Consider the following 50,331-nt stretch of genomic DNA (forward strand, 5'->3'; position numbering starts at 1 on the left):
ATAGATACGACAAAAGAAGAATTACAACATCGTGAATTATTGCAATCTTTCTCTGAAACCCAAGAACAGACTTTTTTAGATAAACACTGTTTAGAGTTAATTGCCTTATTTAGTAACACGATTCAAGAAGCACACAATGCTGTTGGCATTATTATTCGGGCAAAGAACAAACAAGAAAAAAAATATGGCCGAGTATTAATTGCAGAAGATTGGCAAGAAGAAATTGAAACCACCTTACGCAAGGTCTACCATAAAATTAAAACAGATGCTAAAATTAAGAATGTTGATAATTACATGTTTGGGGCTTTTTGTACAACCTTTGAGAATTGTCTGATACAATTACAGTCGTGGGAACAAAAAAATGAGTCTCAAACGGTTGTAACATTACATGATTGGGTAGAAAAAAAATAGAGCTTGGAGGAATGCAAAAGTGAAAAAGTGTAAGAAATTGTGTTTTATTGGAATTGGTTTATTACCGTTGATGTTAGCCAGTTGTGGTACAAATAATGCAAAAAACGATTCACAGGAAAAATCAGGAAAAAATGAAAAACAGGTAGCTACTTTAACAGCAGGCACGCCAGTTCAAAGCTTAGACCCAGCTACAGCGGTAGACCAGACAAGTATTACTTTATTGGCAAATGTAATGGAGGGATTGTATCGATTAGACGAAAAGAATCAACCTCAACCAGCTTTAGCAGCAGGGCAACCAAAGGTATCGAATGATGGGAAAACATATACCATTGTAATAAGAGATGGGGCTAAATGGTCTGATGGAACTCCCATTACTGCTGAAGATTTTGTAGTTGCTTGGCAAAGAGTTGTAGACCCTGAAACTACTTCTCCTAACGTGGAGCTATTTTCAACTATAAAAAATGCAAAAGAGATTATTTCTGGTAAACAACCTAAGGAAAAGCTTGGAGTCAAAAGTAATGGCGAACAAACATTAATAATTGAATTAGAAGAACCAACCCCTTACTTTACTGACCTATTAGCGCTGACTGCTTATTTTCCAGTGCAACAAAAAGCAATCAAAGAAAACGGAAAAAACTATGGAACATCTCAAAAATCAATCAAAACAAATGGTGCGTATGATCTAGCTAATTTAGATGGAGTAGGAACATCTGATAAATGGACGATTGAAAAAAATGAAAAATATTGGGATAAGAAACATGTATCTATGAAAAAAATTAATTTCCAAGTTGTCAAAGAAATTAATACAGGAATTAATTTGTATAATGACGGACAACTGGACGATGTGCCACTTGCTGGAGAATATGCGAAACAATACAAAAAAGATAAAGAATATTCAACAACGTTAATGGCGAATACGATGTTTTTAGAAATGAACCAAACTGGAGAGAATAAACTTTTAAAAAATAAAAATGTCCGAAAAGCGATTAGCTATGCAATTGATAGAGATAGCTTAGTCGAAAAATTATTAGATAATGGCTCTATTCCTTCTGTTGGTGTTGTACCTGAAAAAATGGCTTATAATCCAAAAACAAAAAAAGATTTTGCCAATGAAAAATTAGTGGAGTTTAACAAAAAACAGGCAAGTACTTATTGGGAAACTGCCAAAAGTAACGATAAGGTCTCTGAAAAACTAGAATTAGATATTTTAGTAGGTGACGGAGAGTTTGAGAAAAAAGCAGGAGAATTTTTACAAGGTCAATTAGAAGAAAACTTAGAAGGATTGAAAGTTAATATTACACCAGTACCTGCTAATGTATTTATGGAACGTTTGACGAAAAAAGATTTTGCAATAAGTCTAAGCGGGTGGCAGGCTGATTATGCAGACCCAATTAGTTTTTTAGCAAACTTTGAAACCAATAGTCCATTGAATCATGGTGGATATTCCAATAAAAACTATGATGAATTAATTAAGGATACTTCCTCTAAACGCTGGCAGGAGTTAAAAAAAGCGGAAAAGTTAGTAATAGATGATGCGGGTGTTGTGCCAGTGTTTCAAGTGGGAATAGCTCGGCTTCAAAAAAATACAATAAGCAACTTAATGATTCACCCTGTTGGAGCTAGATATGATTACAAAAAAATGATGGTACAAAATTAGAGGAGAAGCTATGGAATTAGTACGTAGAATTTTTTTAGATAAACGTGAGATTGTACTTGTTGGAACCTCTCATATATCTAAAGAGAGTGCAGAATTGGTAAAAGAGGTAATTGAAAAGGAAAATCCAGATATTGTTTGTTTAGAATGGGATAAAACAAGGTACAATAAATATATGAATCCTGATGAATGGTCAGATACAGATATTGTTCAAGTAATTAAACAAAAAAAATTAATAGTTTTGATATCAAGTGTAATATACAGTTTAATTCAAAAACATTTGGCAAAAATAAATGATTCTGTGCCAGGAGCAGAATTTTTCCAAGCAGTGAATAGTGCAGAAAAAAGTGGTGCTAAATTAGCTTTAGTCGATAGAGATTCACAAATTACATTTAAACGTTTTTGGCGGTTGATACCTCTAAGAAAAAAGGCTCTTTTTCCACATGCTTTTGGTAAAGTTTTAGAAGGAGCAGAAGATTCTAAAGAAGAAATGAAGAAACTTCTTAATTCAGAAAATTTTGAACCTATATTTGAGCAATTACAGCAAACATATCCTGAATTGTGGGAATCTTTTTTAATTGAGAGAGACTTATATATGTCTACAAAAATTCTAAATGAAGAAGGAAAAAAAATAGTTGTTATTATTGGTCAGGCGCACTTAAATGGAGTTGAGAAAAATATAAAGGAAAATCGAAAAGCAAATATTGAGGAATTAGACGGATTACCACCCAAACTTTGGTCAACTAGGGTTTTAGAAAGTATTATACCTTTAATAATTATTGGTTTATTGATTTATTCTTTTGTTTTAGGAATGGATATAGGTATAAATCAAATCATTCGATGGGGTATATGGAATGGCGGCGTAGCTGCACTCTTTACTGTTTTAGCACTGGCTAATCCATTGACGGTTATTACTTCTTTAGTACTTGCTCCACTTGCAACGTTACTACCAATGGTATCAATAGGTGTATTTTCTGCAATAGTAGAAGCTACCATCAGAAAACCTAAAGTTCATGATTTTCAAACAATGGATGAAGATTTGCTATCAATAAAAAAAATATATAAAAATAGGGTATTGAGAATATTTTTGGTATTTATTTTAGCAAGTATCGGTGGTACTGTTGGAAATATCATAGGTGGACTAGATATAATTAAGAATTTATTTTAACTGTAAGGATAGGAAAACCCAAAAAATAAGACATTAAAAATCTTATTTTTTGGGTTTTAAGTTAATCTATTTTTTTGTGGTCAAAATTTTTGGGATCTAATACTTGTCCATCATCGTCAAGAACACCAAATATTTGTTTTGCTTTTTCATCATCACTTTTAGAAATGATTGTTTGTAAGTTTTTATGGAATTGCTCAACATATTCAGGGCTTTCCACTTGTTTCAGTATTTCAACATACGAGAATACTTTCATAATATGCTCTATATCTCCAGAAGTAAAGTATAGAAGCATATTTCTTGAAGCTATGAAACTTAATTTATATTTATAACTAGTGTAATTTGATAACAAAGTTTCAAAGTGATTTAGAAGGATAAAGCAAGAACTGTAATCCTTTGTAAATATACTCAGAGCAATTGCATTAGACAAGGATAAACAAGCTGTATCTTTAATCTGCTCGTCACTATCTTCACGTAAAGGGAATAGTTGCTCTATCAATGTCTGAAGATCAGAGTAAGGGAATATAGTACATAGATTAGAAAGAATTTTATAGTGATACAATACAAATCTTTTGCTTGATGAAAACATCTTTTTAATATCAGCTAAATCTTGTTTATCCACAGGAATAATTTCTGAAATTAAACTAGAGGTTTGCAATTTTATAAGTAAATACAAATTCATGTATTTTAATGAAGTAAATTTTTCATGTATAGATTTTTGATAAAGAGAGTAGAGTTCTTGCTTGTATTCTGAATCAGGATTTTGATGAATTTTTGAAAGAAGAAAATAATATGTTTCTAAATCTTTATCAAAAACACTTTTAAAATCTTCATTACAAGTTCTAATTATTTCAGGTATTGTTAAATTACTTCTATCTGCAAGAAGTGGCAAATCAGCAATTTTTAAAAAATGTTCATTATGATTTTCAAAAAGGCTTGCTGAATTACGCTGAAAAATACCTTCATAAAACTTAGCTTGAGATAATTTCTCGCTTTTTCTTTGTATTTTCATTAATTCATTTAAATGCATATATTCAACTCCTATAAATGTATTCTGAATATGACGAAAATCGGCAAAAAAAAGAAAATAAATAAAAAATGAATTATTTTTACCGGAAACGTCTTTTTTAAAATACATATACTTGTAATGAGTAAACTTTAATGCTATAGTAGTAACTGTAATGAATAGTTACTAAGTGAGGTAAACTTAATGAAACAACAAAAAAAACATGTAGCTGCATTATTGTTTGCACTAATATTAACTCTTGTTTCTTAAAAAAAAGCCACACCACTAGTAGTATGACTTCGTCCAACATACGAATTATACCATGAAACTAGAAAAAAGTAACTAAAAATAAGAACCGACTATCTTTGGGCTACCAACCCAAGAGGATAGTTAAATAATTCATGCTGATCCCATGAACTATACTCGGTTCTCGAACACTGCAACATAAGTTACAACATATAGTATAACAATTTTTTAAGTGAATTTCCAGACCTTTTTAAACTCCTTTATTGGTCTAGGAAAAAGATTACTTTAAATATATTGTTTTGTATGGTGGAATGATGGTTGCAGTACACGGGGAACGTATACAGTTCATGTATATGTTCCCCGTTTTTTTGTTTTTATCGCTAAATTTTAGAAAGGGCTGGTGTTCAAAATGAAACAAAAAGTGACGGGTACAATGATTTTACAAAATGTCTATCGGATTCATACAAAGACAGGAAATTGTTATGTATTGGAGAACGAGCGCTTTTATCTAGCGGTTCAGATTTTAGAACATGGGAAAATGATTTGGAAAAAATATAGAGAAATTCCTCAAATGGGTGTCACAAAAGCATTGCTTCGTCAAATCATTTCTTGTTATGACAGAGATGGAAATAAAATCATTGAACGAAAAAAAGGGTCAACCAAGTTAACCCTTGTTCCTGTAAAAAAAGTGAATAAAAAAAGAAGTCAACTAGTTTCCGCTAGCTGACAAGCATCATTGAAAGAAAAAATTAATGAATAAAATGTTAGGGATAGTATACCACAGTAAGTGTAACTGAGTAAATAGAACAAGGAGGGCTTTATGGAAAAGAAACGAATTACCTATGCAGAAGAACTAAATCACGGAGACGTGATACGAGTATTTTCCTATGAACAAAATTGTGGAATGGATGAAACAATTTTTACAGCTCTTGTTGCTGCCTGCTCGGACAAGAAAAAATTAGTCATTCCGCAAGACTTCCAAGGCCATCTGTATCGAGCTGCGCAAAAAGGTGCGAGTTGGGAAATAACAGTGGATTGGTTACTAGAAAATGATGTGGACGTATTCATTGTCGAGCGATTTGACCAGTTACTCACTACTATTTGGGATTATTTAGACTAAGAAGAAGCATAACAAAAATATTCAGGAAACACCTATTGTTTGCTGGTTTCCAGCAAAGTTGCCAAACAAAAAAGAAACATTCTATCTTCTGATAACGAGAAGAAGAACTCTTTCTTTTTTACAACTGAATAGTCAGCGAGAAGTCCGCTGCCTTGCTTATCAGCGTAGCTATGAAGGGGCAAGGGTACAGAAGCCAGCAGGGTGTCGTTAAACGCTAGGAGAAAAACTAAAAGCTCCAGTATGAACGGAGACCCACACAATGATTATGAAGTTGGTGTGCTACGGTACATGGTGAGATTGCCACGACCTACCAATTATTGGTAGTGAGCAATATCCGACTCACCTAGAGTTTGAGGTAACGGTTGCTAGAAACCTTGTGAAAAGACTTGATTTTTTGAAACCAGTAAACAATAGGTGTTTCCTACAAAAGGTAATTTCTATTTGATTTAAAAGGATAGTATTTTTTTATTAACGAAGGCTTTGCTACTATGTTCTTGAGGTGATAAAAATGACAAAAAAAGAGCAAAGTATTTGGCGTAAAGAGATGTTGGCATTGATGAATGAAGACGCAGACTGGTATAGGAATGAAGATACCGAGCGTTTTAAACGAATACAAGAACTTGCAAAAAAGATAGAAACAGCAAGCACCAGACAATTTTCTTCTCATATTAGCAAGGAAAGATTTGAAGCCTATCAAAGAATGGGCTTACAGTTTAAAGAAATAGCGGAAGAATTCAATATAACAACTACAGCGTTACAGCAATGGCGTAAAGACAATGGGTATCCCATTTACAACAAAAATAATCGGAAGTGAGGAAAATAAAATGAAAAAGTTCGCAAGTACAGGGTTAAGTATTTTAGTCGCAACAGGGGTAGCAGGTATTGGGGGAAATGAAGTAAAGGCAGCAGAACAAACGCAACCAAAAACACCTGAAAACAGTTCTACAGAACAACCAGCAGTGAAAGCTACACAAACAACGGAGCAAGCCATTACTGAAAAACAGCAACAAGTAACAGAGAAACAAGCAATTGTCGATCAAAAACAACAAGTTGCTGACACCGCGAAAAAAGAAAAAGACGCCATTGATCAATCTGTTAAAGACCAACAAGCAGTGGTCAATCAAAACAAAGACGCATTGGATCAAAGTCAACAAGCAGTGACTGACCAACAAGCGGTCGTAGACGAAGCAAAAAAAGTTGTGGATGAAGCAACACCTTCAGCCATTGAAAAAGCCAAAGACCAAGTGGCTACTGATACACAGGCAGTTGATGACCAACAAAAAGTAGTGGATCAAGCTCAAACAGACGTTAACCAACAACAAGCTGTTGTTGATGAAAAAGCAAAAGAAACGAATGCTGCTAAAGTGCAAAATGAAAAAGATCAACAAGCAGTAACAGCTGCGAAACAAGAACAAGCCAAGCTTGAAGAATTAGCGAAAAATGCGGAAGCGGAAAAAGCAAAGGCAGAAAAAGAACAAGCAGCAAAAGAAGCTGAACTGGCTAAAAAACAGAAAGAAGAAGCCAAAGCTAAAGATCAAAAAACGAAGGACGATCAAGCAGTTGCAGACCAACAAACTGTTGTGACAACTAGTCAAGAGAAAGTAGCAGACGCAAAAGCAGATACAGCTGCGAAACAGGCAGACTTAACTGCGAAAGAGAATGCTTTGAAAGACAAGCAAGCAGCAACAAAGCAAGCGCAGAATACTTTAGATAGCTCAAAAGAAGAGCTAAAAGGACATAAAGGGATTAACTTGCCTGCCAATTTCACACCTGATTATTACAAAAAATTATCTGAACAAGAAAAGCAAGCAATGGAAAAAGAAGCATTAGCATTAAATAAAGTTTTTCCTGAAAATCAAGCAGATGCGGCAAAAGCAACGGAAATGATCAATGTCAAAAATCCTACAGAAAAACAAAAGCAACAAATGAGTGATTACGTTGTAGGACTTATCAATGATGTTCGCGAAAAGCTTGGGTTACAAAAGTTGAAGATTTCTAACCAAGCTATGAAATTTGCTTGGGATGTAGCAAAATATGATAATCCCAAAGAATTTGATCATGACGTAAATGCGATCAATCGTGCAGCAAAAGAAAATGGTTTTAAAGAATTCCCTGGACAAAACTTTTATGAAAACCTAAGTATGGGAAGATTTACGACACAAGAAGGTAAAGTTTCTATGTATGACTTTGAAAAAGCTGCTCGAAATGCACTTGTAAGCATGTTGATGAACGATGGACATTCTGGCTATTCCCATTTAGATTCTTTATTAGATGCAAATGAAACAAACATGGCAGTTTCTATTTCAGGAGATTTAAATGATATTTCAGCAAAAATCCATATCATTAGCTATAATCAATCAAAATTAGTTGAAACAAATACCTATGAAGAAGGCACTGCACCAGTCTTTAAGAGTAAAGAAACCCTTCAAAAAGAAGTAGCAACCAATCAAGAAAAATTAGCTACCGCTAAACAAGCAGAATCAGAAGCACAACAAGCAAGAAGTGCAAGTCAGCAAGCCTTAAATACAGCCAAAACAACACAAGCAACAGCAGAAAAAGAACTATCTGTTCATAAAGCGACATTGGCTAATCTTCAAGCAGTTGCGACTAAGAGTACGACAAACTATGAAGAAAAAGTACGGCAAACTGCAACGGCAGAAAAAAGCCTTCAACAAACAAAAGATCAATTGGTAACAATCAATGAGTTAATTCAGAATCGAGCTGCTGTTTTAGAAAAAGCGAAAACAAACGTTGCGGAAGCACAAGCGATTGAACAAACGTCTGCTAAAGTGCTGAAAGAAAAACAAGAAGCCCAAAAAGCAGAAGAAAACACATTGAATAGCTTGAAGGAAGTATTAGATTTAGCAAAAGAAAACTTAAATCAAAAACAAATTACGCTTAAAACAAGTACACGTTCATTGTCTCGTTTAGAAAATGCTCAACCAACATACGAAAAAGCATTAAACGAGTTAAATAAAGCAGAAGCGGCAGTGATCCAAGCACAAGAAGCCTATGAAAATTCTCTGAAATCGTTGGAAGAACTTAAAGAACAACAAGCCGTTGCTACACTTGCTTATACACAAGCACAAGAAGACCTTTCTAATGCGAAGTTAGAGCTACAGCAGTACCAAGGCATATTAAGAGACTTAGAGGCACAACAAGCCGAACAGCGCCGACAAGAAGCGTTGCAAGAGCAAGTAGCAAAAGAGCAACAACGCCTTGAACGAGAAGCAAAACAAAACCAAACGTTAGTAGCAAGTGCTACTTCAGCAGACAAAACACCTGGTCTCCAACAGTTATCTTTTTCTAAACAAAAAGAACAGCCAAAAGCACAAGCATTAACACATTCAGAACCTCGTAAGACGAAACAAGTAGCAAAAGCTCAAGAATCCTTACCACAAACGGGAGAACAACAAAGTATTTGGTTGACTATTATTGGATTATTGATGGCAGCAGGTGCGCTTAATTTCAAAAACAAAAGACGGAAAAATAATTAAAATAGGGAGGATAAATAAATGAACTTTTATGAAATTAAAGATCCTTATTTTGCATTGATTGCTGCTAAAGATGAAAAACAATGTTTAAAACTTTATAAGGATATTGTTTGCGGCATAGAGAATGAAAAAGAGTTCTTCGAGGAAATGAAAACAATTGATAAATACGAAGCGTTGAAAATGGTTGCTGACAGCAGAGTGGGAGAGCAGGAAATGACAGGAATTGAAAGAGCTTTTGAAGATTTAGAGGATCTTGAAGAAGACGGCGAAGTATTGTTAATTGATTGCAATTTGTTATAGGAATGAAAAATTAAGAAGTAGTAACAAAGATATGATACAAGGAGAATCGAAGATACTTTCGGTTCTCTTTTTTCAGTAGAAAACGAAGTTGCTGTGGCGGAATAGAAGTCGCTTAAAATAAAGCAATAGAATCCCCTTATTGTTTTATTTGATTATGCAAGGTGCGAATCCTTGCCAGCAAGTAGGGTTTACGGTAAACGATCCCGCTACCAGTTAGCGAAAACCGTATAGAGATTGAGCGGTAGCATGGCAAACAACAGCTCTTATACCATTCATAAGCCTACCGCAAAAAGAATGGCAATCTCAAAAAAACAGGATACTGAAAGGTCGCTCCTTTTAGGTTGGCGTGTAGCATCTGGGATGCAACGGACATGAAGGAAGATAAGAGGTAGGTTCGACTCCTACCACGCCAGTAAGTAGCTTTGCTACGAGGGAAAAAGAATAATAGGAGGAATAACAATGAAAAATTATGATCCAAATATCCGATGGGGCTTGCATACAATCAAAGTAAGTTTCCAACGAGGTGTATACAAAGGATATGTTACCTTTGTAAAGGGTGGTAACTGTAAAGGGTTAGACATACTAGAATTAGAGGTAGACGATTTATACGACAAAAAATTTAAAGAAAACCCAATCAATTTTAGATTGCTTGGTGCAGGTGATGATGGCGAAGAATGGTTCGCAATGACTTTAAAAAATAATGAAGATGAACTGTTTATTGAAGATGAGTGGAAATGTTTGAAAGATTATATTTTAGGTATTGAGATTATCGATTTTAAGAATGAATAGGAGAATGTGGAATGAAATAAAGTAATACATCTATAAAAAAGAGAGGAGGAAAAAGTATGACTTGTGTACGTGCGCCATGTCGGAGAAATCGTTGTTTGTAAAGAAAAGAATAATAGGAATTAAAAAATATAATTTACGAGGAGAATGATTCATGAAGCAACAAACAGAAGTAAAGAAACGTTTTAAAACATATAAAGCTAAGAAACGCTGGGTAACTGCTCCTATTCTTTTTATAGGTGTGTTAGGAGTTGTAGGATTAGCTACTGATGATGTACAAGCTGCGGAATTAGATACGCAACCAGGAACAACGACGGTGCAACCCGATAACCCCGATCCGCAGGTAGGTAGTACAACACCTAAGACGACAGTATCTGAAGAAGCAGCAGTACAAAAAGACACTACTTCTCAACCGACCAAAGTAGAAGAAGTAGTGTCTTCGGAAGTAACAACTGAAAATACTCCAGTTGTAGAAAATAATACCACAGTTTCGGATGAAACCATAGGAGAAGCGCAACCTGCAGAACCCATTGGTAAGCCAACAGAAATAGCGAATCCAACAGCTAGTGGCAATCAAGCAACAACAATCCCAAAAGAATTTACCACACCTGAATTGGATCAAGTAGTAGCGGAAGCTCAAAAAGATCCAAACATTACTATCGTTGAAAAGCCAGCAGAAGACTTAGGCAACGTTTCTTCTAAAGATTTAGATGCAAAAGAAAAAGAAGTAGAGCAACTCCAAAAAGAACAAGCGAAAAAGATTGCCCAACAAGCGGCTGAATTAAAAGCCAAAAATGAAAAAATTGCCAAAGAAAATGCAGAAATTGCGGCAAAAAACAAAGCGGAAAAAGAGCGCTACGAGAAAGAAGTCGCTGAATATAACAAACATAAAAATGAAAACGGGTATGTGAAAGAACCTGTTAGTAAAAACCTAGTGTTTGATCAATCGGTTGTGACGAAAGACACGAAAATTTCGTCGATTACAGGTGGAAAATTTATCAAAGCAGCTGATTTTAATAAAGTGAATGCAGGGGATTCAAAAGATATCTTTACAAAATTACGGAAAGATATGGCCGGAAAAGCTACTGGTAACTTCAAGAATTCCTTTATAAAAGAAGTAAATCTTGGGTCTAATGGTGGGTATGCGGTTCTTTTAGAAAAAAATAAACCCGTGACAGTGACCTACACAGGCCTAAATGCTAGTTATTTAGGACGTAAAATTACAAAAGCGGAATTTGTTTATGAACTTCAGTCCTCCTCGAGTAAAAGCGGAACGTTGAATGCGGTGTTTTCAAATGATCCGATTATCACAGCTTTTATTGGCACAAGCAGAGCTAACGGTAAGGAGATAAAAACACGCTTAACGATTAAGTTCTTTGATGCATCAGGGAAAGAAGTACTACCAGATAAAGCTAGTCCATTTGCGTATGCGCTGTCTTCTTTAAATTCAAGTTTAACGAATAAAGGCGGCCATGCGGAATTTGTGTCTGATTTTGGGGCGAACAATGCGTTCAAATACATTAATGGTTCGTATGTGAAAAAACAAGCGGATGGAAAATTTTACTCACCAGAAGATATTGACTATGGCACAGGACCTTCAAAACTAAAAAATAGTGATTGGGATGCTGTAGGGCACAAGAATGCGTACTTTGGTTCAGGTGTAGGTCTAGCCAATGGGCGTATTTCCTTTTCTTTTGGTATGACAACAAAAGGAAAAAGTAATGTGCCTGTATCTAGTGCGCAATGGTTTGCTTTTAGTACCAACTTAAATGCAAAATCAATTACGCCTTATCAAGAAAAAGGACGTTTTAAGCAGCCAGAAAAAGCAACAATTGAATTCAATCGATACAAAGCCAATGTCGTTCCTGTTCTTGTTCCGAATAAAGAAGTCACTGATGGTCAGAAAAATATCAATGATTTAAATGTGAAACGTGGCGACTCTTTACAATACATTGTGACAGGGGATACGACAGAACTTGCCAAAGTAGATCCAAAAACAGTAACAAAACAAGGGATTCGAGATACCTTTGATGCAGAAAAAGTGACGATTGATTTATCCAAAGTGAAGGTTTATCAAGCAGACGCAAATCTAAACGAAAAAGACTTAAAAGCTGTTGCTGCAGCGATTAATTCAGGAAAAGCTAAAGACGTGACCGCTTCTTATGATCTTCATTTAGATCAAAACACCGTCACAGCAATGATGAAAACCAACGCAGACGGCTCTGTTGTTTTAGCAATGGGGTATAAATATTTACTTGTCTTGCCGTTTGTAGTGAAAAATGTAGAAGGCGATTTTGAAAATACAGCTGTTCAGCTGACAAATGATGGGGAAACGGTAACAAATACAGTGATTAACCATGTGCCAGGTAGTAATCCTTCCAAAGATGTAAAAGCAGATAAAAACGGTACAGTTGGCAGTGTTTCTCTACATGACAAAGATATTCCGTTACAGACAAAAATTTATTATGAAGTGAAATCTTCCGAACGTCCAGCTAACTATGGTGGAATTACCGAAGAATGGGGCATGAATGATGTCTTGGACACGACCCATGATCGTTTCACAGGGAAATGGCACGCTGTTACGAACTATGATATTCAAATTGGTAAAGAAACCCTTAAAGCAGGTTCAGATATTACAAAATATATTGAATTGACAAATAAAGACGGACAAGATCTTACTTTTACGATGAATCAAGCATTATTGGCCGCCTTAAATGAAGGAAGCAATAAAGTAGGCAAACAAGCTTGGTCTGTGTATCTGGAAGTCGAACGGATCAAATCAGGTGACGTAGAAAATACGCAAACAGAAAACTACAACAAAGAGTTTGTTCGTTCTAATACGGTGGTGACGCATACGCCTGATGATCCAAAACCAACTAAAGCCGTTCATAACAAAAAAGGGGAAGACATTAATCATGGAAAAGTGGCTCGTGGTGATGTTCTTTCTTATGAAATGACTTGGGACTTAAAAGGGTACGATAAGGACTTTGCCTTTGATACAGTCGATCTTGCGACAGGAGTCTCTTTCTTCGATGATTACGACGAAACGAAAGTGACACCAATTAAAGACTTACTTCGTGTCAAAGATTCTAAAGGGGTAGACATTACGAACCAGTTCACGATCTCATGGGACGATGCCAAAGGCACGGTGACGATTTCTGCCAAAGACCCAGAAGCCTTTATTCTAGCGCATGGTGGGCAAGAATTGCGTGTAACACTCCCTACAAAAGTCAAAGCTGATGTTTCTGGGGATGTTTATAATTCAGCGGAACAAAATACATTTGGCCAACGAATTAAAACCAATACCGTTGTCAACCATATTCCAAAAGTGAACCCTAAAAAAGACGTGGTTATTAAAGTCGGTGACAAACAAAGTCAAAATGGCGCCACAATCAAATTAGGGGAGAAGTTCTTCTATGAATTTACAAGTAGTGACATTCCTGCAGAATATGCTGGAGTTGTGGAAGAATGGTCACTTAGTGACAAACTAGACGTTAAACATGACAAATTTAGTGGCCAATGGTCTGTGTTTGCCAATTCTAATTTTGTTTTAGCAGACGGAACCAAAGTGAATAAAGGGGACGACATTTCGAAACTATTCACGATGACCTTTGAACAAGGGGTAGTTAAAATCACGGCCAGTCAAGCCTTTTTAGATGCGATGAATCTAAAAGAAAACAAAAACGTTGCACACTCATGGAAAGCTTTCATTGGTGTAGAACGAATTACGGCAGGAGACGTTTACAACACAATCGAAGAATCTTTCAACAATGAAACGATCAAAACCAATACGGTAGTGACGCATACGCCAGAAAAACCACAAACGCCACCAGAAAAAACAGTGATTGTGCCACCAGCACCAAAAACACCGCAAGCACCAGTAGAACCATTAGTGGTAGAAAAGGCAAGTGTGGTGCCAGAATTGCCGCAAACTGGCGAGAAAGAAAATACGTTACTTTCTGTACTAGGGGCAGGAATGCTTGCAGGACTGGCATGGTTTGGATTGAAACGAAAAGAAACAGAAAAATAATGAAGCAATGAAGACAGGTAAAGAGAAGCCGAATGCGTGCTTCTCTTTTTTTGTTGGAAAGGACAATGATGGAAAAAATAAAAGAACGAACAGGAAGTGTCGCAATGAAAGAGTTAGCTATTCAGGAAAAAGAAGTCAATACTCGTTGGCAAGGATTTCGTGGTCGCCTATTGATGATTAAGGTTAAAAAAGGAAAAACCTTTGAATTATTAACAAATAACCAAGTAACACCTGAAAATATTCAAGAGATCGATGTTATCCACTTACTAAAAAATGGAAAAACATTAACGCTGAAAGTGGATACCGAAAGAAGCAAGTTTGGATTCGAACAAAATTCTACTTTTGAAGTCCCAATGTTTTACATTGAAACACGAATTAAGCGAGAAGCTTATCATGATTATTTTTTATCAGAGAAAGAACTTCGAAACGAACAGAAAAATAGGCAAGGGAGCAATTAATTCGCTGTATTCAACCAATGACTGATACAACAATACGAGGAGGGAAAAAATGAAAAAAGAAATTATAATCACAGCTAGTAGTGTAGTAGCAACATTATTGGTAAATAAAGTATGTGAGAATTTGTTTAAAAAGAAAAATAATCAGTATGAAGGAAAAACAAAAAACGCGTACAAACTTCTTGACCCTTTTGTAATGGCTTATGACAATTCCAAAGATTTTGGAAACACATTCAAAGAGATCATAAAGAAGAAAATGACAATAGACGAAGTTAAAGAATTAAAGTTTGTGTTGACTCAAAGACAGAAAGCTTTTGACTTGGATGACGTATGGTTTGCATATAGCCACCTGCTGAGAATTATTGAGGAAGTCTTACCAATTGAAAATAGCTTAGAAGAAAGATTAGCGAAAAAAACTAAGTGATAGCATACAGTAAAAATTATTACAGGAGGTCACAAAGTGAGTAAGGATGAAGGATTAATCAAAGGGACGCTCGATACAGTTTTAAAGTATGCCTATCCTGACAATTACAAAAACTATTTAAGTTATTTTATACGCATTCGTCCTAAAGAGCTAGCCAGCAAACATGCACATTATAAAAGGCAAGAACGATTGATAGAAATCTTTAATTTATCAAGAGAACCAAGGTTTTTATTAATTACTTGTTTGCATGAGGTGGCTCATCATGTGGAATATGAAGATACAAGAACGTCAGGACATGAGAAACCATTTTATGAACGATTACAGAAATTGTATGTCACAGCAGTTGCAATGAATTTACTTCAACTCACCGATGTTTTAGACGAAGTGGATGCAGGGGATAGTAGAGGTTTACAAAGATATTTTGGGGAAGTTTCTAACTGGGAAATTCCAGAAATTGAGGATATTCAAAGGCGAATGGTTATTGTGAAAGACGGAAGATTATTTAAAAATCAATTAAAAGAGCGAGGTTTTCATTGGTTTACGGTTAGTCATACTTGGCAAAAAGAAGTCGCTACTCAAACTCTTGCAGAGCAAGAAGTACAGGTTCTTTTAAGGTATGGTTCTAAAGATAATTTTCTTATTCGCCCTGTAATATCGCCTACGTTTCTTTCTTATTACTATATTGGCATTGAAAATGGGTATGAATTTCGTTATGGATTGCGTGAATTGGGCTATTTATGGGAAGGATATGGCGTAAAAAAAATGTGGGTCAAAAAAGTAGACGCGCAAAGCTATTATGTTGAACTTGAAAAGCTCACACCTTTTGCAGGAATTGAATATAAAAAAGTGACCCCGAACATTACGGAAGAAAAAATAGTCAAGGAACAAAGAAAAGAACAAAAGCGTGTAAGGAAAAAACGAATTGGGTACCATATCTAAGTAATTGCAGGAATTAAAAAAAATGTTTCAGAAAAATAATTACAGAAGAAAAGGAGCTGAAAGAGAATGGCTATCACACAAAAGGAATTAAATAAAAAGAAAACCATGGCAAAATTACTACTTGAAGCGAAAGGGAAAAATTTTGACGAATGGTTAGCAAGCAAATATGATGAAGTATTTGATGAAAATCAGGAAGCAATTTTAGATGCATTAAAGCAATCGGCTAAAACAAGCACACATAATAATTATTAGGAGGAGAGTATAAATGGATTATTTTGTTGAGAAAGCGACATTTGTGTTACGAGCAATTCAAGGTGGAGCAGGTGCATACGGAGCGGTGATGTTGGCAATTATGGGCTATCATTACATGACAAAAAATAGACAAAAAATTGAAGAAGCACAAGACGGTATGAAAAACGTGGGGATCGGTTTCCTTGTAGTAATGGGTGCAGAAGCCATTATTCGATTTCTTCAATAAGCTTTTTAGCTACTATAAAATGAGGAGTTTTTATTTTGAAAGAAGGGAGGGTAGGCATGGAAGTACAATTTCACGCAACAGGTAAATTAGTGAAGCTTTTTCCTAAAAAAACACGTTATACTTTACATGAAGCAGATGAAAAATTGAAAGAGGTAGCTAGAAATGTTCCATTAGGAAAGGTTCGTCGACTGGTAGCCATAGAAATTTTTGAATCTGAGAAGGATGACAGTATTTTTTTAGCAGAATTTGAGGTTGGATCTGAAGAGGCAAGTAATTTTCTATTACTGATAGACACTTTGTTTAAAACGAGTTTTCCAAGCTCAAGTGATGAGGAGAAGCAAAAGGGTTTGGCTTATATTGAACAAGCTTACAAAGCAGAAGAAGCACGTTTAGAAGGAACTGAACCCTCGACTAAGCAAATGGCTGACACAGAAGGAAAAAAACACCATAAATTTTCTTTAAAAGCGCTGAATACAATCTTCGATGAAAGGAAAAGACATAATCGTCCTGTTTTGATAGTGATTTTAACTATCTTTTTCTTTTTTAGTGGAGGTATGTATATTTATATGACGTATGGAAGTAGCCAATCTCACAGTGTAGCTAAAAGTAAAGGTGAGTATCAAACACTATTAAAAGAAAAAGACTATGTACAGCTGATAGAAAAGTATCCTGATAAGGAAGAAGAAGTCCTAACCTCTCTTTTTGAGGACAAAAATAAAAATGAATTAAGAGAAATAGCTAAGGTGTCTAAACGTCCCTTAGCTATTTTTTATTTAGCCTTTCTTGAAGAAAATTGGGAAAAAGTGACGACCACACAAAAAATTCCTCAAGATAAGGCAGTTTTAGCAATGAAAGGATATGCTTTTTTAAAACTAGGAAAGATAGAAGAAGCCACTTTGATTAACAAAGAAATTAAAAGCGAACTATTAGCAAATCAGATTAACAAAAAGCAGGTAGATTTAGCGTACAAAGCTCTTAGAAGTAAAGACGTAGGGAAGGCAGAATCTATCAATAAGACCCTACAGAATGCAGAACTAGCAGAAGATATTGATGTAGCTAAAAGTATTCTAAACCTCCTTAGAAAGTACGAGGAGGACAAGAAAAATGCAAATTTGAGTTCTAAAGAACGAGAGGAAGCAGAAGAAAATTATCATATGTGGGAGTCAAACCTACAATTACTAGGAAAAAATAACGGGAGTGATACAAAATGAGTGAACAAACAGAGAAAAAAAGAAAAAAATATCTTTTGATTGGCTTATGTTCTGTCCTTTTATTGGGCAGTGCAGGGACGTATGCAGCTTATAAACAGACTGAGAAAAAAGAGATACAGTCTGAATCTGTAGAAAAACAAGGTAAACAACCAGTTAAGAAAACAAACAGATCATGGGAAAAGCAAGTGACCGAAAAGGAAAAGAATAAAAAAACAGAGAAGAACACAAAAGAGAAAAGAAAAGATCCGTTAGCTACAGTTGACATTGGTGATGAGGCTTCTGCTGTTGAGACTGTTTTTCCTAGAAAAGAAACTAGTTTGTTAGGTCAGTTAGTAAAAGCTATTACAAAGCAGGAAGAAAAAGAAGTATTGCGAGCAGACAGAGCAGCCAAAGAGCAAGAAAAAATGCTTGCATTGGCTGATACTCCTACGAATACTCTTCTATCACATTCATTAAAACCAAGTGTGGGTGAAAAAAATGTGTTATCTGATGTTAAAAAAGATGAACTAGTCGAACCAAAAGATACACCGAATAAACCTGATATTCCTATCGTTCCAGAAACTCCAGAAATTCCTGATATTCCAGTACCGCCAGTTCCACCTGTACCAACTGATCCAGTAGAGCCAAAACCAGATGTAGAAGGGCTAACTGATCGAGCAAAAGAAAAATTAAAGACTACTACAGAAGAAGCGCAAAAAATCAATCAACGCTTAGAAGGTGTAAAAGAAAAATTAGATACCTTGACAAGAATTGAAGAAAAAACAAATCAAAATACAGAAAAAGCAAATACCTATTGGGCAGAAGTCGCTTCACTTGTAGGGGAATATAATCAGCTGTCGACTCAGATTAAACAGCTAATCACAGATACGAATGAAGTGCTTCCAGTAAATCAGACCTTATATCAAGAAACCTATACTCAACTACAACAGAAAGTTACAGAAATAAAAACAGCACAAACCAACGCAAATGAAGCAACGAATACAGCAGAAAAAGTTTTGTCTGAAGCGAAAGAAACGGATCAATCATTGAATGAAATTAAACAATACTATGATGAAGAACTGAGCCCTCAAGCAGAGACGGCTAAAAATGAAGTGGCAAATGCAATTAATCAGGCTCAGGAAAATCAGGAAGTAGCAACAAATCTTCAAGGAGAAGTTGTTCATGCAGAAGCAGCTGCTGTACATGTTCAAAATAATCAAGAAAAAATTGAACAACAATTAAATACTGCAAGTCAACCAGCAACACAAGAACAATTGGCAAATGCGCAGCAATCAGTTGAAGCATTAAATGAGCAAGCAAACGTACAAAATGAATCGGTACAAGCAGTTGTTGAAGATTTTAATCAATTACCAGTGATTGAAGCAGCCGACTCTGCACCCGCTCAGACACAAGAAACTGGAAAGGGTGTGTCAGCTGATGAACAGACACAAGAAACTAAAACACCTGTTTCTTCAGAAAATGCAACGCAAGAATAGAAGCAGCAAGGGGAAAGATAATTTTTTTATATCTTTAAAAAACAAGCATATATTGATTACTGCAGGAAATAGAGGTGGAAAAAAAGATGGATAAATTGGCGAAGAATCAATTTATTTTACTACTGATTCGAACGATTCTTTTACAAGGAACAAAATTAGTCTTTTTGCTTAGTCTGGGTATCGCTGCTTTTCATGGTTGGCAGTATCTAGGAAGTACCATTTATTTTTCGGTGAAAGATACTAAAGGGAATCTAGCAAAGCCTGAAATGTTTTCCCACGCTTTTCCTACTATTAGCATGATTTTCTTTTTAGGGATATTTGCTTATATGCTTAGTTTGAAGATAAATAACGATGAAGCTTTTGACGTCTTAATTGAAAAGACTAGCAAAAAGATATTTTCTAATTACCTGATTGGTGGATTGATTGGTCTAGGAACATTACCAATTAACCAATTTGGTCAACAAATGGAAACCGTTGTAATTGCGATGATAATGTATCTTTTTATTCGACGGATAGTTGAGCTAGAAAATGAAAAGTTGAGGAAGAGTATTTTCCCACTTTATAAAACAAATGGAGCATTTGAAGAAACAGCGTGGCGATTAAATTCTGAATGGTATCGGTACTTGAAACCAGTAAGGCTTAAATGTGAAAAAAAAGAAACTGAACAACAATTTTTACCAGACGTAGGAAGTGAATGGGGAGGGGAAGTTACACAAAAGCAGTTGCTCGTAGTTTATAGGATAAGGTACACACCTTTTTATTTTAAGGTAAACCAAGAACAACTAATTCCTCAAGCAGTAGCACAAACGAGTGTTTTTAGAGATGGGGTGAGAAAATGAGTATGGTATTTTCTCTTTTTTTTGTTAGTTTGTTGGTCTGTGTTAGCTTACCTGCTGAAGGAGATACAATCGGTAGTCATATTGCTTATGTAATATGTAGTGGGTTCTCTGTGCTTGTTTGTGTCTCTTCTCTTATTGTTGATAAAGAGCTTCTTTATCTGTTACCAATAGTAGCAAGTGCTTTCTGTATATACGTGGAAGTTCCCTATGTGGTTGATTTCTTCTCAAAATGGACATGGAGAAGAAAGGATGATGTGTAAGTGAATAAAGAATACAAACAATGGAAAAAGTTTCTAGCAAAGCCGTACATGCTAATCATTTTTGGGTTTGTTTTTACAATGATTATCTTTTTCGGGGTTAATTTAATTTTTAACTTTATTCTCTCTTTAGAGGGAATTATCGGCAGAATAAAAGAATATGCAGCGACAGGAAAGCAATTTCCTGTCGCTTTTTCTCTATCATGGTTTTTCATACCAAAAAAAATAGGTGGTTTTTGGGTTTATTTTTGTTATGGAGGAGTGATCGGCATTCTTCTAGGAAAAATGCTTATCAAGCTCTATGAAATGCGAATAGCATTTAAAGATATAAACCTGAAAACCAAAGGGTCGGAACGGTTTACAACAAAAAAAGAATTAGATCAGCAATACGTTAAGGTTGCTTTAGACGACAAGGAATATGAAGGAAGTTCAGGGATTCCTGTAGCAACTACTGTAGAAACAGTTCGAGAAAAAGGAAAGAAAGTCAAAAAAACATTTGTCTATATTGATCGTAAAAATACCAACTCTGCAACAATTGGTGGGACACAATCAGGGAAAACGTCTTTGTTTTCTTATCCATTCTTGGATTTAATTATGCGTGCAAAAGAAAAGGATTCCGTGATTGTAAATGACTTAAAAGGGGATATGTTAAAGAACACAAAGGATTCCTTTGAAAAATTTGGCTATGACGTGTATTGCTTAAATTTGGTCGATCCTACCAATGGGATTCATTATAATCCTTTAGATTTAGTGAAACAAGCCTATTTAAAAGGAGATACAACAAAAGCCCAAATGTTGGCAAATAGTTTGTCTTTTAGTTTGTATCATAACCCAAATGCGAAAGAGCCGATGTGGGAAGAAGCAAGTATTTCTTTGTTAAATGCGCTTATTTTAGCAATTTGTGAAATTGGGATTGAAACCAAGCAAACGCAAATTATCAATATGTATGCAGTAACGAGTATGTTAGAAGAGTTAGGGGCATACCCTGATGAAAAAGGGAATACCGCTCTTGATACATTTTTCAATGATTTACCGCCAACAAGTGTTGCGAGAAAGCAATATGGCACAATCAAATTCTCACAAGGGATTACACGTAGTGGTATTTTTACAGGAACGATGGCCAAGCTAAAGAATTATACGTATGATGCCATTGCACGGTTAACGCTAGATAGTGACTTTAATTTAGAAGATTTAGGATATGGTGAAAAACCAATCGCTTTATTTATTGTTTATCCTGACTGGAACGATAGTAACTACAGTATTATTTCTACTTTTTTATCACAAGTAAATGAAGTGTTAGCAGAACGAGCAACGTTGACAGGGAAAGGCGTTAAACGTAGAGTTCGTTACTTATTAGAAGAAGCGGCCAACATTCCGCCAATTGATGGACTTAGTCGTAGCATGAACGTCGGATTAGGTCGAAACCTTATTTATCACTTGGTAATTCAATCTTATGCGCAGCTTGATGATAAGTATGGCGATAAAATGAGTAAGGCTATTACAGCTGCTTGTGGGAATCAAATTTATATCATGTCTGATGAATACGACGACGCGGACTACTTTGCTAAAAAATTAGGAGAAAAAACAGTGATTGCACCAGATCGACATGGTGATCCAATGAGTATAGATAAGAGTTTTGGCGAACGTGAAGATGGACGACAGTTGTTAACGGCTAATGAACTAAGAGATTTAAAAGAAGGCGAGTGGGTCGTTGATCGTACGAAAATGCGTCGAGATTTACGTGGACAAAAGATTACACCCTATCCGATTTTTGCAAATGTGAACGATGGAACAGAAATGAGATTTCATTATGAGTATTTACTTCCTCGATTTGATGGAAAGAAGAATTTAACTGAATTGAAATTATCTAAGGAACAGCATTCCTCCATCGATTTAGTTGATTATATTGTGAAGTGGGATGAATACGAAGTAGATGAAAATGATCAAAGGATTCCCTCAAAAGAAGAGCAACAACAAAAAAGACAAGAAAAAGAGGAGGAACGATATATGGCAGAACAAGTAGCTGCAATCGATAGTGTTTCACTTGATACAAATATCAAGCCAACTTTACGAGAGCAATTAGGTGAATCCGTATTTGAAGAATTCTTTTTGGCGGCTTATAAAGATAATCTGTCAGAGAATGAAAAAGAAAAATTATCAACTTTTACAGATGAAAGTCAATTACGCTACTTCTGTAACACAGAATATAGGCCTAATCTAAAAGCCGCTTTTATTGCTTTTAAAGGCAGTGTAAACGAGGAGTGAATGTTCCATGAAAGAAGAATTATTAAAATTCAGAGACTTATTACACATTGCTTCATGGATTATGGATTCACTTAGAGATTTAGGTTTTGTGCTTTTAAAAGGGATTGCATGGACAGTAGATAGTATTTCAGGCATGACAAAAGAAGTTTATAAGTTAATTGATTTTTATAACTACAAACCGATTAAAGAAATGATTGATACGTATCAGCCGATTATTTTGGCAATTGGCGCCATTGCAGTTGCCTATTTTGGCTATCGAATTATGTCAATTAAGAAAACAGATAAAAATGTTTTTGTAGAGAGTGTTATTCTTGCTATGACCATTCTTGTCTTGCTTCCTTGGGGGCTACAACAAGGAGCCGGATTGGTAGGAGCAGGAACAAAACTACTAACAAATGAGCGTAGCGCAAGTACGGAAGTATTTAAAAATAATATTACTGATTTGTACACTGTTGATAAAAATGAATGGAAATCAACAGATACACAAAATGATATTGATAAAAAAGTGGATATTGAACTACTGAATATATCTGAAAAGGTTGATACAAGCAATTGGTTGTTTAACGAATCTCCTCTTAGTAAAAAGGGCAAAGACCTATTGACAAAGCAGGTAGTAATGGTTGATGGAAAACCAGAAGTAGCAGACATGAAAAGTTTCTGGAGCATTGGCGATCCTGCCTATTATCGGTATTCGTGGCATCCGTGGTTAATCACACTAGAATTATTCACTAAGCTAATTGTGTATTTATTTGTGATGTTCAAAGCAGCACGAATGATTAATGAGCTAGGTTTGTTGTATTTGCTAACGATGGGGATTAGTTTAACTGATTTAAAAGACGGCCAACGAAACAAACAATTAATTCTAAAAATTCGAGATACCTTTGTTGTTTTGTATATGGTCACATTCTTAATTAATATTTTTGATCTATGGAACGGCTTTGTTGCACAATCGGATATTTCAGGTATAGCAAAAGGAATTGCTGTAGCTGCAGGAGCTTGGTTAGTTATCGACGGACCGAACTTTGTTGAGCAACTGTTTGGCATTGATGCAGGGTTATCTAGTGTTGGCCGTAGTGTAATGGCTGTTACACAAGGGTCAATTGCAGGAAAAGGATTGGCAAAAACTGCAGGAAGCATGATAAAAAACACGCCGAAAGCTGCCTATCGAGGAGCTAGAAAAATTGCTCGTACTGGGGCTTACGTTGGCGGAGGTGCAAAGGGCGTAATTGATGGATTTAGACCGTCTAAAAACCAAACAATACCCACTGGCACACCTGATTTATCTAATAAGAAAGTTGCTAACACAAGTAACGATAACTCTCAAAATAACGGAAGTAAGTCGGTGAATACGCAAGAAAGTAGCGGAAATATTGGAATGAATCCGACAAACTTGAATCAAAACAGTCCATTATCAAAAGTTCATGAAAATGAAGCAACAAGACCTACTAAACCAACAAAAGAAATGCAAAAAAGTCTAAGCAAATTGAAAAAACCTGCTGCACCTATACGGAACCCTAAACAGCAAGCAATACAAAATAAAAAAGCGCTGGCTGCTTTAGGTATAAATCCAAATATGCCATTGTCAAATGTAAATAGCGCTTCGAAAGCTAGGAAGGTACTAGAAGGAAAACCAATACTACCTCCTGTTCCTATGGTTGGTGAAAAACAATTTCCAAAACATGTCCAAGAAGCAAGTCAAGAAGGAAGAGCTGCAATGATTCGAGATATGCAGCCTAGAGCTATTGATAGAGAGTCGGTTGGTGATAAAGTGGTAGGTTTATATGCACAAGGAGCTAAACGTGTATTAGATAGTGGAACTACAGCGAGAAGAACCCGTAAAGTCTATGATGTCAGCAAGGCTACTTCTAAACGAATTAGCGATCAGTTCAAAGATTAAGGAGGTTTTTATTTATGAAGGAAGAAAAAATTTTCTATTTGTACTTTTTAAACAAAATGTATCGTGTTCTTGAAGATCAAGAAATTATCGATAGCTTTATTGTCCCTTCAGTAGCTCTACAAGAGCCAAGTAGTTCACAAATTTTAACGGTAGGGATTGATTCAACACACAGCAGTTGTGAATTTCTTGTATGGGGAAAATCAATTGATAAGGTACTTGCTGAATATGAAACTGGTATTAAAAATATTTTGATGAAAATGTCAAATTCAAGCGAAAGTTCTAGTTTTCAAGAAAGTATAGCTATTACGCTAGACGTATTAAAGTCTGTAAACAAACAACCTAGACAATTACTTGTAAAAGTAGGTGATTTTGCGTGAGAAAAACGATAGAACGTCCAAAAGAAGCTATTACAAAAGTGAAAACAGGTAAATTAGATATGAAAGACGTATTTATCATTTTTGCTGCGTGGGGCTTCGGCTATTTAACAAAAGTTTTTGTCGCACCAATCATAGAAATAGGGTATGTGATAGCATACCCTATTTCTATGTATCTTTTATTATCTCCAAGTAATGTTCCTGCAAAAAAAAATATTCAAGTGGCCATTCAATTACTTTTAAAGGACAAAACGACTTACCATTCAATCCTTCCTCCAAAGGAGCAAGAACATGAAATTTGATGCGATAGAACAAAGAAAACAGCAGGAGCAAAAAAAGTCACGAAAAGTTCGCAAAGAATTGGCGCGTCTGACCAAAGTCTACCCGATTGCAGGCACGAAAAATGACCATATCGTAAAAATTACGATACGAGGAAAAGAAGTCTTTGCGTATTTCTTGGACACAAAAAAATACGATTTAGAATTGCTTGACGAAAAGCAGGCAGACTTTGTCACGGAGAGTTACTGGAGTTTTCATCGACAATATTCTGGATCATTGAAAGAAATATTTATGAACTTTCCTGAAGATAATCAAAAGCAGCAAGCATATATCCGTTACAAAAGAGACAGAGCAAAGAATGTCAATCAAATGCGTATTTTACAAACCGAATTAGAAAAAATGAAATATATTGAAAAAGAATATAAAAAATTTGCTTCATATTTAGTGATATATGGGGATACAGAAAAAGAACTGAACGAGAATTTAGCGACGATAAAACGATTTTCAGAATTATTTGAACCCCAATTGTTAAAACGTGAGCAGATAAAGAAAATATTGTCTCTTTTAAACAATACTGGAGGTGTGATGTTGAGTGACGAGAAAGAAAATAGTCATTGATGAAGATATTCAATTTATCTATGATACACAACCCAAGGGAGGAATTTCATTTAAAGAGGACTTCTATAACCGAATGGGGGATGGGTATCGAACATGTATTCATGTAATAGATACGCCAACAATTATGTCGGAATTTTGGTTACTAGAAATAACAAGTTTAGAGAATTCGATTGTAATGGTTGATACACGTCTTGATGGGGATATAGCTTATAAGACGGGCATTAGTGATACCATTGGAGAGCTAAAGACACGAATGAAAAAGGCAACAGAAACCGAGCAAGATGATTTAGCAGATGAAATAGAGATTTTACGTACCCTTTCTTCTGCCATGGGGCGTCAAGGAGAACAGATCAAAAAAGCAGCTATCCGTATCTTTTTAAGTCAGCCAACACTAGAAGAACTGGAAAAGCAAGTAAATGTCGTTCTTGGCACATTAAATTCAGATGGGTATGATGGCACGGTGCTTCTAGGCGAGCAGAAAGAAGAATGGCAGTCAATGTTCCTTCCTCTATCGGAACAGCGAAAGTTACGAAATCATCGTGAGGGAATGGATATTCAAGCTGAAGCCTTAGGGTTAGGCTTTTCTCATAACCAAACGTTTTTAAGCGATGAGACAGGTTTTTATTATGGCTTCACACAAACTGGCGGAGTCGTTTATTGGGATTTGTTTTTTAAGTCCAAAAAACGATTGTATTATAATCTGTTTTTAGCAGGAGATATGGGAAGTGGCAAGTCGACAATCTTAAAGAAAATTCTACGTGATAACGCAGCAAAAGGACACTATATCCGAGGCTTTGATAAGTCAGGAGAGTTCTTCGATATTGTCAAAGAATATGGCGGAATTTCCATTCCTTTAGACGGACAACGAGGTGTGATTAACATGTTTCAAGTTTATCCCCTTGTTTCTAAAGAGTCAGAAAATGATTTAGACAAAGTAGAAGTAGATGTAAGAGGATCATTTGTTCAACATATTTCCATGTTGGGAATTCTATTTAAGATTAGAAACAAAGCAGCTACAGACGAATTAGTGAATACGTATGAAGATATTGTTTGGGATTTCTATTCTGATTTTGGTATTTGGAAAGAGGACGCGTCTATTGATATTACCAGTTTATCAAATGATGAATATCCAACGTGTACGGACTTCATGCACTATCTTGAAAAAGTAGAACAAACCATTGATGAAGAACGAAAAGGCTATTTACAAAAAATTAAAATTACGATGAAGCCACTCACAAAACAATACAGACACATTTTTGATGGAAAAACCTCTGTGCCTGATTTAGGAGACAATCAGATTGTCTTTTTTGATATAGCTGGCGTTTCTCAATTGGGATCTGAAATATTTGATAGCCAATTGTTTATCGCCTTAAACCATATTATGGGAAATATTACGCGAATAGGAAAGCGGGAGAAAGGATACTTTGATCGTACCGAAAAAGATTGGTGGGACATTATTCGGTGTTTGGTTGTTGTAGACGAGTGTCACAACATTTTAAACATTGAGAAGGCCTATGCAGCGAAATGGTTTGTTACCTTGATGTCAGAAGCAAGAAAGTATTTTACTGGTATTGCACTAGCGACACAGCGCGTACAGCGTATGTTTCCTAATGCAGACAATGCCCAAGACAAAGATACAGTAGAAGCTGCCAATAAACTAAAAGAGATATTTGGTTTGACTCAATACAAAATTCTTCTAAAACAAGATTCTACTTCTATTAGCTTTCTAAAAAGTATTTTTGGAAACACCTTTACAGAAACAGAATACAATCTTATTCCTACCTTTGAAACGAGCAAAGAGGTAGGTGGCTCACAAGGTATTTTGAGCATTTCAGGAGATCAAAACATTCAAATGACTTTCCAAGTTACTGAAGAAGAGCTAGCTCTTTTCAATGGTGGTGCATAGAATTGAGGGAATGCGTATGATGAATTTAGCAAAAAAACAACTGCAAAAAAAGGTAAAAAAGAAAGTAATTGCGTGGTTAATTCTGTCGAATTTATTTACGCTTTTACTTATTTTTTTCTTTTGTATCTTAATGTTAGGTCTGTTTTTCTATAATACTGTTAACGAAAATAACAGTAAAGGGAATGGAAACTTTGAAGCGTTTAATGGTGTTTTTACTGAAGGCCTTCCAATATTTAGTGAAGTAAAAGGTAGAGGTCAAATATCTGACGAAATCGCTCAATATGCTGTTGGTGTAGGCGTAAAGTATCGTATCTTACCTAGCCTTGCGATTGGTCAATGGGCATATGAAAGTGCTTGGGGAAAATCTGCTGCTTCACAATCAGATAACAATTATTTTGGTATTACATGGTATGTAGGTAGTCCGTTTCCACGAGGAACACCACGAGGAATTGGCGGTAATGAAGGAGGAAATTACATGCGTTTTCCAAGCAAAATGGAATCCTTTAACTACTATGGTTACATGTTAGCCAAGCAACCAAATTTTAATAATGTTGTGGGAACGAAAGATCTCGGAATGGATTTAGAAATTATTCATGCGGGTGGATATGCAGCAGCAGGTACAGGAAAAGGTACAGCCTATTATCAAGCGATGATGGACATTTATCAAAAAAACGACCTAAAAGGCTTGGACGATTTTGCTATCAGCAAGTGGGGAACGCAACTGCCTAATAATCAATCAATTGGGAATGGAAAAGGTGATATTAGCGTTCTAAACAATGTACTAGGAACAACCGTAAATGGTGGTCAGTGTTATGGATTAACTGCTTATTATGTGGAAAAAATGGGTGGTCCGCAATTAATGGGTAGCGGCAAAATGTTTGCTTCCGCTATTGGTGAAGATTACGATTGGTCAAGCTATGGATGGCAAGTCATTCGCTATCCAAAAGCAGAAGATATACGTGCAGGAGACATTCTTAATTGGGAAACAAGTGGGACTTTAGCTACCTCGGTTTATGGACACACAGGCGTAGTAACGTCTGTAAGCAATGGTGGACAGTCTTTTGGAACAGTGGAACAAAATGCAGAAAGAGGACAAATTGTATCACAGTATCAACGAGCATTTGGATTATCAACGATCAAAAGTATTGTACGCAAAGTTAAGTAATTAATGGAGGGATTCTAGTGAAAAACTATGTGGTAAAAGCAGGAATAGGTGTAGCTGTATTTCTTTTAGTTTGCATTGGAAGTATACAAATCTACACAAAGTATCAAGGAAAAAAAGCAGAAGAAGAGAAACCAATTTCCCTAAAATCTTCCTCTGAAACGTTCTCAAAAGAGTCAAGTGAGCAATCAGAAAAAGAGCAAATATCACAACAAGATTATGACACTTTCTTACAAGATTTTGGCGAAAAGTTTCTGAACTATTCATCAATTGATGAACGAAATAAAAGTGTTAGAGACATGTTCACTGGAGAAGCTAGAGCAATCAATGGACTAGATACTTCTGTAGATATAAATGTTGAAGGAAAAGGAAAAGTGAAAGCAATCTATCGACAAACAACTGAAGAAATGAAGTACGTCATTGTCGGAACAGACGAAGCAAATGGCAATAAAAATGGCATTGTTTTGTTTGTAGAATTAACGGACAAAAATGGTGAAACAAAAATTAGTCAGCTGACTGTTTCTTATATTCGGCAGGCCTATTAAGTGAGGGGAAAAGAATGGTAAAATCAATTTCTCTTAAAAAAAATGAGCGGAAAAAGTACAATAAATTGGTTGGAATAATTGCTGTTGTGTTCCTTGTTTGTTTTGCTAGTCGGCTTTTTGTTCCAGCAGTTTCTTCTGAACAATCAACGCAAATTGGTAAAATTATTAAGCAAGATACGAGAGAATATCAACTTATAGATCGTGCGTATTTTCCGAAAAATAAACGTTTAGACGTCCTATTTTTTTCACCAATTAACAGCTCAAACGTCTTAGACGAATTGTTTGTAACGGTGAAAAAAAATCGTACAGACAAGACACGTTACGACACCAAACTACAAAAAATTACGGAAGAGCTTTACCTCTTGGAAATTAACAATCTTGAAGAAAAATGGCAAAATTTGCAGATTGCTATTTATCCAAAAGGATACAGTAAGGATACCTTAACAAATGAACAGAAGTTTCATTTTGTCCACAAAGAATTGTCTGACAAAGAACTGCCCGCGAAGAATAAATCAAAGGAAGATTATGAAATTGACTTTTTAAAATTCCAACTGAAAGAAACGCGACAAGCACAAGAGAAAAATAAAAAAGAGCAACAGCGTTTGTCAGAAGATGTTGAAAAATTGAATAAAATTACAAATGATTTAGAGGATACCTTAAAAGACAAAACCGATTCAGAAAAACAAGAACTACAACAAACAATTTCTCAAAATAAAAGTAAAAAAGAAGAATTACAAAAAACAATTAATGAGCGAGAAAAAGAGTTAACTGAGCTAAATAAAAAGCAAAAAAACCTCGAAAATCGAATCAATGAACGGTCAAAAAATAGTAAAGAATAAAAAAAGATAGACCATGGTGGTAACAGGGTCTATCTTTTTTTAGACTAAAATGACCATGTTCAGGACATGGTGGAAAGTATTTTTAGCTGAAAATGACCATGCTCTCACCATGATAGACAAAAAAATGACCATGTTCTGAACATGGTTAGATAATTTTTTACAAATTTTGACCATGTTCTCAACATGGTCTGCTTGTTTTTTTTGAAAAATAGACCATGCTCCCACCATGGTTCACAAGATTTTAAGATATCACTCAGAAACAAACCGCACTGCGGTTTATATCATTTATGATATCAGTTTCCCCTTATGCTCTTTAAAAATAGCCCTCTCTTTGTTTCACAAAGTCGGCCTTTTTTTAATTTCTCGAGCAAGCTCGTTCAATTTGTTGTGATAAATAATAACGTAAGAGAGGTGTCGTATGAAACAATTTATGGTGAGAAATATACCAGAAAAAACAATTGCGGGTATTGATGATTTAGCTAAACAAAATGGTCAATCGCGTGAAGGCTACATTCGCGATTTATTGAACCACCACGTCCTTTCTGCAGAGGTAGAAGGACTTAACATGAAATACGAAACACTCGTTCAAACAATGAGTCAGGAATGGATCACGGCGCTAAATGCTAATACAAAAGCATTACACAAATTTTTAGAAATACATGGGGTGAAAATCGATGATTAAAAAAGAAATTAATTTTAGAGAAGCGGAAGAATCAGCTTACGGACTAGCCTACCTTCAACCGTATTTAGAAAATTCACCAAGCAAACCGCTTTATCTTGTATTGGAGCAAATTTTTCGCGAACATGAGATCTACAAGGGCATTGTAGACAATATGACGACCATGCACGAAGCTACAACAAAACAGTTAGACAAAATTCAAAAAGAAGTTCATTACACGTTGCTACGAACAGGTGATGCAGAAAAAAATGCGCGCACTCTTTTACAATGTTGGAATACCTATTTCTATTTGAATAATGTCACGAAATATCTTGGTATGGGAGAAATGATCACGCCACCTATGGAAAGTGCAATCACAGAAGTCGCACACTATTATCGACAATTAGCAGAGAAGAAACGTAGTCGTGCAGAAGCACAGGGGCATATACAAGAAACAAATAATAATCAGGACAATGTTCAATCAATTTTATCAGAAAATATTCCTGAAAAAGAAAAAACAAATACTCCTCAATCTAGTTCTTTACCACCTGAAATCAGGGATATGTTTGAATAACAATGGTAAAAGCAGCGATTGTACAAAAATGGAAATTTGTTTCTTCAAAAAATAGAACATTTTCTAAATATATTGATTACATTGACCGTGATGAAGCGACACGTACAAAAGAATTTAAGCAATACAACTTGCTTTCTACCGATGGATACAATCATTACATGGAAGATCCTGAAAAATCGTCAGGACTCTTTACAAGTAAGAAAAATCAATTAACGAGTGAGGAACGTCGACAAGTCAAAAAAGAATTTCTAAAGGCACAAAAAAATGATTCGATTATGTGGCAAGACGTAGTAAGTTTTGACACCAATTGGTTGATTGAACAAGAACTCTATAATCCAGAAGAAAAAGTATTGAATGAACCAAAAATAATGAACGCTGTCCGCGCAGCAATGAAAGAACAGCTAAACAGAGAGGGACTTGCCAATAGTGCCATTTGGACAGCGGCAATTCATTACAATGAGTTACACCATATTCACGTTCATATTGCGATTGTTGAACCAAATCCAACTCGTGAGTACAAAACATTTTCAAACAAAGATGGCTCAACCTATCAAGCAAGACGTGGCAGTCGTTCAAAAAAAAGCATTGATCGTTTTCGTAGTCAAGTTGCCAGTCAATTACTTGATCGTGATGAACCATTGGCCAGAATTTCCTCGTTAATTAGGAATGGATTTGGTAAACAAACGGGAAACTTTTCACGTACACCAAGTGAGGAATTGCAGTATCTTTATGGAAAGATCTATCACTCCTTACCACCTGATACGCGAACATGGAAATACAATATGAATGCGTTACAAGAAGCACGTCCACTGATTAATCGTTTCATAGATACGTATGTACAAACTTATGATGAAAAACCTTATAAAGAGCTTCAATTATTGTTAAAAGAAAACGCGCGGTTCTATGAACGGGTCTATGGAACAGGAACAAAAGAAGCAGATCGTGCCAATGATTTTATTACCAATAAAAATGAAGAACTTTATGCAAAATTAGGTAATGCTTTGTTAAAAGAAATGCGTGAACAATATAAACTAGAAAATCAAGGGAAGGCACGGCAAGGACAACCAAACTGGCAAGAACTTATCTATCAAGATAAGCCGACTGTAAAGCCTATTAAAGCAGACTTAGGGAAAATAAAAAAAGCTTTTCGTAAAGATTTTGAGAGTATGAAGAACCAACAAATTTATTTGAAAAATTTACAAAGACAGCAACAAGAAGAGCAGGGACCTTCTCGATAACGCTTGACTTTTTCTTTGATATGTATTACAATGTAATACATAAGAAAGGACTGATAATTATGGCTATGATTACTGTAAGAGTGAGTGATGAAGAAAAAGAATGGCTTTCTTACATGGCAGAATTTTTCGGTGTGACGTTGTCGGATTTGTTAAAAAGCTATTCAATGGAACAATTAGAAGATGAGTACGATAAACAAACAGCAGAAATTGCTCACAAACGATGGATTGAGCAAGGAAAAGAAACAATTTCTATGGACGAAATATTAAATGAGTTTGGTGGATTATAATGTCGTATCGATTAGAATTTACTCCTGATGTAAAAAAACAGTTAAAAAAAATGGATAAATATCAAGCGACATTGCTAACAAGATGGTTGTATCGAAATATTGATGGAACGGCCAATCCTAGAGAGCATGGAAAAGCTTTATCAGCAAATCGTGCAGGTCAGTGGCGATATAGGATAGGGAATTATCGTGTCATTGTAGAAATAGAAGATGAACGTCTTGTTGTTACAGCCATTCAGGTTGGCCACAGAAGAAATGTTTACGACAAATAAATAAAATAATTGGAAAGAATCAAGTAATGCTTACTTGGTTCTTTTTTTGTACATGGAGGTGCAAAAATGAATAAAGAGGACTATCAAAAATTAATGGAACAAGCAAAAAAAGTGACAATTACGTCTGTCATGGATGAGCAGGGAATGGACTATATTGATATGAGGAACTTTGCGCAGTCTGTTGAGCATGACAGCTTAATGATTGATAAACGAAAGAATCGTTTTTATTGGAACTCTCAAATTGAAGACGGAAAAGTAGTTAGTGGAGATACAATTGATTTTGTCAAACGTTTTTTTAACAAGAGTCATATGGAAGCACTGACTTATTTAGCAGAAGAAGAACATGAAAAGTTAACAACGCAAGAAAAAATGGCAAAACCTAAAGAACCGTTTCAATATTATTTTCAACACGCCAATACCTTTCAAGAAGCAAGAAATTATCTTGTAAATGAACGAAAAATAAGTCCTGTACTAGTAGATACTCTTCATAAAAAAGGGTTTATTCAACAGGATAAATACAACCAATGTGTGTTTGTTTGGTCGGATACAGGAAAAGCAGTAGGGGCGTCTATTATTGGGTCAGAATATAATCCTGAAAAGTATGGAAAACGTGGACGATTCAAAGGAATTGCTAGAAATAGTGAAAGTAATTTTGGTTTTAATGTCACACTAGGAACGCCTAATCGTTTGTATGTATTTGAATCCCCAGTTGACTTGTTAAGTTATTGGACGATGAACCCACAATTAAAAAATTGTATGCTAGCTGAAATGGAAGGCTTGAAAGAGCAATCCGTTTATAAATTTATGAATAATATGATTGTTTCAAAAGGCGCTACCCCGTATGAAGGTATTTATCTAGGAATAGATAACGACCCTGCAGGGCAGCGCTTTTTTGATAATCTTTCAAAGCTTTCTTACACAGACAAAGAGGGCAGGGACGTCGAATTTAAGCGTTGTGTGGCACATGACTTGGATATTCCCAAAGCCAACATTCCAATTTATTCAGAAGCAGCGAATCAGTATCATGTAGATTGGCGAATGATCGCTGCAACACATAAAGCATTGACGAATTTTTCTCCCGAAGGAAAAACCGCTAATGCTTGGGATGTCCAAGAATTCTTTTCAGGAGAAGATTTTGATTTAACTTTGGAAAGTCAACGTGTTGCTCAAAAGTTAAGTGAAATTGAATTAGCACCACAACAATATGATATTCCACGACTTTTTCAAGTACAGGAAGGATTAGATCCAATTAAATTGCGTGGTCTGCACCGAAAAGTGAGTACTTACTATGAAGATTATCAAAACCTTGGCTATCGGCCAACAGATGCTTTAGTGAAAGATTGGAACGACGCTTTACAATATCAAGTATTCACTCTACAAGAAGCAAGATTACTGGAGGCTGTATACCAACGAAACAATGAAGAAGAAATGAAAATAATTAAAGATGAACAAACGAAAAAGTACAAAGCACTTTCATTGTCTCAGCGGCAGTTTGAGCCTTTCTTTGAAGCAGACAGTCCTGCTGAAGCAGCCATGCTCGTGAAAAACTATGGCTTCCAAGCGGTAGACAAAGAAGATCGACTAAAATATCAAACAAAACGAAGTCCAGAATCGAAAAAAGAATCTGCATGGGCTATGAGTAGATAAGGAGTGAATGAAAACAATGGCGCTATTTGAACGATGGAAAGGACAACCAGACAGTCCAATACACCAAGAATTAGAACAACTGTATCGTATCACGGTGCAAGAACTTGTAAGGAATCCAAATGAATTACACCAATTTTTACGTTTTTCAGGCCAACTGTATAAATATGACATGGATAGCTTATTAGCTATCTATGCACAAGCACCGAATGCGAAGTTTATTGCTGATTTTGATACGTGGAAAAGAGTAGGTCGTAGTGTCACTTTAGGATCAAAAGCAATAAAAATTTTACGTCAAAAAGAGACAGGTGCTTTTTATCATGAAAATGTATTTGATGTTTCTCAGACCACAGGGAAAGATGTTCCTTTCCCTGATTGGCTGCTGAGTAAGGAAACCTTTACTGAAACGATGACCAAATGGGCGTCAATGCGTGAGGATGAAAGACTCGCAGACGAACATAATCCTTATAAATTGCTAACAGAAGCAATCAAAGGAGCTATTCATGAACAAATTAATGGTATTGATTTAGGAATAGCGGAAGATTTAGCAGCTGTTTCTAATTATGTTCTTCTTTCTAAGTTAGGACAAGCCCCTAGCTTTTCAGGAATTAAAGAAAGTGTACAGCGAATATTTGAAAATGAAGCATTACTGATTGAACATTACCCCCAATTATTAACCGTGAATCGTATCACCTTGGCAGGCATTCGCCAAGCTAAAAAAGAATTGTTAGTTGAAAAGGAGACTGAAAATGAACGCATTAGAGAAACTAAACGCTTACGAGAAACAGAGAGACAAGGAAGAGGGAATGACACGGAGAACCGAGCCACTCGTCAAACTAACATACAAAGAGGGACTCGACGGTCTGATGTATCCAGAAATCAACGAACCGAAGAACAATCACACCTTATCGCTAATGGAGCAACGCATACAACAATACCTGATGACGTATCAACCAAACCTATACAACGAACTCCTACTAACGCAAGAGTTGATGACGGTTCTTCCTCAGATAGAAGCCAAGTATCACAGCCAAGTGGCAAAGAACTTCGAGACGCTCAATCAGAACGAGAAGCCGAAGGAGCAACCAATGGAACGAGAGAAGCAACTGAATTACCTAAAAACACAGGCGATGGAATTAGCAAACAGTCAATTATTTCCGACCAATTAGAACCTCAAAAAGAAAAAATAACCACCCATGAAATCGAGCGAACGTTAATTAAACATGGGACTGGCATTCAAGAAGGAAAATACAAAATAATGGACTTCTTTCAAAAAGAACCGAATGCGCTAAAAAGACGGTCTTTTGTGAAAGAAGCCTTTGGTATTGGAGGAGCTTCTGGTTATGGCAATGGCACTGTTGCTATTCGATATAATCATGAAGGGATTCAATTCTTTAAGTATAATACAGCCTCACCTATCGAAATAAAAAAAACATGGGCAGAAGTGAGTACCCTCATTCGTAAGTTAATCGAAACCGATCAGTATCTGAATGAGGAAGAAAAAAAAGCCTACACACACTATATTCAAGAAAAAGAGACCGTACAAAAACCATTAACAACGGAACAAGAAAAAGAGACGGTTCTTTCAGATGCGGAAGTGGCTTGGATAGAATTGCCTGAAACCTATCGCTATCAACGGCTGTTTGAGAAAGCCTATTTAGTCAACGAAAAGGGAGAAATGGAAAGAGAAGCCGTTGAGATCCTCTTAGAGGATGGAAAAACCTATTATCGTCCGTTTAACAAGCCTGCAGCACCAGTTGGTGAAAACGCAGAGAAAAATCAATCTGAAAGTGAAGAATTAGATCTATTCGCCTTTGATTTTGGGACAAAACAAGCACTTTCTGGGACAAAAGAGCAAAAGGTAAAAGAGAAAACGTTTGTTGAGCAAGAAGAACGAACAGCCATAGAATTTTCGTTCCCTGAAGAAACTACAAACTTCTACAGTGATACACCAAAACAAAAACTTGCAGACAATTTAGCTGCTTTACGCTTACTGAAAACCTTAGAACAAGAAAACCGATTAGCAACCAGTGACGAGCAGCAAATTTTAGCAAAATATGTTGGTTGGGGTGGGTTAGCAGATGTTTTTGATGAAACCAAAAGTAATTTTTCACAAGAAAGAAAAGAATTAGAAACCTTATTAACAGAAGAAGAATATGCTAGTGCGAGAGAAAGTGTATTAACCGCATATTATACTGACCCACTGATAATCAAAGAAATTTATCGGTCATTGAAACGCTTTGGTTTTTCTTCTGGTAGAATTTTAGACCCTGCTATGGGAACAGGAAACTTTTTTGCGGCAATGCCTTCAGAAATGCGTGAACAAAGTGAATTGTACGGAGTGGAAATTGATTCGCTTTCCGCTCGATTATCGAAACAATTGCACCAAAAAACAGTCATTCAAGAAAAAGGGTTTGAAGAAACGCTATTTACTGAAAATAGTTTGGATGTGGTTGTGGCCAATGTTCCGTTTGCAGATATACGCTTAACAGACAATAAAACACTCAAAAAGTATTACATTCATGATTATTTTATTAAACGTTCCGTTGACCTTGTACATGAAGGTGGGATTGTCGCAGTCATTACCTCTTCTGGAACAATGGATAAAAAGGACGCGTCTTTTCGTAAAGAGTTATCTCATAAAGCCGATTTAATTGGTGGTGTACGTTTACCAAACACTGCGTTTAAGCAAATTGCAGGTACAGAAGTAACTACGGATGTTTTATTCTTTAGGAAACATAGCGGCATACAAGAACAAGCAGAAGAACAATTACTTGAGCGTAGACAAGCACTTTGGGTTGAAACTACCAATGTCCCTTCAGGAATTACAAGAGAAGATGGTAGCGTTCAGCCACCGATGACCATGAATAATTATTTCCATAAACATATGCTGACGCATACGTTGGGTAGGTATCATTTCAAAAACTACCGAGGAGGAACGTATACGCTTAATCCAAGAGAAGAAAAACCTTGGCAGACAGAGTTACCAAAAGTTCTAAACAGACTGGAAGGGCAGTTTCTTTCCGCTGAAACGATGAAACTCTCCTTACCAGCGGTATTGCCGACTGTTGAAGAAGTACAAGAAACAGTTATGGATTTGGATATTCCTAAGTTCAGTTTTGGGGAACAGAATGGTGACATTTATTATCACGGACTAGAGGGCATTCAAAAGCAAGAATTAAAACCAACACCGAAAAAACGGCTACAACAAATGATTCAGCTTCGCGACCTTGTTTCTGAGGTGATTGCTTACCAACAAGACTTGGACTTTGAATCGTCGCTCTTTGAAGAAAAACTGCACCGTTTAAATGAAGCTTATGATAAATTCGAACGGAAGTATGGCTATCTAAACAGTCCAACCAATACCCGTTTGTTTTATGAGGACGACCGTTTCGCACTTTTAATGTCCATTGAAGTGCCGCAAAAAGATGGTTCTTATACCAAGTCTGCTATTTTCCATGAAGCAACGATTCGTCCAATTGAGCCTGTTACAAGTGTTCACTCCGCTTTAGAAGCACTCAATCATAGCTTGGCCAAACAAGGGGCAGTCGATATTCCGTACATGAACAAACTCTATAATGTTCCTGAAACACAGCTGTTAGAAGAATTGAAAGGGCATATATTTGTTGATGTAGAGAAATATATTGAAAATGATGAAAAGCTAACGAACAGTTACGTCACAAAAGAAGCGTTTCTTTCAGGAGATGTGAAGAAAAAATTGTCCTTATCCAAAGCGCTAGCGAGGAAAAATCCACTCTTTGAAGAGAACGTTCAAGCTTTGGTGTCCGTTATTCCAAAAGACTTAGGCATTGAAGATATTTCCTATGAACTTGGTGCAAGTTGGTTGCCATTAGAAATCTATCACGATTTTATGGAAGAGAAATTCCAATTAGATCCTTTTTTTCTTGAAAGACAAATGGTTGCGGTGGAATACAATGAATTTACAGACACGTACCATATTAAGGGGAAAAACGTTCGGAATTCTATTGTTGTTACCACTGAATATGGAACGGAACGAGCTAATGCCTATCAATTGCTAGAAAAATCCTTGAACTTTAAAACAATTTCTATCTATGACCAAGTAGAAAAAATGATTGATGGCGAAAGAAAAAAAGTATCTGTTTTAAACGTGGATGAAACCATGTTGGCACGCACCAAACAAGACCACCTGAAAAAAGAGTTTAAATCATGGCTGTTTTCAGACCCTAAGCGAGCAAAAACACTACTATCTATTTACAACGAGCGATTTAATCGGATACGTCCACGAACGTACGACGGGGAACATTTACTTTTTGAGGGATTGAATCAACAGTTTACCTTACGACCTCATCAGAAAAATGTTGTGGCACGTATTGTGGAAACAGGACGAGCTTTGATGGCGCATGAAGTAGGGGCAGGAAAAACGGCCAGTATGATTGCGGCCGGCATGATGATGAAAGACCAAGGGCTGATCAAAAAGCCAATGTATTGTGTCCCTAACCATTTAACGGAACAGTTCGGCCAAGAACTTTTACGTTTTTACCCGTCTAAAAAAGTCTTAATCACTACAAAAAAAGATTTTGAAAAGAAGAATCGGCAAAAGTTTATTTCTCGAATTGCAACAGGGGAGTATGACGCGGTGATTATTGGACATAGTCAAATGGAAAAAATTCCGTTAAGTAAAGAACGGCGAGAAGCCCTGATACAAAGAGAGTTGACCGAGCTTCGTCAAGGCATTCAAGAAACCAAAGCCCAATCAGGCGAAAGTTGGAGTTTAAAACAAATGGTCAGCTTTGAAAAACGCCTAAAAGAAAAGTTAAAAGCCCTACAAAATGAAGAATACAAAGATCATTTACTTACCTTTGAAGAATTAGGAGTAGATTTCTTATTTGTGGATGAAGCACATGCCTATAAAAACCTTTATACGTATACAAAAATGTCGAATGTCGCGGGGGTAAACACGTCAAACAGTCTACGGGCCAGTGATATGTATATGAAGTGCCAATACTTGTTAGAAAAGAATCATGGCCGTGGGGTGGTATTTGCGACAGGAACGCCAATTTCCAATTCAATGAGCGAATTGTATACCCTACAACGGTTTTTACAACCTGACGAGTTAGCACGTATGCGCTTAACAACCTTTGACCGCTGGGCTTCAACGTTTGGGAAAGTAGTTAGCGCTCCTGAAATCAATCCAGAGGGTACGAGTTTCCGTATGAAAAATCGGTTTGCAAAGTTCCACAACCTACCAGAATTAATGTGTTCTTTCCAATTGGTGGCAGATATTCAAACAAGCGAACAGTTAGCCCTTCCTGTGCCTGCGATTCAAACAGGCAAACCACAGCTTGTTGTTTCCGAGCCAAGCCCTTATCAAGAAGAAAAAATGATTGAACTAGGGGAACGTGCAGACGCAATCAGAGAAGGGGTAGTCGCGCCGTTTGAGGATAATATGTTAAAAATTACGCATGAAGCCAAGCTCATGGCGATTGACCCTCGCTTGTTAGACCCGTCTATCCCTGCGTATCCAGAAGGAAAATTATTCCGCTGTGCCGAAAGTGCTTATCGTATTTGGAAAACATCTGAGTCTCAGCGTTCCACACAGATAATCTTTTCTGATAGTGGCACACCCAAATCAACTCAATTCAATGTGTATGATGAAGTCAAACGACTGTTAATTGAAAAAGGAATCCCTGAAAAGGAGATTGCTTTTATTCATTCTGCAAAAAATGACCGTCAACGAGAAGAATTATTCGAAAACGTCCGTCAAGGAGAAATTCGTATTCTTTTAGGGAGTACGGAAAAACTCGGTACAGGAACAAATATTCAAGATAAGTTGCTCGCTGTCCACCATGTGGATGTCCCTTGGCGACCAAGTGACTTAACACAGCGTGATGGGCGAATTGTGCGTCAGGGAAACGAAAACAAAGAAGTCCAGATTTATCGTTATGTTGCAAAAAATAGTTTTGATTCGTTCTTGTGGCAAACCCAAGAAAACAAGCTCAAATTTATCAATCAAATCATGACAAATAAAAGCATGGCACGTTCTGCCGAAGATATTGACCAGACGATGATGTCGGCAGCAGAAGCAAAATCAATCGCCACCAACAATCCCTTGCTTTTAGAAAAATTAACATTAGATAAAAAAGTGATGGAGTATCAGCTTTTACAAAGTAGTTGGCAATCTTCACGCATTTCCTTACTGGAAAAAGTGGAAACACGGTATCCAAAACGTTTAGAGGAAATTCGCCAATCGTTAGAATTGTATGAAGAAGATCGACAATTGGTTGCTGAGGAACTAAGCAAAGAGTTTTCAATTGAGTTACAAGGAACAATTTACACCGAGAAAAAAGAAGCCCTCGACGTATTCAATCAATTATTGCCTGCACCAACGGATGGGACACAAACAAAAACAATCGGACGGTATCGTGGACTAACCTTGTCTGTCGCGCCTTCACAATTGGGGCAAGTGATTGTTCTCCTTGATGGAAAAGTGACCCACAAAGCAGCGGTTGAGCGCAATGGGACAGGTTCCTTTGTTCGATTAGATAATGTTTTAAAAGCAATCCCTGAGACAATCAATGACTTAAGAAATGAACAGGCAGACATTCAACGAAATGCTCTACAAGCAAAGGAACAGTTAGAAAAACCCTTTGAACAGGAAGATGAGTTAAAAGAACTGTTGCAGCGACAAACTGACTTGAATTTATCCATTGAAATGGGACAAAAAACGTTGCCTGAAAAAGAAAAAATCGTCAAAGCACCAACTCTGACAAAACCAAATTCGTCAGAAGAGAATCAGTACCAACAAGAAACACCCTATTTATCTCACTAGGGAATAAAAGCATGTCCTTTTTTAAGGTATTCCTTGATACACACACGTATACGTGTTATAATTAAGGTGTACTAAGAAAGGACGTGTTTTTTTGAAGTATAAAACAAGTGAAGCGCACCGACGTGCCAGTAAAAAATACCGCCAAGAAAATAAAGAAACCGAGCGAATCAACACCTACAGACGGATGGCACGTTTATTTATCAATAAACATTCAGATATTCCTGACCTCTTTCAATTGCAAGAATTACTAAATCAACGGTTTTTGTCTTTGATTGAAGAGGCGACACCACAAGAAAAAGAAGCTTTATTCAACGAATATCTTTCTCGTCAAGAAAAAGGGTTAGAAAAAGAAAAGGAGCGTGAAAAAAATGATTGTTATTGACTATATTTTCGCATGGTCAGAGAAAATTGTGGACGTGGGGATTGGGTCTTTATTGAAGCTGCTTACATTGGTTTTACAGTTCATTGGTCGAGGGTTCTCCCAGCTAGTAGGACAGACACAACCTAGCTCAGCCATACATGGTGCGTTACTCTTTTTAGCTTTTGTTGTGGTGATTGGTTTAGGGATAATCGCTGTTTATCTTGCGCCATGGTTAGTAGTAGGATTGTTTGTTGTTTTCCCACTTACATTAATCGCTTTAAAATATACGTTAGGATGGCTGATTCTATTTGGACTTGCTTACTTTACGTATCAGATGAGTAAAAAACTGATTCATTCTATCCTATATTTTTTTAAGGCAAAAGAAGCAACGGAATAATTACTGGAGGAGATTTTATGAAACAAACAGTACATGCGGTTTTATATACAAAACCACATTGCATTCAATGTAAGATGAGTACCAAGTTGATGGACGACTTAGGATTACCCTATGAAAATACGTACTATGGCAATTCAGAAGAAACTAACTCAATTGAAGTGGATAGTCAAAATGAACGAAAAAGATCATGGAGCGAACAGAAAGTAGAAAAGTTAAAAGCCAAGTATGGTATTCATAGCTTACCACTGATTAAAATTATTGATGATGAAACAGAAGAAGAGTTAGAACATTGGGCAGGATTCAAGCCAGATCGTATTAAGTATTGGCAAGCGATAAATGTAAAGGACAAGTAATCGATGGATAAAATGATAGATTTCATTGAGAAATGTTTTGCGGTAGGATGGACACTATTTTGGTTTGGAAGCTTAGCATTTATTACTGTAGGTATGGGTTCGTCAGCATTTGAGGGCAGGTGGACATTATTTTGGAGTTTAGGCTTTGGGTTTCTTATTTTCTTAGCTGCTATTTTGATAGGCTTACAAAAATGTGTCTCTATATTTTACTGTACAAGAAAAATAAGCGCATTGAATTTAAAAAAAGCTGCCCACTTCATCAGTTTAATTGCTTTCTTATACATGGGCATTCTTTTCAGTGTCGTTTCATTCATTGAGCCAAAGGAAAATACTTGGAAATTAGCGATTTTTGGTTGGATTGCTTTTGTTTTTATGACTGTTTCCTATTGGTTTGAGTACCAACAGTTCAAAAGAAAAAGATAAGGTGGTAGGTATAATGGGAAATGCCAACGACAGAATAACTCAGTATACAAAGAGTGTCAAACAAAGAATCGTTGAGCTAGAAATAGGTCTTAGAGTACAAGATAAACAAATTGCTAATAATTATAAATTGAAAAATTTGGAAAGCAAAAAGAAAGGGCGGAAAGATAAAAATGATTAATAATGTGACTTTAGTCGGTCGATTAACCAAAGATGTGGATTTACGCTATACAAGTAGCGGGACGGCAGTCGGACAATTTACGTTGGCCGTCAATCGAAACTTTACCAATCAAAATGGCGACCGTGAAGCAGATTTTATCAATTGTGTAATTTGGCGAAAAGCGGCTGAATCGATGGCTAATTACGCACGTAAAGGTAGTTTACTAGGAATTACTGGACGTATTCAAACACGAAACTATGACAATCAGCAAGGACAACGTGTTTATGTGACGGAAGTGGTTGTAGAGAATTTTCAATTGTTAGAATCCAAAGAAATAAGCGAACAACGTCGGGCAAATACCCCTGCACCTACAATAAATGGGCAACAGGCCAATAACCAACAGCAGACACCACTTCCTGATCCACTTGATCCTTTCTCAAAGGATTCTAGCCCAGTGAATATCTCGGATGATGACTTGCCATTCTAAGCGCTTTTCAATCAACGAAAGGATTGATTTCTATGCCTAAAAATAACAAGATAATTTCTTTAGATTTTCAAGAAAAAACTGTTAAGTATAATCCACTACAAGCATGGAGAGACGCTTTACAGGCAGAATTAGAAGTAAATCACTATACTTTGTCTGCACCAGAAACGTATTTCCCCGACGCCCCAGTCGATGATTCCATTGACTTATATACACTTAATAATAAACTGGCTGTTTTAGAACCAACCAAACGAATCGTGATGTTTCGGAATATGCACTTTTCGATTATCTTTCACCAACAGACAGAGGATCGTTTGTTGTTAGAAACTAACACTTTGGCGTCTGGGATTGATGCGGTTTTATTAGCCAATAAGTTTCAAGAAGAGAAAGAGATTATTCAGAAGCATGCTAAATATCTACTACAAATGTTCTTATCGGAGGGAAATGAAGATGAATAAAAAATTACTAGGATTGGTATCAATAGCTATTCTGACCCTTTTATTTTTAGGTGGGTGTGGAAATAAGAACTTGAATGAAGTTCTGACTGACGGAACAGGTAAATGGGAGTTACAGTCTTTAGATGACACGTCTCATTCTGCAAAAATAGCTTTTTTTACTACAGGAAAAGCAAACTTTTTAGCTGGTAACCATGAAATCGAGTTAGATTATAAAGTAAATGACAAAAATACTGAAATTGAATTAGCTAGACCTGATTCGGATGACGCGATAGTAAAGCTAACGGAGATTAAAGTTTCTGACAAAGAGACAATCGAAGCAAATAGTCAACAAGGGACTTCAGGCGATAAAGAGAAAGTAAAATTAACTAAAATTAATTAAAAGTACGAGAATCCTACTATTTGACCAAACTAATAAATAAAAGGGAGGTAACATAATGTCAAACAGACCGGAGCTTAATCTGGATAAAAAAAAGATTAAAAATATGGAATATACATTTATAAAAGAAATTGATTCTCAAAAAGGGCTAGTTTTCAAAGAAGATATTATATTTTCTAAAAGTAATATATCCATATTCTTATTTGCTAAAGATATGTTTATCAGAAGTATTACAAAGGAAGATTTAAAAAATTATGAAATTGAGTTTTTAGTAGTACTATCTACAATAATTGCAGATTGCACGAAAAATTTTTATAATTATTTCTTTATGGAAAATTCCAAGGAATATCCTTATGAATTTATACTTGATGTAAACCGATTAGTAGGTATATATTACGCTACAAATACATTAGCACATAGATACAAGATAAACAGTGCCTCTTTATTTTTATTTTTGCAAAGCCTAAAAAAATTTATTGATTCTTAATATAGTAAAAGCAGAATCGTCTAGATTAGGGAATCTGCTTTTCTCATAGACCGTCTCAATTTCAATTATACGTTTGAACAGCTGCAACAATCAATCGACCACTGATTGATTATCTCTTTTTCCAGTCGTTTTCCGCCGACTGGAAAAAGAGATAGATTTGTAAAAAAGTGATTTGTGCTTATTACAATTCTTTTATAGCATTTTATAAATGAGTATACAAATATTTTACTAAAGATAAATAATAAAAGTTTAGGAGTGAAAAAATGAATAAGTTTCAAAGTTGGCTTATGGCCAATAAAAATCTGTTAATTACAAGTCTAGTAATGTGTCAAGTGTTAGTTTTAAGCATTGGAATAATCAACTTTCCTTATATTGACGACACAGGAAGGCAAATTGATGGCAATACGGATTTTGCTAGAAGTTATTCTCGTTGGGGTAGCGAAATTGGTTCTTGGTTAGTTCAAGGGAGTAGACACCTTACGGATATGGGGTTGTGGACGCATATTATTTCTGGATTCATTGTATCAGTGACAGGTATTATCATTGTTTACTCTTTTCATAAGAAACTATCTCTTTTAGCTTTAACGGCAGCCATGTTGGTTGGCTTTAATCCTTGGTTTTTACAAAATTTAAGTTTCAGATTCGACAGTCCTTACATGTCTTTGAGCCTTTTATTTTCTGTTCTTCCATTTCTTTTTTGGAATAAAAATAAAGTCTTATTTTTGGCTGTTTCTATTTTAAGCATTTTTTTGATGTGTAATACTTATCAGGCGTCTTCGGGGATCTATGTTGTGATGGTATTAGCATTATCACTGAAGCAGCTGTTAGACAATCAATCCTTTATTGCTGTGCTTAAAAAAGCGATTGTAGCTATGATTAGCTATATAAGCGCCATGTTTCTTTATCTTATTGAAACAAAATTTAACCCTGAAATAGCAACACGAGGCGGTATGACAACAATCGCGAGCGTTAAGGATATACCTAAAACAGTCGTGGTAAATAGTCAAATGTATCTGTCAAAAATAACTGATCAGAGTACAAAACTATGGATACTTTTGTTTTTTATTCTAGTAATTTTCTTTGTTTTAAGTACGGTTCTTAATGCGAAAGTATCGCCTGTTAAAAGCTTTTTGTACGTAGTATTATTTCTATTTTTAGGTTCTATTTTGAGTTACGGCGTCTTTTTAATCTTTCCGGAAAAGCTTCTGTTAATTTCACCTAGGTACGGCTATGGATTTAGTTTTTTTGTAGTTTCAGTTGTCATGCTTACTTTGGCAAATACTTCTAAAAACGTGCTAGGATATGTTTCAAAAACAGCAGTTTGTCTTTTCTGTGTTTACCTTTTATCTTTTACATTTGTTTATGCTAGTGCGTTAAGTCACCAAAAGGAATCCTTTGAACGGCAAAGTATGATATTAGCCGATGATTTAAAAGACCTAGTGAACCGTGACACGGTCACCGTGCATAGTACGTCTTTATTTAAGGATTCGCCAGTATTTGTCAATAGTTCGAAGAATTATCCTATATTAAAAGAACTGGTTCCACCAAATGAAGCACTTTATTGGCCAAATCAGTTTTTATTTAGAACGTACACTGGTTTATATGTGAACATGGAGATTTTTGATATTAACGCATTGAATAAAGAAGAAAGTGAGTTAATGAAATCTAATTATTACCATGACATTTATGTAAAAGATTCAGAAGTATTTGTTCATGTTAAATAATCTTGAAATAAAATTAATATCAAGGCAATTGAAAGGCAAAGGCAGATACTGTAAAATAAAAATAGCCATTTCAGATTTAACTATTTTCTTACAGACTAAATGAATCAATCGTTTAGTTCTATGAGTATTTATTAGAAATGAAAGGCTAAAATAAGTTATAACCTTAGAGACTGTCTCCCACCAAAGAGACAGTTTTTATTATATCTTTAATTATGAAGAAAAATAATACTCAAGTCGGGCATACTTGATTTGTGTAAATTTTGAGTATACTTAAAATGGATTTTTGAAAATCGCTATGTTACACTATTTTCGACCGTCTATTATACATGTCTATTATATACAATTGAAAAAGGAGCAAAAAATGACAAAAATTGGCTATATTCGTGTTTCATCGATGGATCAAAATTTGGATCGACAACTCTTGGAAATGGAAAAATTACAGGTAGAAAAAATCTTTCAAGAAAAAATCAGCGGGAAAGATACGAACCGACCAGAGTTTCAAAAGTTATTGCGCTATGCCCGTGAGGGTGATATTCTCTTTTTTGATTCACTAGACCGCTTAGGCAGAGATTATGATGACATCAAAGAAACAGTTCTTTATTTCAGGAAAAACAATATAGAAGTAAACTTTTTAGACGCGCCGTTTTTGAACTTCAATACTGGCAATGATTTACTTGATAAAGCTATGTTTGATATGTTTTTATCGCTGCTTAGTTACATTGCGCAAAATGAACGGGAAAAAATCAGAGATCGACAACGTCAAGGAATTGCAGCAGCAAAAGCAAAAGGAATTTACAAAGGTCGTCCCGCTGTTTACACACCAGACTCTCCTGACCCACAAAAACAAGTAATCTATCATAACATTGTTTCTATGCTTACAGCTGATGAGCCAGTAGCAAAGATTGCTAAACAGAATCATGTATCACGAGAAACCGTCTATAAAATCAAGCGAAAGCTAAAATCTAGTGTTTCAGAAAGCGATTCTAAGCCCATTTTAAAATAAGCAGTACTACCAATATACCAACCTACAAAAAATAGAATGGAGAGATTATTAATGATGCGAAAAGCTTACGATCGTTGGGGATTAGAAATAAATAGTTTTAATCGAAATATCGCTTTTTCTGTAGATTGTGATTGCGGAAAATTAGCAAAATTAGTTTCCCAAAAAAATTATTTTGAATGTCCTGCTTGTCACCGCAAGTATAAATTAAACTTAGGTCATTATGTTGAAATACGTAATTAAATATTATAGTTAACGCTTGAAATGTTAAATGTTATGTGTTAATATGTTATTAACACATAACATTTAACACAAGGAGTGATTAACTTGACAAAAATTATTACTACAGGGAATTTAAAAGGTGGTGTAGGTAAGACTACTAATGCTGTATTGCTTAGTTATACTTTAGCAAAAAAAGGTTATAAAACATGCCTATTAGACTTTGATATGCAAGCTGACGCCACCGATCTTGTTTTTACAACAATGGAATTTGTTTATAAACAAGATATATCCGATAAATTTGAATATACCTTTTATAGTGCAATTAAAAAGGGTCAACCAAGAAAATCAATTATTCACGTTACTGAAAATTGGGATTTAATTCCTTCAGACACTGATTTAGTAAATTATCAAGATTTTTTAGATGATAATCTTAAAACAAAAAAAGAAAAAGATTTTTTCTTAAACTCCATATTAAATGGAATTAAAGAAAGCTATGATTACATTATTATAGATGTACCACCCACAATAAATATCTACACCGATTCTGCAATAGTAGCTAGTGACTATATACTAATAGTTTTACAGACACAAATGAAATCATACAGAAAAGCTGTCCGATATGCTAACTATTTATCACAATTGAGAGACACGTATGATTTAAACGTTAAAGCACTTGGAATACTACCTGTTTTAATGGAAAACAATTCAGAATATGATGAACAAATTATCAATCAAGCAAAAGAAGAGTTTGGTATTGAAAATATATTCAAAAATCCAATTAAACAGTTAAGAAGAATTAAAAGGTTTGATTGGACAGGTATAACTAATAATCTTACTGATGCTCACGATAACAAAGTTCATTCATTATATGATAGTGTTGCCAACGAGTTAATTACTAGAATTGGAAAGGACGAAATCAATGACAAATAGCAAAGATATATTTAATAGAAAACCTACTCAGGCAGTTCCTAAAAACAGTAGTAATAATCAATATCTTTCAAATAAGAAAGAAAGTGTTTCTTCAAAGTCTTTTCAAAATAAAATTTTGCATCCTGAATCTGAGTTAAAAACTGGTCAGAATGTACGTTTACACAAAGAAACTCATGCGTTAATAAAAGCAATATCCTTAAGTAAAAATACAGAATTATATTCTATCGTTCAGGAAAGTTTAGAATTATATTTAAAATCATTAGATAAATCTGAACAAAAAGAAATTTGGAAAAAGTTAGAATCATTAATTGAATTAAAAATAATTAAAATATAAAATATTAAATGTTATTAACAATTAATATTTAACATTTTTTGTTTTTAAGTGATTAATACAGGTTTAAGCATATCAATAACACATAACACATAACACATTGTTATTTGTTATGTGTTATGTGGAAACGTTTATTTAAAGCGGTTTACATTCATTATCTTTTCTTGTATGCTATATTAAAAAATAAAAAAAACCCACACTAAGTGTGAAGTTTTGCAGTTTGGCGACTTTGAACTTCACACTCATTCTGAGCGGGAAAGAAATTATTTATTTGAGATTAATTTACATTGTAATTATAACATACTAACTGACATTCTCTCAATAATAATAATTTATGTTTCTTCCTGCCGTTCAACTGTGGTATAAGAAATGAGGAATACTATTATGTCTAATTTTACTTTTATTAAATCTGAAAGAGCTTATGAAACAAAGTTTTTTCAGTTCCCGCAAATTCTTTTATACGGAGATAATTACAAACACTTAAGTGATAGTGCGAAATTAGGGTATATGGTTTTACGAGATCGATTGGACTACTCCTTAAAAAACAACTGGATTGATGAAGAAAACAATGTTTATTTTATTTTTACTAATAAGGAATTAAAAACTCTATTCAATTGGTCTAATGACAAACTAAACAAAGTAAAAAAAGATTTAGAGAAAGCTGGGTTACTTTACCAAAAAAATATGGGGTTTGATCCTGTAAAACGAAAAAATATTCCTAATAGACTGTACTTAGCAGATTTAGAAGTTACAGCAAAAGATGTATATCTTAAAACAACTGAATCCCTTGATACAAGCGGAAATCCGAAAATCGGACACCGTACCATATCAACTGAATCCCTTGATACAAGCGGAAATCCGAAAATCGGACACCGTGCCATATCAACTGAATCCCTTGATACAAGCGGAAATCCGAAAATCGGACACGATCTATACAATACTATTACTATAGACACATATAAAGATACAGTA

Annotated in this window: 52 protein-coding genes and 1 pseudogene; 52 read left to right on the forward strand and 1 reads right to left on the reverse strand. The window is 35.5% G+C overall.

The genetic code is table 11. The annotated features are described in order from the left end of the window. The 3 genes and pseudogenes from AB3I34_RS13235 to AB3I34_RS13245 all read left to right on the forward strand — a co-directional run. Positions 1 to 411, forward strand: a pseudogene (locus AB3I34_RS13235) (replication protein RepA); the annotation flags it as partial. A 19-nt stretch (positions 412 to 430) separates the two neighbouring features. After that, complete coding sequence (traC, locus tag AB3I34_RS13240) at positions 431 to 2,068, forward strand: peptide pheromone-binding protein TraC (protein ID WP_284603999.1); 1,638 nt, start codon at positions 431 to 433, stop codon at positions 2,066 to 2,068. A 10-nt stretch (positions 2,069 to 2,078) separates the two neighbouring features. Continuing rightward, complete coding sequence (locus tag AB3I34_RS13245) at positions 2,079 to 3,233, forward strand: TraB/GumN family protein (protein WP_010831018.1); 1,155 nt, start codon at positions 2,079 to 2,081, stop codon at positions 3,231 to 3,233. A gap of 61 nt (positions 3,234 to 3,294) precedes the next feature. Here AB3I34_RS13245 and AB3I34_RS13250 read toward each other — a convergent pair whose 3' ends face one another. Further along, complete coding sequence (locus AB3I34_RS13250) at positions 3,295 to 4,260, reverse strand: hypothetical protein (RefSeq protein WP_010831019.1); 966 nt, start codon at positions 4,258 to 4,260, stop codon at positions 3,295 to 3,297. Between the two features lie 180 nt (positions 4,261 to 4,440). Here AB3I34_RS13250 and ipd point away from each other — a divergent pair, with 180 nt between their 5' ends. From ipd to AB3I34_RS13495, 49 genes are all read left to right on the forward strand, one after another. Further along, complete coding sequence (gene ipd / locus AB3I34_RS13255; protein ID WP_152681370.1) at positions 4,441 to 4,506, forward strand: peptide pheromone inhibitor Ipd; 66 nt, start codon at positions 4,441 to 4,443, stop codon at positions 4,504 to 4,506. Between the two features lie 385 nt (positions 4,507 to 4,891). Continuing rightward, positions 4,892 to 5,209 carry a hypothetical protein gene (locus AB3I34_RS13260; protein WP_015543637.1) on the forward strand — a complete coding sequence of 106 codons (318 nt, stop codon included), beginning with the start codon at positions 4,892 to 4,894 and terminating at the stop codon, positions 5,207 to 5,209. A 93-nt stretch (positions 5,210 to 5,302) separates the two neighbouring features. Beyond that, positions 5,303 to 5,602, forward strand: a complete 300-nt coding sequence (locus tag AB3I34_RS13265; RefSeq protein WP_126262995.1) for a conjugal transfer protein TraF — start codon at positions 5,303 to 5,305, stop codon at positions 5,600 to 5,602. 508 nt (positions 5,603 to 6,110) lie between these two features. Beyond that, the gene (locus AB3I34_RS13270) at positions 6,111 to 6,416 is read left to right on the forward strand and encodes a hypothetical protein (protein WP_002403278.1); all 306 of its coding nucleotides are present in this window, start codon (positions 6,111 to 6,113) and stop codon (positions 6,414 to 6,416) included. Between the two features lie 10 nt (positions 6,417 to 6,426). Beyond that, positions 6,427 to 9,099: a surface exclusion protein SEA1/PrgA gene (sea1, locus tag AB3I34_RS13275; RefSeq protein WP_284604004.1), complete on the forward strand. Its 2,673-nt coding sequence runs from the start codon at positions 6,427 to 6,429 to the stop codon at positions 9,097 to 9,099. Positions 9,100 to 9,117: 18 nt separating this feature from the next. Next, a complete protein-coding gene (locus tag AB3I34_RS13280) occupies positions 9,118 to 9,396 on the forward strand; it encodes a hypothetical protein (RefSeq protein ID WP_010717217.1) in 279 nt (92 codons plus the stop codon). Positions 9,397 to 9,855: 459 nt separating this feature from the next. Then, the gene (locus tag AB3I34_RS13285) at positions 9,856 to 10,185 is read left to right on the forward strand and encodes a DUF5406 family protein (protein WP_126263015.1); all 330 of its coding nucleotides are present in this window, start codon (positions 9,856 to 9,858) and stop codon (positions 10,183 to 10,185) included. 151 nt (positions 10,186 to 10,336) lie between these two features. Beyond that, positions 10,337 to 14,212: an LPXTG-anchored aggregation substance gene (locus AB3I34_RS13290; RefSeq protein WP_126263014.1), complete on the forward strand. Its 3,876-nt coding sequence runs from the start codon at positions 10,337 to 10,339 to the stop codon at positions 14,210 to 14,212. A gap of 65 nt (positions 14,213 to 14,277) precedes the next feature. Beyond that, a complete protein-coding gene (locus AB3I34_RS13295; RefSeq protein ID WP_075584073.1) occupies positions 14,278 to 14,670 on the forward strand; it encodes a PrgU family protein in 393 nt (130 codons plus the stop codon). Positions 14,671 to 14,719: 49 nt separating this feature from the next. Then, entirely contained in the window at positions 14,720 to 15,091 is a 372-nt protein-coding gene (locus AB3I34_RS13300; RefSeq protein WP_015543644.1) for a hypothetical protein, read from the forward strand. Between the two features lie 36 nt (positions 15,092 to 15,127). Next, complete coding sequence (locus AB3I34_RS13305) at positions 15,128 to 16,030, forward strand: hypothetical protein (RefSeq protein ID WP_002358221.1); 903 nt, start codon at positions 15,128 to 15,130, stop codon at positions 16,028 to 16,030. 66 nt (positions 16,031 to 16,096) lie between these two features. Further along, a complete protein-coding gene (locus AB3I34_RS13310) occupies positions 16,097 to 16,282 on the forward strand; it encodes a hypothetical protein (RefSeq protein WP_002358222.1) in 186 nt (61 codons plus the stop codon). Positions 16,283 to 16,295: 13 nt separating this feature from the next. Beyond that, complete coding sequence (locus tag AB3I34_RS13315) at positions 16,296 to 16,508, forward strand: hypothetical protein (RefSeq protein WP_002358223.1); 213 nt, start codon at positions 16,296 to 16,298, stop codon at positions 16,506 to 16,508. 56 nt (positions 16,509 to 16,564) lie between these two features. Then, the gene (locus tag AB3I34_RS13320) at positions 16,565 to 17,719 is read left to right on the forward strand and encodes a hypothetical protein (RefSeq protein WP_240077100.1); all 1,155 of its coding nucleotides are present in this window, start codon (positions 16,565 to 16,567) and stop codon (positions 17,717 to 17,719) included. Next, a complete protein-coding gene (locus tag AB3I34_RS13325; protein WP_126263012.1) occupies positions 17,716 to 19,194 on the forward strand; it encodes a hypothetical protein in 1,479 nt (492 codons plus the stop codon). The genes AB3I34_RS13320 and AB3I34_RS13325 overlap by 4 nt, the downstream gene beginning before the upstream one ends. A gap of 86 nt (positions 19,195 to 19,280) precedes the next feature. Continuing rightward, positions 19,281 to 20,033 (forward strand): hypothetical protein, encoded by a 753-nt coding sequence (locus AB3I34_RS13330; protein WP_126263011.1) that lies wholly within the window; start codon positions 19,281 to 19,283, stop codon positions 20,031 to 20,033. Then, complete coding sequence (locus AB3I34_RS13335) at positions 20,030 to 20,293, forward strand: hypothetical protein (protein ID WP_002358230.1); 264 nt, start codon at positions 20,030 to 20,032, stop codon at positions 20,291 to 20,293. Before AB3I34_RS13330 ends, AB3I34_RS13335 begins: the two co-directional genes overlap by 4 nt. Then, positions 20,294 to 22,555, forward strand: a complete 2,262-nt coding sequence (locus AB3I34_RS13340; RefSeq protein WP_126263010.1) for a VirD4-like conjugal transfer protein, CD1115 family — start codon at positions 20,294 to 20,296, stop codon at positions 22,553 to 22,555. 7 nt (positions 22,556 to 22,562) lie between these two features. Continuing rightward, positions 22,563 to 24,452 carry a pLS20_p028 family conjugation system transmembrane protein gene (locus AB3I34_RS13345; RefSeq protein WP_284604009.1) on the forward strand — a complete coding sequence of 630 codons (1,890 nt, stop codon included), beginning with the start codon at positions 22,563 to 22,565 and terminating at the stop codon, positions 24,450 to 24,452. Positions 24,453 to 24,466: 14 nt separating this feature from the next. After that, the gene (locus tag AB3I34_RS13350) at positions 24,467 to 24,829 is read left to right on the forward strand and encodes a hypothetical protein (RefSeq protein WP_010709617.1); all 363 of its coding nucleotides are present in this window, start codon (positions 24,467 to 24,469) and stop codon (positions 24,827 to 24,829) included. Then, positions 24,826 to 25,128 (forward strand): hypothetical protein, encoded by a 303-nt coding sequence (locus tag AB3I34_RS13355; RefSeq protein WP_010717537.1) that lies wholly within the window; start codon positions 24,826 to 24,828, stop codon positions 25,126 to 25,128. Before AB3I34_RS13350 ends, AB3I34_RS13355 begins: the two co-directional genes overlap by 4 nt. Further along, a complete protein-coding gene (locus tag AB3I34_RS13360; protein ID WP_010717538.1) occupies positions 25,118 to 25,723 on the forward strand; it encodes a hypothetical protein in 606 nt (201 codons plus the stop codon). The genes AB3I34_RS13355 and AB3I34_RS13360 overlap by 11 nt, the downstream gene beginning before the upstream one ends. Then, entirely contained in the window at positions 25,698 to 27,629 is a 1,932-nt protein-coding gene (locus AB3I34_RS13365) for a VirB4 family type IV secretion system protein (RefSeq protein WP_284604010.1), read from the forward strand. The genes AB3I34_RS13360 and AB3I34_RS13365 overlap by 26 nt, the downstream gene beginning before the upstream one ends. 16 nt (positions 27,630 to 27,645) lie before the next feature. Beyond that, positions 27,646 to 28,794 carry a glucosaminidase domain-containing protein gene (locus AB3I34_RS13370; protein ID WP_256856947.1) on the forward strand — a complete coding sequence of 383 codons (1,149 nt, stop codon included), beginning with the start codon at positions 27,646 to 27,648 and terminating at the stop codon, positions 28,792 to 28,794. Between the two features lie 17 nt (positions 28,795 to 28,811). Continuing rightward, positions 28,812 to 29,336, forward strand: coding sequence for an EF0163 family protein (locus AB3I34_RS13375; protein WP_002358238.1), 525 nt, complete (start codon positions 28,812 to 28,814; stop codon positions 29,334 to 29,336). Positions 29,337 to 29,350: 14 nt separating this feature from the next. Then, positions 29,351 to 30,175, forward strand: coding sequence for a hypothetical protein (locus AB3I34_RS13380; protein WP_048941218.1), 825 nt, complete (start codon positions 29,351 to 29,353; stop codon positions 30,173 to 30,175). A 418-nt stretch (positions 30,176 to 30,593) separates the two neighbouring features. Continuing rightward, positions 30,594 to 30,857, forward strand: a complete 264-nt coding sequence (locus tag AB3I34_RS13385; protein WP_002358468.1) for a hypothetical protein — start codon at positions 30,594 to 30,596, stop codon at positions 30,855 to 30,857. Continuing rightward, positions 30,850 to 31,407, forward strand: coding sequence for a hypothetical protein (locus AB3I34_RS13390; protein ID WP_010785147.1), 558 nt, complete (start codon positions 30,850 to 30,852; stop codon positions 31,405 to 31,407). Before AB3I34_RS13385 ends, AB3I34_RS13390 begins: the two co-directional genes overlap by 8 nt. Positions 31,408 to 31,409: 2 nt before the next feature. Continuing rightward, entirely contained in the window at positions 31,410 to 32,645 is a 1,236-nt protein-coding gene (mobP2, locus tag AB3I34_RS13395; RefSeq protein ID WP_010785148.1) for a MobP2 family relaxase, read from the forward strand. A gap of 59 nt (positions 32,646 to 32,704) precedes the next feature. Continuing rightward, entirely contained in the window at positions 32,705 to 32,932 is a 228-nt protein-coding gene (gene relB, locus AB3I34_RS13400) for a type II toxin-antitoxin system RelB family antitoxin (protein WP_002413218.1), read from the forward strand. Continuing rightward, on the forward strand, positions 32,932 to 33,201 hold the full coding sequence (locus AB3I34_RS13405; RefSeq protein WP_002358470.1) for a type II toxin-antitoxin system RelE/ParE family toxin: 270 nt from the start codon (positions 32,932 to 32,934) through the stop codon (positions 33,199 to 33,201). Before relB ends, AB3I34_RS13405 begins: the two co-directional genes overlap by 1 nt. A 66-nt stretch (positions 33,202 to 33,267) precedes the next feature. Then, entirely contained in the window at positions 33,268 to 34,848 is a 1,581-nt protein-coding gene (locus AB3I34_RS13410) for a DUF3991 domain-containing protein (protein WP_284604014.1), read from the forward strand. Between the two features lie 911 nt (positions 34,849 to 35,759). Further along, positions 35,760 to 36,014, forward strand: coding sequence for a hypothetical protein (locus AB3I34_RS13415; protein WP_353966604.1), 255 nt, complete (start codon positions 35,760 to 35,762; stop codon positions 36,012 to 36,014). Positions 36,015 to 36,523: 509 nt separating this feature from the next. Then, positions 36,524 to 41,656, forward strand: a complete 5,133-nt coding sequence (locus AB3I34_RS13420; protein WP_368027855.1) for an N-6 DNA methylase — start codon at positions 36,524 to 36,526, stop codon at positions 41,654 to 41,656. Positions 41,657 to 41,747: 91 nt separating this feature from the next. Then, positions 41,748 to 42,038 (forward strand): hypothetical protein, encoded by a 291-nt coding sequence (locus AB3I34_RS13425; protein ID WP_126263004.1) that lies wholly within the window; start codon positions 41,748 to 41,750, stop codon positions 42,036 to 42,038. Next, positions 42,025 to 42,414, forward strand: a complete 390-nt coding sequence (locus tag AB3I34_RS13430; protein WP_126263003.1) for a hypothetical protein — start codon at positions 42,025 to 42,027, stop codon at positions 42,412 to 42,414. Before AB3I34_RS13425 ends, AB3I34_RS13430 begins: the two co-directional genes overlap by 14 nt. A gap of 17 nt (positions 42,415 to 42,431) precedes the next feature. Next, complete coding sequence (locus tag AB3I34_RS13435; protein ID WP_010717550.1) at positions 42,432 to 42,767, forward strand: thioredoxin fold domain-containing protein; 336 nt, start codon at positions 42,432 to 42,434, stop codon at positions 42,765 to 42,767. 3 nt (positions 42,768 to 42,770) lie between these two features. Continuing rightward, positions 42,771 to 43,190 (forward strand): hypothetical protein, encoded by a 420-nt coding sequence (locus tag AB3I34_RS13440; protein ID WP_126263002.1) that lies wholly within the window; start codon positions 42,771 to 42,773, stop codon positions 43,188 to 43,190. Positions 43,191 to 43,203: 13 nt separating this feature from the next. Next, the gene (locus AB3I34_RS13445; RefSeq protein ID WP_010717552.1) at positions 43,204 to 43,368 is read left to right on the forward strand and encodes a hypothetical protein; all 165 of its coding nucleotides are present in this window, start codon (positions 43,204 to 43,206) and stop codon (positions 43,366 to 43,368) included. Further along, positions 43,361 to 43,834: a single-stranded DNA-binding protein gene (gene ssb / locus AB3I34_RS13450; protein ID WP_010717553.1), complete on the forward strand. Its 474-nt coding sequence runs from the start codon at positions 43,361 to 43,363 to the stop codon at positions 43,832 to 43,834. Before AB3I34_RS13445 ends, ssb begins: the two co-directional genes overlap by 8 nt. A 32-nt stretch (positions 43,835 to 43,866) precedes the next feature. Then, positions 43,867 to 44,289 carry a hypothetical protein gene (locus tag AB3I34_RS13455; RefSeq protein WP_126263001.1) on the forward strand — a complete coding sequence of 141 codons (423 nt, stop codon included), beginning with the start codon at positions 43,867 to 43,869 and terminating at the stop codon, positions 44,287 to 44,289. Next, entirely contained in the window at positions 44,282 to 44,668 is a 387-nt protein-coding gene (locus AB3I34_RS13460) for a hypothetical protein (RefSeq protein ID WP_010717555.1), read from the forward strand. The genes AB3I34_RS13455 and AB3I34_RS13460 overlap by 8 nt, the downstream gene beginning before the upstream one ends. 55 nt (positions 44,669 to 44,723) lie before the next feature. Next, complete coding sequence (locus AB3I34_RS13465) at positions 44,724 to 45,152, forward strand: hypothetical protein (protein ID WP_126262999.1); 429 nt, start codon at positions 44,724 to 44,726, stop codon at positions 45,150 to 45,152. A gap of 263 nt (positions 45,153 to 45,415) precedes the next feature. Continuing rightward, positions 45,416 to 46,876 carry a glucosyltransferase domain-containing protein gene (locus tag AB3I34_RS13470; protein WP_240077094.1) on the forward strand — a complete coding sequence of 487 codons (1,461 nt, stop codon included), beginning with the start codon at positions 45,416 to 45,418 and terminating at the stop codon, positions 46,874 to 46,876. 361 nt (positions 46,877 to 47,237) lie between these two features. After that, entirely contained in the window at positions 47,238 to 47,879 is a 642-nt protein-coding gene (locus AB3I34_RS13475; RefSeq protein ID WP_010831041.1) for a recombinase family protein, read from the forward strand. A gap of 51 nt (positions 47,880 to 47,930) precedes the next feature. Continuing rightward, entirely contained in the window at positions 47,931 to 48,119 is a 189-nt protein-coding gene (locus AB3I34_RS13480) for a hypothetical protein (RefSeq protein ID WP_010831042.1), read from the forward strand. An 84-nt stretch (positions 48,120 to 48,203) separates the two neighbouring features. After that, positions 48,204 to 49,028 carry a ParA family protein gene (locus AB3I34_RS13485; protein WP_010831043.1) on the forward strand — a complete coding sequence of 275 codons (825 nt, stop codon included), beginning with the start codon at positions 48,204 to 48,206 and terminating at the stop codon, positions 49,026 to 49,028. Next, entirely contained in the window at positions 49,018 to 49,362 is a 345-nt protein-coding gene (locus tag AB3I34_RS13490; RefSeq protein ID WP_010831044.1) for a hypothetical protein, read from the forward strand. The genes AB3I34_RS13485 and AB3I34_RS13490 overlap by 11 nt, the downstream gene beginning before the upstream one ends. 381 nt (positions 49,363 to 49,743) lie before the next feature. Beyond that, on the forward strand, positions 49,744 to 50,331 hold a 588-nt coding region (locus tag AB3I34_RS13495; protein ID WP_368027854.1), incomplete at its 3' end, for a replication initiator protein A.

Source organism: Enterococcus sp. C102(2024), from assembly GCF_040888205.1.
In the GTDB taxonomy this organism is placed as follows: domain Bacteria; phylum Bacillota; class Bacilli; order Lactobacillales; family Enterococcaceae; genus Enterococcus; species Enterococcus faecalis.

Excerpts from the sequence above, each read along its gene's own strand:
- AB3I34_RS13470 (WP_240077094.1), top strand. The coding sequence starts at position 45,416 with ATGAATAAGTTTCAAAGTTGGCTTATGGCCAATAAAAATCTGTTAATT.
- AB3I34_RS13295 (WP_075584073.1), top strand. The coding sequence starts at position 14,278 with ATGATGGAAAAAATAAAAGAACGAACAGGAAGTGTCGCAATGAAAGAG.
- AB3I34_RS13440 (WP_126263002.1), top strand. The coding sequence starts at position 42,771 with ATGGATAAAATGATAGATTTCATTGAGAAATGTTTTGCGGTAGGATGG.
- AB3I34_RS13460 (WP_010717555.1), top strand. The coding sequence starts at position 44,282 with ATGAATAAAAAATTACTAGGATTGGTATCAATAGCTATTCTGACCCTT.
- AB3I34_RS13285 (WP_126263015.1), top strand. The coding sequence starts at position 9,856 with ATGAAAAATTATGATCCAAATATCCGATGGGGCTTGCATACAATCAAA.
- AB3I34_RS13315 (WP_002358223.1), top strand. The coding sequence starts at position 16,296 with ATGGATTATTTTGTTGAGAAAGCGACATTTGTGTTACGAGCAATTCAA.
- AB3I34_RS13435 (WP_010717550.1), top strand. The coding sequence starts at position 42,432 with ATGAAACAAACAGTACATGCGGTTTTATATACAAAACCACATTGCATT.
- AB3I34_RS13475 (WP_010831041.1), top strand. The coding sequence starts at position 47,238 with ATGACAAAAATTGGCTATATTCGTGTTTCATCGATGGATCAAAATTTG.
- ssb (WP_010717553.1), top strand. The coding sequence starts at position 43,361 with ATGATTAATAATGTGACTTTAGTCGGTCGATTAACCAAAGATGTGGAT.
- AB3I34_RS13260 (WP_015543637.1), top strand. The coding sequence starts at position 4,892 with ATGAAACAAAAAGTGACGGGTACAATGATTTTACAAAATGTCTATCGG.
- AB3I34_RS13490 (WP_010831044.1), top strand. The coding sequence starts at position 49,018 with ATGACAAATAGCAAAGATATATTTAATAGAAAACCTACTCAGGCAGTT.
- AB3I34_RS13480 (WP_010831042.1), top strand. The coding sequence starts at position 47,931 with ATGATGCGAAAAGCTTACGATCGTTGGGGATTAGAAATAAATAGTTTT.
- AB3I34_RS13245 (WP_010831018.1), top strand. The coding sequence starts at position 2,079 with ATGGAATTAGTACGTAGAATTTTTTTAGATAAACGTGAGATTGTACTT.
- AB3I34_RS13350 (WP_010709617.1), top strand. The coding sequence starts at position 24,467 with ATGAAGGAAGAAAAAATTTTCTATTTGTACTTTTTAAACAAAATGTAT.
- AB3I34_RS13410 (WP_284604014.1), top strand. The coding sequence starts at position 33,268 with ATGAATAAAGAGGACTATCAAAAATTAATGGAACAAGCAAAAAAAGTG.
- AB3I34_RS13270 (WP_002403278.1), top strand. The coding sequence starts at position 6,111 with ATGACAAAAAAAGAGCAAAGTATTTGGCGTAAAGAGATGTTGGCATTG.
- AB3I34_RS13390 (WP_010785147.1), top strand. The coding sequence starts at position 30,850 with ATGATTAAAAAAGAAATTAATTTTAGAGAAGCGGAAGAATCAGCTTAC.
- sea1 (WP_284604004.1), top strand. The coding sequence starts at position 6,427 with ATGAAAAAGTTCGCAAGTACAGGGTTAAGTATTTTAGTCGCAACAGGG.
- AB3I34_RS13455 (WP_126263001.1), top strand. The coding sequence starts at position 43,867 with ATGCCTAAAAATAACAAGATAATTTCTTTAGATTTTCAAGAAAAAACT.
- AB3I34_RS13345 (WP_284604009.1), top strand. The coding sequence starts at position 22,563 with ATGAAAGAAGAATTATTAAAATTCAGAGACTTATTACACATTGCTTCA.
- AB3I34_RS13290 (WP_126263014.1), top strand. The coding sequence starts at position 10,337 with ATGAAGCAACAAACAGAAGTAAAGAAACGTTTTAAAACATATAAAGCT.
- AB3I34_RS13265 (WP_126262995.1), top strand. The coding sequence starts at position 5,303 with ATGGAAAAGAAACGAATTACCTATGCAGAAGAACTAAATCACGGAGAC.
- AB3I34_RS13370 (WP_256856947.1), top strand. The coding sequence starts at position 27,646 with ATGATGAATTTAGCAAAAAAACAACTGCAAAAAAAGGTAAAAAAGAAA.
- AB3I34_RS13430 (WP_126263003.1), top strand. The coding sequence starts at position 42,025 with ATGATTGTTATTGACTATATTTTCGCATGGTCAGAGAAAATTGTGGAC.
- mobP2 (WP_010785148.1), top strand. The coding sequence starts at position 31,410 with ATGGTAAAAGCAGCGATTGTACAAAAATGGAAATTTGTTTCTTCAAAA.
- AB3I34_RS13300 (WP_015543644.1), top strand. The coding sequence starts at position 14,720 with ATGAAAAAAGAAATTATAATCACAGCTAGTAGTGTAGTAGCAACATTA.
- AB3I34_RS13360 (WP_010717538.1), top strand. The coding sequence starts at position 25,118 with ATGAAATTTGATGCGATAGAACAAAGAAAACAGCAGGAGCAAAAAAAG.
- AB3I34_RS13415 (WP_353966604.1), top strand. The coding sequence starts at position 35,760 with ATGGAGCAACGCATACAACAATACCTGATGACGTATCAACCAAACCTA.
- AB3I34_RS13325 (WP_126263012.1), top strand. The coding sequence starts at position 17,716 with ATGAGTGAACAAACAGAGAAAAAAAGAAAAAAATATCTTTTGATTGGC.
- AB3I34_RS13445 (WP_010717552.1), top strand. The coding sequence starts at position 43,204 with ATGGGAAATGCCAACGACAGAATAACTCAGTATACAAAGAGTGTCAAA.
- AB3I34_RS13385 (WP_002358468.1), top strand. The coding sequence starts at position 30,594 with ATGAAACAATTTATGGTGAGAAATATACCAGAAAAAACAATTGCGGGT.
- relB (WP_002413218.1), top strand. The coding sequence starts at position 32,705 with ATGGCTATGATTACTGTAAGAGTGAGTGATGAAGAAAAAGAATGGCTT.
- AB3I34_RS13405 (WP_002358470.1), top strand. The coding sequence starts at position 32,932 with ATGTCGTATCGATTAGAATTTACTCCTGATGTAAAAAAACAGTTAAAA.
- AB3I34_RS13280 (WP_010717217.1), top strand. The coding sequence starts at position 9,118 with ATGAACTTTTATGAAATTAAAGATCCTTATTTTGCATTGATTGCTGCT.
- AB3I34_RS13335 (WP_002358230.1), top strand. The coding sequence starts at position 20,030 with ATGAGTATGGTATTTTCTCTTTTTTTTGTTAGTTTGTTGGTCTGTGTT.
- AB3I34_RS13320 (WP_240077100.1), top strand. The coding sequence starts at position 16,565 with ATGGAAGTACAATTTCACGCAACAGGTAAATTAGTGAAGCTTTTTCCT.
- AB3I34_RS13420 (WP_368027855.1), top strand. The coding sequence starts at position 36,524 with ATGGAAAGAGAAGCCGTTGAGATCCTCTTAGAGGATGGAAAAACCTAT.
- AB3I34_RS13380 (WP_048941218.1), top strand. The coding sequence starts at position 29,351 with ATGGTAAAATCAATTTCTCTTAAAAAAAATGAGCGGAAAAAGTACAAT.
- AB3I34_RS13465 (WP_126262999.1), top strand. The coding sequence starts at position 44,724 with ATGTCAAACAGACCGGAGCTTAATCTGGATAAAAAAAAGATTAAAAAT.
- AB3I34_RS13330 (WP_126263011.1), top strand. The coding sequence starts at position 19,281 with ATGGATAAATTGGCGAAGAATCAATTTATTTTACTACTGATTCGAACG.
- AB3I34_RS13310 (WP_002358222.1), top strand. The coding sequence starts at position 16,097 with ATGGCTATCACACAAAAGGAATTAAATAAAAAGAAAACCATGGCAAAA.
- AB3I34_RS13250 (WP_010831019.1), bottom strand. The coding sequence starts at position 4,260 with ATGCATTTAAATGAATTAATGAAAATACAAAGAAAAAGCGAGAAATTA.